Here is a 49,500-nt window from a genome sequence, read left to right on the forward strand (position 1 = left end):
GGAGCAATTGTGTCGCAACCATATTCGCCGCTAGTGTCTGTTGGACAACATCAGACGGATAGCGCAACAATTCCGCAACAACTTCTTGATAAGCAAGAAAATAACCATGTGCATGTTTGAATTGCTTGTTCGAAGTCATAATTGAATCATTGCGAATGCGCCGACGATAAAATGTCTGCGGTATATATCCAACTCGCTTGGCATGCCAAAGTGCTTGAAAGGTAAATACATTATCTTCATATGCAGCTGATTGATTGAAGCGTAAATGATTGATATCAAAATAGGATTTATTAAAAAATTGTAGTGCAACATTAACGCGGTATTCCTCCGCTGCATGCAAGACGCATAGGAGTTCCTTCCCCTCCCAAGTACCTAGATATCCATGATATCGACGATAGTACTTGGAAAACTTGGTAAACTCGTGCTCTGCTTGTTTACTCGGTACTTCTGTATCATCAAGAAACGCTGCACCATCAAAAATAACTTCATCCAGCTGATCTTTTTCCGCTCTGCTCCAAAGAGTTTGGAGTGTATCTGGCTCAATCCAGTCATCAGCATCAAGAAAATAGAGGTAATCTCCCCACTGATGTTCCCAGTTCAACGCGGCATTTCTTGAGCTGGCACATGAGTGACCAGGCCTACGCTGAGACATGACCGTTATTCGCGTATCGCGCCGAGCATACTCCAATGCCACTTTGAGAGTGTTGTCTGTAGATCCATCATCAACAATGATTATTTCTATCTCTTGTAGAGTTTGATGAAGTATGCTGTCGAGACATTGCCCAATCCAAGGATTCACGTTAAAAGCAGGTATAACAACAGTTACTTTTGGTGCATGTAACGTTGGAGTACGCTCCTGAAGAACATAGGGTTCAGTAGAGCCCTGTTTCAGGTTTTTTATCCTAGAGTGATATCTAAACGCTGACTCACATCCACAAACACAATCATAATCTCCACAGCTCTCATAACATTCTCGCTTAAAAGCTAACACTCTCTTTTTTATCAGTTCAGAGTGTACAATCTGACCACAAAGCTCAAGACGCTCCTGAGCATCGAGTGCTCCATGTAAACATTGTGCAAGCAAACGTACAACAAAATTTGCAAAAGAAAAATATAGTTCTTCATAACGCTTTCGATTGCAAAGCTCGGTATACAGCTGTGTCACCGCAGTAAAAATGTCTACTGATGAGTGTTTGGTGTGCCGAAGATTCCCTCTCTTTGTGCGGTGGTGTACTAACTTTTCATTGAGGCTCACGAGTTGATTCGCTTCACACAGAGCGAGCGCAACAAAAACAACCTCAGCAGCCTTGCCAAATTGTGAAAAGTTTAACTGTTTATCTTTCAAGAAGCTAGACCTAAACAATTTAGTCCAAATATCAGTTGACGAGACCGTCATAATATGCTGGGGGGTATCCTTATAAGAGAAGATTGTTTTATTACTATAAAATTGAGGCCACATTTGAGTTTTCGGAATCACCGTACCAGTATGAGAATCAAACGTTTCTGCATCAAAAAAAAGTACATCTGCAGGACAACTACATATCTGCTCTTCTAGATGTTCGATAAAGGTTGATTCGACGTAGTCACCTGCATTGCAAAAATAAATATAGGATCCCGCTGCAAGCTGAATTGCACACTCATACGCTTCTTCTTGAGTGCACCCGGACTGATTAACTACGGTTATCCGTTCATCACGCTGGGCATACTCAGTAAGAATTTTCAGTGACATATCGCTGCTACCCAAATCAACACATATTAGTTGAAAGTTATTAGACGATTGAACAAGGAAGCTATCGAGACACTGATTCAAAAAAGGCGCATCATTCAACACTGATAGGACAACGGAAATAAAATTCATTGTTTATCCCCTCGGAAATATCAACACCTAACAGAATTATAAAACTAATGTTTCCGCATTAAAATACATACAGGTTACTCACCATCTAGCAGATAAAACTAAAACTAGGAAAACCGAAAAGATCATCAATGAGCTCACGTTTACGTGTAGACACTTTACCCTCGCAAATAAAATTTGAATACCAGTACGAACAATAACTCTGAAACAAAATTCAAACAAAACTCGAGGGAATACTAGCTTTCTATATTCGTTATAAGATAATGAGGCAACATAAATAGACGAGAAAGATATTCACCATGCCAAAAGTTTCTGTAATCATTCCCATCTATAACGCAGAGGAGTATCTCGACGAATGTCTGAAAAGTGTTCTATCTCAGACTCTAAGTGATATCGAGGTAATCTGCGTAGACGACGGCAGCGGTGACTCAAGCTTTGCTATCCTAAACAGATTTGCAAAAAAAGATTCTCGCATTAAGGTAATAGAACAAAAAAACGCTGGTGCAGGTACCGCAAGGAACAATGGAATGAAAGTTGCCACCGGAGAATACCTCAGTTTTTTAGATAGTGATGATGTCTTTGAACCAACCATGTTGGAAAAATTAGTTGCTATTTCTGATTTTGAACAGCTAGATGTTGCCGTATGTAGGTGCAACAAATTCATTCACGAAACAAAAGAAACTATTGATATTCCATGGACTATCAAATCTGAGCTGATACCAGCTAATAACCACTTCCAAGCAATCGATATAAAGAAGGATTTTTTTGAGGCTTTTATTTGGTGGCCTTGGGATAAATTATTCAGAACCCAATTCATTAAAGATTCCTCCTTGTATTTCCAAGAACAACGCACAACAAACGATTTATTTTTTGTGGTGGGAGCTACCCTACTTGCCAAGAGAATCGACTATATCAATGACATCTTGATTCATCAGAGAGTGCATGAAGGATCTCTAGCCGTTACACGAGAAAAAAGTTGGCACTGCCTTTTTGATGCTCTCATCAAAGTGAGAGATTTTCTCCAAGAAAAAAATCTTTATGACCGCTTTGAGCAGGACTTCATCAACTATTGTGTCACGTTTACAAGCTGGCATAAAAACAGCATCAATATCTCTACGTATCAGGAAATGGCTCCAGCACTATCAAGGGCCTTTAAAGAACTGGGTGTAGCAGACAAGCCGAGGAAATTCTTTTATAAAGCAAGCATCTGGTCTGAAGCGCAAAAAGTTTTAAATTGGAAGACCGTAGCAATAAGCGTTATTATGCCCTCGCTCAACGTGAGGCCTTATATTCGTGAATGTGTACAGAGTGTCTGCGATCAAACTCTACGTAATATTGAAATTATTTGCGTTGATGCAGGCTCCACTGATGGCACTCTAGAGATACTAAGAGAGTTCGAGAAAAACGATCCCCGCGTGACTGTAATAGTTTCAGATAAGAAAAGTTATGGCTACCAAATGAATTTGGGACTTAAGCGCGCCCAGGGTGAGTATATTGGGATTGTTGAAACAGACGATTTTGCCTCTCCTACAATGTATGCCAATCTGTTTGCGGTCGCTACGAAGAAAAGTGCAGATGTTGTTAAAGCAAATTGGCATTGTTTCCAGACCAAACCTATCAAACATGACACTCTGTTTGAACGTTATGCTGGCGTACCTTATAACAAAGTTCTTACCGTAGACGAAAAGAAAAAGATTTTAGATGGTGCTTCAGGAATCTGGAGCGGCATTTATAGGAAAGATTTCCTCGAAAAAAATGAGATTGATTTTCTAGAGACTCCTGGTGCTTCCTATCAAGATACAGCCTTTTTATTAAAAGTTATTATGGCAGCTAAGTCCATGATTCTGCTAAAAAAGGGATGGCTGCATTACCGGATTGATAACGATAACAGTAGTGTGCATTCTCTAGGCAAGGTATTTTGCGTCTGCGACGAGATGAAATCTGTCCACGCCTATATGAACGCACGACCTACCCTTAAGAAAGCTTATAGATCAGTCATCTGGTCGCGCACGGCTACCGTATACGACTGGAATGATAGGCGCCTTGCTAACAATCTGAGAATTGGTTTCTTAAAAGAAGTCCAAGCTGAATTTACCCACGGATTGGAGTCTGGTTCTTTCAAATTTGATGACCTTAGTGATAGATATCGCAGATTTATCGAACAGGTTCTGGAAAGCCCAGAATCCTATGCTGCGCGCCACAAGACTCTACCTCAGCAATTTGAGTCTTCAAGTTCTAAGGAATCTCCACTATTTACTATTGTGCTGGAAGCTCGAAATGGAGAAAAAAACCTTCGAACATGTCTGGATAGCTTACTTGCTCAAACTTTTTCTAGTTTTGAAGTTCTATGCTTTGATCAAAACTCGCTAGACAATACTGCCAAAATTTTAGTCAAATACACACATGAGGATCCCCGATTCAAAGTTATTAATAACAGTGGCGAATCCTTACGCAATACCGCGGTAAACAAATCCCAAGGTACTTATATCCTGTTTATCAATAACTACACATTCCTGCAGCCATCATGCCTTGAACTTTGGGGGGAAACCATAAGGGAACAATCTCCTGACATCTTGCTCAGCAAACAAGCGAGCTACAACTTGGATTCAAAAAAGTTGTCACAAGAGACATTCGGCTACGACGAAGTGATTTACAGCAGCGTTCGCCCGTTTAATTCAACTACCGCACCAAAACAACTATTTCAAGTTAGCTCACCAAGTGTGTTAGGTAAAGTTTATAGGACAAGCTTTTTAAAATCTCTTCCCTATCGATTTGAGGTTGATGCGTCATTTAGAAATGATGCACTTCTGTGCTCAATCGCACTATTGCAGGCCTCAAAGATCTCCATCTGTGATACCGCGGTAATAATCCAGGTACACACTTCAAAGGAACGCAGGGAAAATCATATAAATTCATATGCTTCTGCACTTGCCAACCCATGGATAAATCTTCTTGGGGAAAATGGCGCATTTGCATCTAATAAATACAATAACCCGCTTGTTCTCTCAAGTGCTCGTGCACTAGCTGCACATACGATCCATAGCGATTTTAATTTATTGACCAGTAACAATGCACAAAGCATCGCGGTCCACACACTTGATTCCGATGCTGTACGCAGTACAGGTATTTTCAATTTAGCTTGCGAATCATACGAAGAAGAAGCGGATTACAACTTCTTCCAAGGAATACACGCTGGCTTTAAAATAATGCCCTCGCCTGCGGCACAAACAGAGGTTGTAGTAATTCCTCGAAAAAGCACGGTTCTCCCATCAATTAGCGTTGTTGTTCCCATATATAACTCCGAAGAATACCTTTCGGAGTGCCTTGATTCTCTTGTAAACCAAAGTAAAAACGACATTGAAATCATTTGCGTAGATGATGGAAGCACGGACTCCTCATCTAAACTAATCAAAAAATTCGCTGAAAATGACCAACGAATAATACTTCTGCATCAAGAAAATCAAGGTCAAAGTGTTGCGCGCAATACAGGTGTTAGTTATTCAATAGGAAGATATATTTACTTCATTGATAGCGATGACATACTTGATACTCATGCGTTTGAAAAACTGTACGAAAAAATGGAGCTCGAAAAGCTTGATGTGCTCTTTTTTGAGGGTTTAAGTTTTGCGCATTCTAATGATGACCTAGAAGTGTACAAACGCTTTGATGGGAATTATCAAAGACATTATCTACACTCAGGTGTCCTTGATGGACCTGCATTGTTCCAAGAATTATGGAATGATGGGGACTATTGGGTTTCTCCCTGTATGCAGATGACACGTAAGGAACATTTTATTAATAATAATCTCTGGTTTCTTCCTGGAATCATTTATGAGGATAACTTCTATACGTTCAAGTCCCTTTTACATGCAAGACGAGCGAATTGTATTCATGACTCACTGTACAGGCGCCGAGTTCGCTCAGAATCAACAATGTCAAGCAAATCAAGGTTCTTCAATTGCTACAGTTATTTCCAGGTATTTCTTGCTATGAGTGCCGAAATTTCAACTCATTCTCCAGAGGACAAAGGATGGACTACTGCATGTGAACTACGCGAACACATGTTACGCCATGCCAGGTCGCAATTCTCGAAGCTTTCTGGTATCGAACAAAACAAGCGATGGCTCATACCTGAATTTGAACTCTATTCTTTTGAGCGAAATATCACATCGTATTGTATGCTCAAGGAAATCATTAATACCAAGAATAATGAAATAAATACTTCCAATAGATTGGCAGCATCAAACCTCAAAGTTGCAAATAAGTTGCAAACTAGGCTTTCCCAGATACAGGGAAGAAAAATTATTAAGCTGGGCTTAAGGCTAAAACGTTTTTTCAGAAGAGCGAAAAGAATACTGCGCAATCCAAGTCTCATCCTAAGAAAACTGGGGCTGTCCTAACTTTCTTCACCCCAATTTGCTCAGTAACCAAACGTGCCACCATGTGTTTCTACAAGGTGACACGTTTTACAATGAGTACTTATGTCTATTTGACATTGAGTTATCAGTAACTATCTTGTACTTCTTTATACCAAGCTGGCAGAGTGACGAGGCATTCTACAAACCTATCGGACAGGAGTTGCGCGAGATGCTATTGAGGATTTCTCGATTATTGCTTTAGACGCTATTATTTTTAACCATACATATAAGAACGATTTTAGACACTTATAATTTACTACGTCTAAAGATAGAGCAGTTTTTATGAAACATATTAAGAAACGCAATATTCAAACCCAGACCATAAGGCGAAAACGTAACACCGCAATCGAACTAATGCGTATCGTTGGCTGCCTTTGTGTAATCGCTTGCCATATTAATCCGGGTCCCTTGAAACACGGAGTAGCATACAACTCCCAGATTTTTATCACTTGTCTAATTGCTGATGGCGTAGCAATGTTTTGGTTTATTACGGGGTGCTTTTTATTTCGAGAAGACTTTAACTATCAGAATACCTTGAGTCACTTTGGTAAAAAAGTAGGTATTCCAGTAGGCATCTTTAGTCTTTTCATTTTTTACTTTTATGACTTTGTTATATCCGGAGCGTCCATTTTTGAATCCCTTAATCATCCACTCAGCGACTATAAAATCTTAATAATATGTATAGCCAAATTGGTTGTTCCCATTAAGCGCAGCGGGCATCTTTGGTTTCTTGTAGCTTATTTCTTGCTTCTTCTAATCTCTCCTGCACTTAATGCTTTTGCGCTTTATCTCAGAAAATCTAATAAGCGAGAGAACATATTTCTTGCTCTTTCCTTCATTGGACTGACGATAAATACTCTGACAAATAATGTAACTTTTGCGTTTTCGCACCATGGACTTAATGCGATGATCCCTGGGGCAATCATAGTTCTCTGGGGCGATATCTTTTACCGCAGATGGAACAAAAGGCCTAGTTCAGCTTATTTCCATCAGCTGCTTGTTGCATTAGTCGCTCTTGTGGGGATAGTTTGCATTAATGTTGCACGTACTGCATTTCAGCACCGAGCCTATCTGCAAGGACTTGATCATACCGTGGCGCTCTTTTGGTATTCACCTTTTGGTGTATTAGTTACCCTCTGCATCTTTATATTGTGCACATCTTCAATACAACAAAATGCCCATCCAAGACTTGAATCCATTATTTGCGCTGTAGCATCGCTCACGTTCCCCATATATGTCATTCATAACTTTGTTATTGATATGCTTAATACCTATGGAATTATTCCTTTTATTAAATCCCATTTATTACATGGAATGTCAGGATTTTGGACTCTCTGCTTCATCCTTTGTACTGCCACTATTATCTTTCTTGTAAGCCTTACCGTTTGTGGAGCACTGGGCAATCTATTCGGAATCTTTGCCACAAAAACTAAACACAATAAATCTTTCTCCCGAATTAGGTGAGATAATCCTACTTCCCACAAATAGGCACCATTATATTGACTGTCAAGTCATTTATATGATATCCGCAATTATTGATTATTTCTAAAACAATGGCAAATGGAAAAAGATGCAATGACAGGCATCGAAGCCATCAATGGCAGTGCATAACGCAACAAACCATTCACAGGGCTTACCAAGCATAGTGCCACATTCAGTGCAGCTCCCAGAAGGAGCCATACAGAATGTCCGCGCTTGGTATACAACATGAAACCCCAAAAAAATAAAAGAGCCCATGTATAGCTTGCTGGATTTACGCATAGCGAAAGAAGTGGGTAAACTTTCCATATATCCGTATAACTCTTCATGATATTTCGGCCTAGTTGCGGAAGCTCATAATGAAAATCAAATGCACCCGTTGCAAGGGGTTCCCCCTTGATATAGAAGGGGTAGGATGACAATACCTCATGCGCTTCAAAGGGATAGAAATAACCATATGTATTAGCTAAAGTTGCATCAATATAAACCCTCGGATGACGCAACCCCATTGCAAACCAAACTTTAAAGTACTTTAACAAATCCTTTTTTGTACTTTCTGCCTTGAACATATCTTTGATAAAGTCTGCATTGTCTGGATTGTACCTACGTCCTAATGCAGAAGCAGGCAGCACTTGATTAATAACGGCAAACTCTTCTTTGCTGACTTCATCTGGTCGGAGTTTCACGAAACGTGCAGTCTGTTGAAATGGCACTGAAAGAACTTCTTTAACAGATCCTGGTACAACGCCTAAAGCATTCATAAGAGGTCCGCTAACAAGTTTAAAAATTACAAACATAATTATTGCAGAGTTACAAAGATACTGACGTAAGTGCGGAGTCTTCTTTCCCGCTAGCAAGATAAGTACGAATAGCTGTGGGATACAAAAGTAGATACCATTATTGCGAGAAAAACTAACTGCCAGTCCCAATGCAAGAAGAATTAATGTATAAAAAAGAGGCGATCTCTTGGACGTATTTTCAGAACTAGTATCTTTGCTCTCTATATAAAGCTGGATACTCGTCGCAAAGAAAAGAGTCCATGTAGCACAAAATGGTCCATCTTTCATAACAGCCTGAGCATACCCACCCCAAACAGGTAGCACTGCAAAAAATAGCAAGGTTCCAATACCCGCATGCCGTGACCAACTCTGAATAATCTGACAAACTGCCGAATAACAGAGAGCCTCCATTACCGTAAAGAACGTAACGCATACGAAAAGCCCAACATTATTGCTAACAAGATTGCCTAGTGAGATGAGGGCCCCTATTAGCAAAGTCATGAGATACGGATGATGATTGGATAGAGGGCTAATTCCAAATGCTTGATTTATTTCAACATAGCCATCATAAGGAATCGAACCTGGAAAGAAAGCAAGTAAAAAGGGTGACCATGCAAGAATCAAAACGATAAAAAAGAAAAATAGGGAGTGATCAACGAAGTGCATCTTATCGTTAGTGACATACTTAATTCCAATTTGATTATTCTCAAGCCCATTAAAAGCAAAACAAATAACTACATCGAAGAGATAAAAATACCCAAGTAATACAAGCAAGGCAACAAAGGATTGTTTGATATTCTGCAAAATAAATGAGCTATTACCCATTTGAGAAAAGCTCATACCTATAAGGGTACATAAAGCAAAAATTAGTGCGAGTGTATGTGTAATTGCTTTACCACATTGTTGAACGACCCTAAAAATCTTTCGATGCAAAGCGAGTATTGCTATCGATAACATCCCTATAGGAAGAGCGGTGCCATCAACCGAATCAACAACAATATGAGTAATAGAGGTCGATTTAGAGACAATGCCTGTAGATGAAAGAGCAAGGACAGATACTAGTGCTAGGAGCAAGCTTACCGCATTCATTGTTGATTTGTTATATCTATAACTAAAGTCTTGAATCATTCAACACCTCAACCATTTATGACTATTCAAACACTCATTCGCCCACTCATAAACTTATCGGTCTTATAGACACATATATTGAGTGACCACGTCTACAATAAGAGTATATGTAATACTTTGCCTAAAACTTAGGAGGTAAAAACATGAATATCGCGGTTGGCGGTACTGGATATGTTGGTCTCTCTTTGGCCATTCTTCTTGCCCAACATAACCAAGTAACAGCTGTCGATGTTATCCCCAAAAAGGTTGAGAAACTCAATAACTGGCAGAGTCCCATTGCTGATACAGAAATTGAACGCTTTTTGAAAGAAGCCTCCGAGGGTAAACGCAAGCTCAATCTAACTGCAACAACTAGCGCCGCAACAGCGTATGCCAATGCTGACCTTGTAGTAATCGCTACACCCACCAACTATGACGCACGCAAAAATTTTTTTGACACCCACTTTGTTGAACAGGTTATTGAACTTGTGCTCGAGATCAATCCCAAAGCGACAATGGTTGTAAAGTCCACCGTACCAGTTGGCTATACCAAATCAATTTGTGCACGCTATCCAAAGGGCAAATTTCTTTTTAGCCCTGAGTTTTTGCGCGAAGGTCATGCTCTTTATGACAATCTGCATCCTAGCCGTATTATTGTTGGAACTCCTTTTGAGGATATGCGTGCTGAAGCAGAGCGTTTTGCTTCCTTGCTTGCAGAAGGTGCTGAAGATACAGATGTGCCCACACTTGTAATGCACGCAACTGAGGCAGAAGCAGTAAAGCTTTTTGCAAATACCTATCTTGCTCTTCGTGTTGCTTATTTCAACGAGCTTGATACCTACTGTGAGGTACGAGGACTTGACACCGCTTCAGTGGTCCGTGGTGTTTGCCTTGAGCCACGTGTCGGTGATTTCTACAACAATCCCAGCTTTGGCTATGGAGGGTATTGTCTGCCTAAAGACACAAAACAGCTCTTGGCAAATTATCAGGATGTACCTCAGAACCTCATTAGCGCTATTGTGCAATCTAATCGCACACGAAAAGATTTTGTTGCCGAAGAAATAATTGATCGCTGCCGCTTACTCAAGGAACATGGAGTCAAACATCCTCTTGTAGGCATCTACCGCCTGACTATGAAGTCTGGATCAGATAATTTCCGTGCCTCAAGCATCCAGGGCATTATGAAACGCATAAAAGCAAAGGGTTTCCAGTGTCTTGTTTATGAGCCAACTCTTGATGCTCCAGATTTCTTTGAAAGCGAGGTCACTCATAACCTTAACTACTTTAATGAGAACGCTGATATCATCGTTGCAAATCGCTGGAACGATGACCTTAGCAGCGTTTCTTCAAAAGTCTATACAAGAGATTTATTCTGCCGTGATTAATGCATTGCGCTTTTGGCTCTGTTAGTTCGAATATATGGAAGCTACATGTCGCCTAAAATTTCAATAGTTGTCCCCATCAAACAATACTCTGAGTATCTTGAAGACACACTATCTAGTGCGCTCACGCAATCGCTCAAGGATATCGAACTCATCTGCATGAATGGAGCGCATGATACTAAAATATGCAGTGCGCTCAAAACTGCTATAGATAACGACCCGCGCGTCAAGGTTATTGACCTTAACACTAAAGAGGAGGGTGTACTCTATAACACTGGACTTGAGACAGCAACAGGAGAGTACATCCACTTTCTTATGCCAGGCGATCAAATCCTCAATTTCGCCTACGAAGCGCTCTATAACAAAGTACAGCGTTACGACCTTGACTACTTACATTTTGTTACTGCACCGTATGTCCGCAATAAAAAGCAAATTTTAAACATAGAGAGCTTCACTCTTGAGAACTTACATCCAAATGATTTTAATCATCTACTCAACTTAGACGTGGAAAGTCTTTTATATCGACTCAATAACTCTGTTTGGACGGGATTATATCGCAGAGCATTTCTGCGGGAACATCGTATTGATTTTGGTTGTAATCCAACACAAATCGAGCAGTTCTTCTATTGGAATCTAGTTGCTTGCAAACCGCGTGCAGCAATTTCTCGCGACTGCCTTCTTTTACACACTATTGTGGATTGCAAAATACTTGAAAGTAATAATGTCCTTCATACTGTTAAAGAGCAACTTAAAGCAATTGAGGCACTTCGCAATAAACTATCTCAACGCAACGTTGCAGATGACATTACAGCAGTAGCTCTTTGTAATTCAATTGGTGACTGCATTGAATGCGTACAACATAACACCATTGAAGAAAGTTCATTTCGTGAAGTTAGAACTATACTAGCGTCCTATATCAAAACGTTACCAGGCACTCTCTGGAACCCAACTTTCAAACTTCTCAAAATAGCCCAGCAAAATATCACCGATGGAAATTCTCCCAAACAGATTTCGCATGAAGCTATGCCTTTTTTCCATGCAGAATCCACTCATCCCAAAGTATCTATCGTAGTTCCAATCCATAATCAAGAAGAATATTTAAACCAATCCCTGCACAGTCTGACAACTCAATCTCTTGAGGACCTAGAATTTCTTTGTATCAATAATGATGCTTCAGAACAATCTTTGGCAATCTACAATGAATACGCCGCTATCGATAAACGCTTTCGTTTGTTTAGCAAGCTAGATACTAGTTTGGGCGACTCGATAAATCTTTGTATACAGAACGCGCGAGGAAAATATCTAAGCATTTTCAAATCTATTGACTATGTTTTGCCGGAAATGTATGAGAGGTTTTATTCAATTGCCAATCGAAAATCTTTGGATTTTATAAAAGGTAATTTTTATCGTTTTACCACAGATATGAACGGCACTGAGTGCTTGCGGCTCAGGCATTTAAGTGATGATAATTCTTACTATGGAAGTATAGTAAATACCAGTACAGATGACAGAACTTTTTCCTTTGCCATGGGCACTTGCTCGAGTATCTATTCCATGAATTTTCTCAAAAGGTGGCACATTCAGTACAGCAGATCTTCTGAAGATATCCTCCAGGATGACGCTTTTTGCTTTCAGATACTTGCCCGCGCGACTCGTGCTCAATTCATCAAGACGCCTTTTTATATGAGCCGTTGCGATAATTCAGCATCTTCATTTACCAGCTCAGACAAGATACACGCAATAGCTCAAGAATATGAGTATATTTACAACTGGCTCCATTCTAAGCCTAATTTATATGAACGTTATGAAACTATTTACTGGTATAAAAAGCTCGATAACGCTTATTCTACCTATCTGCAAATACCGCTTGCAGCAAAAACTGAATATGCCAAACGTATATACGATGAGTTTGCAAAACCATTTGTCCAAGGCAAGATTAGTCGTCAATTGAGTGGGGAAGTTCGCTGGAAATTTTTAGCGGAACTTATCGATAACCCTAAAGCATTTGCTAAAAAAATTCGTATTTCAATCATTATGCCCATCTATAACGCTGAGCGATATCTCCATGAAACTCTTGACTGCTTGGTACATCAACTCAATAATTCAGCAGAACTTATCTGCGTTGATGATGGATCGACAGACTCAACGTCAAAAATTCTGGCTGAGTATGCCGATAGATTTGAGCAGTTTACCGTCATTACGCAGAAAAATACTGGTGCAGGTGCCGCGCGTAATGTTGGCATGGCATACGCTCACGGCGAATATCTGATGTTTCTTGACTGTGATGACATCTACGAACCAGATTTAATTCGCACTGCTTATGAAACTGCATATTCTCAACAGAGTGATGTTGTTGTATTTAACAGCAATGATTACTTTGAAGACACACATGTATATCGCAAGACAAAGGGTAACATTCGCACCGAGCTCCTGCCAGCTGAATGTCCTTTTAATAGTAAGGATATTTATTACGATGTATTTCGAGCCTTTATTGGATGGCCTTGGGATAAGCTTTTTCGAGCGGATTTCATCCGTGCTAATGGTATTAAATTCCAAGAGCAGCGTACAACAAATGATTTACTTTTTGTTTTTTCAGCTATCATTCGCGCGGAGCGTATATCCACGATTAATACCGTGCTTGCACATCACCGTCGAGCAAGTGACTCCTTATCTGTTACGCGTGAAAAGAGCTGGTATTGCTTCTATAACGCCTTAATTGCATTGCGTGAAAAATTACAGGAATGGGAGGTCTGGGAGCGTTATGAGCAAGACTTCATAAACTATGCACTACATTTCTCACTTTGGAATCTTAATACACTTTACGGCGAGACATACGGGATGCTTTTTAATTTGCTAAAAAATAAATGGTTCAAGAATCTAGGAATCGTTGATAAACCTGCTTCGTATTTTTATCATCCGGATGACTACGAGAGCTATAGGTACATCTGCGACAATGATGCCAGTTTGTACACTTCCCGCCGTATCGGTCTTCTTCTCGAAAAGAACCGCGAAAAAACCGATTCTATTAATGAAATTAGAGGCATATCAAAAAAAATTAGAAAGCAATTCGATGCTACTAATTCTCAACTTGAAAGGATTCGTTCTACTTCTACCTTTAAGCTGGGAACAAAATTACTATCACTCGGATATAACCTAAGGTTGATAAAGCATTAAACACAACCAAAAAATATTCTTAATTGTATGAAAAATATCCAAGCTAAACAAACATGGGGCGGTGCTAATTGAATACTGAGCTGAAACAAAACTGCTTCCGAGCAGCTTCGAAAGTAAGGTCTCTTATCTACTCCTTACTGATAACGTTTGCATTTATAGCATATAACCCTGCCTATTTAGAAACGTTTGATAATAGCTCATTGTCATCTATATTGATGTATATTTCTGGATATTTCAGCTCAATTAAAGCTAGTTTACCCGTTTGCGTCATGGTGATCGTTATTTATTATATTCACCAGAGAGGTTTAAGCTTTGGTCATCCATTAGCAACATCTATTACCGGTTTGATTGCTGCCATTGTTAGCCTTATGGGATTAAATTACCTCAATAATAATGGGTTGGAATTCCTTGCTAAAGGAGGCATTGCTGCAGGATTTTTTTCTCTATCTGCACTAATAGGCTTTAAGCTTGCTTTTACAGATTTATTTACTTGGCTTGATTCTTGCTTTGATGCTCCTCAAGAAAAAAATATACATAATAGAAAGGCTTTTGCTCTTATTTTTGACAAATATCCCTTTGTTACCTGCAGCTGTATCTTGCTAATCTTCTGGCTTCCTTATCTAACTGCTGTGTTTCCAGGAGTCCTGCATATTGATGCCTTAACTTCTCTCAACTATTACTACGGTACATCTGTATGGACAACTCATTTCCCGCCCGTGAGTGTAATGCTCATGGGGTTTTGCATGGATATTGGTAAATATCTTGGATCAGATAATCTTGGTATCGCACTTTACGTTATTCCTCAATTTATCATTTGCTTAGCTACGCTCGCTTTTGGCTTTTCTCTCATGAAAAAATGGCGCACACCTTATTGGATAAGAGCGCTCTGTTTAATGTTATTTTCATTTCTTCCAGTAATTCCTATGTACGCAGTCACGGAAGTAAAAGATACGTATTATTGTGTTGCTTTTATGTGGCTTACTTACTTTTTATTAAACCAAAGCGCTATTTTTAATAAAAGGACTATTTTATTAGTTCTTTTTACAACTTACGCCCTTTGCCTGTTTCGAAACGACGGTAAATTTATCTGCTTATTCGTCGTTCTCATTGTTTTATTATCTCGAAAAAAATGGAATTTACATTGGGGAAAAATCGTTGCTACCTTATTATGCGGGTTTCTATTGGCAACCGTCACTACACGTATTGTAGTTAAGAGGTTTAATATCCAAGCAGCCTCTATTCGTGAAGTATTTTCTCTTCCAGCTCAGCAGACTGCAAGATATGTAAGTAAATTCAATAAAGATCTAACGACTGAAGAGCGCGCCTCTTTAAATAATTTTTTCAGTGGTAATCTAGATAAACTTGGCGCATTATACAATCATGACTTTGCTGATCCAGTAAAAAATGCAATTGTCTTTCATCCTTCTAAGGAACAGCTACGGGAATACTTTAGAAACTGGACAGCACAGCTACTAAAACATCCTGGAATCTATCTTTCAGCTACTTTTAATCAAACCTATGGGTATTATTTTCCTGAAAAACTTGAATTTTATAATGCAGGTTTTTCCATTGAAAGCCCAAGTGAGAATGCCATTAACTACCATGGTGATATCGTTATTACTCATTCCAAAGATACTCAATCTTGGAGAGCCACAATTATTCAATGGGCGCATCTATTGAGGTCTATCCCGCTTTCGAGACCATTTTATTCGTCTGCCACTTATACTTGGATAATATTAATAGCTTTAGTTGCTACAGCAAGAAGAGTCAAAGTATCACGACTGGTTCCATTCTCATTACCAGTAGGCATTTTTATAATGTGCTGCCTTTCACCAGTCAACGGAGCATTTCGATATAGCCTATCTCTTGTATTGAGTTCATTCTTCTATTTTTCATATGCAGTATATCTCGCCCGTAATAGATGATGCAATCGAGTGCTTTGAAACCTCATTTACCATATGTTTTTCCTTATACTAAAACCTAATATACCAGTAAAAAGGGAAAGTAACATGCTGCCGTACCAGCGATTATCGCTTGACTCGGCTGTGGCAACTCGACCCTGACCCTTAAAGGTTAACAACAATCTCCGGACTCAAACAACATCCATGCAATATCATCTATCCAAATCAGGCAAACAAAGAAACACTTCTGTATGAAGTAGTTATTTTTATACATAAAAGAAAAAGTGGTAAAAAACGCGAGGCTACTCCCTCTCTTTATGATTCTAGAGATGAAAAGAGTCATCTAAGAATACTTATTAAGTCAGTAATTAATCCAATAAAGAACTAACGGCTTATCTTTGTTGGCCATAATAAGCGTTGGAACCATGTTTGCGTAAATAATGCTTGTCAAGTAAATACTGAGGAGCACAAGCGCCTCCGCACTTCTTGGGAGAAGTTTGGTAAAGAGTTTCAGTACGCAAGGCCATAAGCGCAGCTTCTTCCATTACCTTAGCATGATAGACGGCTTGTTCTGCATTTTTACCCCAACTAAAAGGTCCATGATTGCGTACTAAACAACCTGGTTGGGCAATAGGAGTTCATATTAAAACCCTAGCTTTTCATAAGAATGCCCGCACCTTTAACTGATGCGGGCATCATCCCAATGCGTCACAAACTCAACCAGAGATCAGCTAATAGGCTCGGCTTCTAACACTCTAATAGTACTTCGTCCATCCACGTAGGGGCATCTTGGCTGGAATCTATAACCTTCTTTCAACTACTTGACCATACCGCTTATCCCATCGGCATCGACAGTAGACATCCCAAGCTCTACCGCTCAGCGACAACAAGGGCACCATGTCATCAATCACAGCGAAAGTGAAGTATATAGGATGTTCTTGAACCACTCCGCTTCGTTTTCCGTCTAAGAGACAAAAACGCCTTTTCAGCGCTACCACCTCTGATAATCTCATCAATGTCTTTATCCATGTAGGAAGACATGACACTCTTTGTCCCGAAAGGCATGTTGCGCTGCTTCCAGCTGAGTGAAATACCGAATCCGGTAAGCTTGTCTTCGAACTTCTAAATTTCCCATTGTTTGCCGTATCTATTGCTGATAATGCGGATTTTATCAAGAATATACGCTCTGTTCCGTGCACGAAATGTAATCATAGGTAGTTTTATTAAGACTTGAAAAGTTGGAGAGATTATTTTCATCTTTTATGTTATTTTTTTCTCTGTTGGAACTGTCCGCGTCTTCACCTCTGCACCACTTTTTGCCAGCAGCATCTGTAAAATAGACACTCGTAATTCGCCAATTTGGATCATTTAGCACAGGTCGTATTTTCACATCTAGCGTTGATGACTCTTCTGGATAAGACCATGGCACTTTGCTCTTTTTCTGACTTTTTTCCTTATCAATAGCAAATGAAATAAAATCACCTGGAGTTAATAGGGGGAGCTTAAGAGTAGTTTTTATTTTGTCGTCTGTCCTTTTTCCATTTTTCATTTTATAGGCAATGCCAGTAACTATTACGTCATAGACAGGAGAATCTGAGCAGTTAATTAATCTAATACCAACTAGGTAACGTTCCCCATCATGTATGGGATTCGAATAATCTATCCGATCGGATATTAGTGGAGTTTTTTATCGACTCGCACCCACCAAGCAGCAATATTATAAGCTTGCTCTCTTTCCTTCTCTCGATTCTGTCTAAAAAAAGATGATAGGGAGAAAATTGTTGCAGCTATACCAAATAGTGTTGAGATAACCGCAAGGACCTGTGTTGTATTTTGCAGTAGCAAGTGAAATAGGGTTGTCATAAAATTCCAGACTTTTTAGTTTTTATCTATTAGTTTTCTTTTTATGTCAAAGACCAGTGCTGTATTTATTATATCTTCCTAACTATTCGCAAAGAAAGCTACGGCAATGGCACCAGGGCCGGCATGCGTACCGATAGCGCCTCCCATAGAGTGGTATGCGAGCTCATCCACTTTACCTTCCCATAAATGAGAATTGTCCTCAACATATTTCTTGAGCATGCTGCTCTCAAGTCCTGTATAACCAACCGCAACAGGCATATCAAAATTAATGCCGCCGCATTTTTCAATCATTTTGGTAAGTAGATTATTTGCAGCTTTTGAGCCACGAGCCTTTCCCACTAAGCTAATTACCCCATCTTCGGCTGTAATTACTGGTTTGATAGAAAGCAAATTGCCTAAAGCTGCAGCTGCTGCTGGCAAACGACCACCACGACGCAAGTATTCAAGCGTATTTAGAAGTGCAAGTACCCGAACATGCTGGACACGCACCTGCAGATCTTCAACTAGCTGATCAAACTTAATCCCTTGGTCAACACAACGCAGTGCATATTCAACAAGTACACGCGTACCAAGCGATGCACTCAGGCTATCAATAACACGGACATTGTCACCATAGGGTTGTGCAGCACTTTCAGCGCTCGCATAGGTACCAGATAAACGGGATGAAACGGTAATCGCAACTACCTTTTCGTCTCTCTCCACAGCAGCTGAAAACTCTTGGTCAAAAGCATAAGGAGTAACTTGACCAGTGGTTGGTGTGGTATCTGTTTCTAAGAGCATTTCATAAAAACGTTGATTGCTCAGGTCAACATTATCAAGATATATTTCATTGCCAAAGGCAACTGAGATAGGCATAACGGTTAGCTGCTCATGATGGATATCTGAAACATCTGCTGCAGAATCGCAAATAATACGTATTGCCATTAAATTCTCCTCAGTCTGTTTATCTATAGTTTCTAGAGCTCTTTGAGATTTTCTAAAACTTTTCCGAGTGCGCGATACATAACCGTGACTTCATCAGCTGCAAGGTCTTTTGCAGCCTGGCCAACAAGACGATTGATAATCCTATTCACTTCACCCCAAAGCTTGTGCCCCTTCGGCGTAAGTAGAACAGGGTTCCTATAGCTCGTAGAGCCTTGAACTGTACTTACTTCCACATATCCCGTATTTTGAAGCGCATTGATAGAACGCGAAACTAGGGCACGGTCTACTCCAATAGAGCGTGCGATATCTGCTGCAGCTATTCCTTGGGAATGCTTGCTGAGACATACTAGGAGCAGAGCATCTGTACCACGCAAACCAAAACGTTCCATCTCGGTTTTTTTCAGCCGCTGTATTTCCTTGTTAAGCTGGAAGATAATACCGGCAAATGCTTCAAATCGATCTGTTTCTGCCATTCAACACTCCTAAATATGCTTAGATTTGTTGACTCATCAACAATTTGTTGAGCGGTCAACATTTTAGTCAAAATAGGATTCTTGCATATGGGATTCTAAAAAAATACAACGGCTTCAATTTCGAAACCGTTGTCTCAAAAGTCTTCTCACTTGTCAACCTTGACCCTCTTAAGAGAGCAAGCAAGGAGCTCCGCAAGCTCTTCCTCTCCCCATGTGTCGATATCTACCACGATCCAAGCCTCGTCGCCCTTACGGAAGTCCTCGGTGCGCATCGCCTTCTGGAACCGTTTGAGGACCGCTGCGGGGTTTCGGCGATCGGGATGAATGTTCTTAGGGAACTTCACTACCACAGGAGCATCTCTGAAGACATCCATGCGTAGGTAGTCCTTTTCTGTCTGCCCCTCAGCGCTCACCCAGCAGACGTCGCGGTATTCGCGGCCGCCAGTCTTTCGATTCAGTGTGTTTTTCTTTGTGCGTCTAGCCACGTACGACCTCCTCGCGCAACATGGGAATGCCGCCGAAGCGCCCATCCAGATAGCTGCGGATGAGATCCTTGTCGTAGCGAATGCCGTCAAACTCGGTAAGACCCACTAGTTCAGACTTTCCGTCCATGCCGCGCTGAGCTATGTACATCTCATCGCGACGCATCAGGGACTGGTCCATAAGGAGGAGATCATGAGTAGTGAACAGTAGCTGCTTGCGCGTATCAGGCCCGCAGGTGGTCAAGAAGTCCTCAATTAGGCGCGTAGTCAGCATGGTGTGCAGGCATCGGTCCAGCTCATCCACCACATATACCTTCGAGCCCACGGCGTTGTCGGGACCCTGCAGATCGAACAGCATGGGCAGAAGCCACATCAAACGCTGAGTGCCGGAAGACTCCATCCCCAGGCTAAAGCTGCGCTTCTCGCCGTCTGCTCCTTGGTGTAGGGTGCGTATACGCTCGACTACAGGCTGTCCGTTGTCCACGTGTACTGTAATCATCTCGAAGCTGTAATCTCCAGCTGCCTTCTCCATCACCAATGTGAGCAGCTCTCCATCGTTCAAATTGGCTATACCCTTGCGGAGCCTAGCATCTCTAGGTAGCACATCTAGGTCGATGCGCTCGCCAGTTAATCCGCAGATACCAGTATCGAGGCGAGCAAGGGCATCCTCGGCATATTCGATAAACCCCTCGCGGCCTTCAGCTGCACTTGCAAAAGTCCACGCATGCGACTCCACACCCACCAGTTGCAGCGTGATGTCGAACCAATCGTATGTCTCCTGCAGGCCCTCCACGTTCTGAGCAACAGCGCGACCTAGAAAGGTCTGGTTTTGACGCGTTGACCTGCCCACGAATTCAAGGAAGTCAGAAGATCCGAGGAAAGTCTCGTTGAACGTATATTTGTCACCCTCCACAGATTCATCGCGCTCAAAGATATCGATGCTCTCCTTCTCGAGTACGCGCTCAAGCGACTCGTAGATAACACCGTCCATGGTCGCCTCTACTACGTAGCGGTAGACGACTTTGCCTGCTAGGAACGTAACATCAAAGACGGTTGGCTTCAGGGATGACTCCCTCTCGAGCATGAAGGGCTCTATGGGAAGAAGTCCATCTACACCGATATCACCCGTAACCATGTGCTTAAGGGCAGCCATCCCCTTGAATAGCCCCGTCTTACCGGATGCGTTGCCTCCGTAGACAGCAGCCACCGGCAAGGTCTTCTTGCTGCGGAACCCGGGGACCTTGGCTAGGGTCTCAGCATGCTGGCGCTCAAGGGAGGAAACCATGTTCAGTGATGCCTCGTCGCGGTATGACATCCAATTACCCACAGTGAAGTTGAGTAGCATGTCCTTTTTCCTTTCATTTTCAATTAATGAGATTTTATCACTTTCGTTGTGTTATTCAAAGAAGGGATGGATTACATGATCGACGCAAGTAATCACGACTTGAGAGAAACGAGATGCCAAAAAGCTAAAAACAAGGAAATTGTAAATACGTAACTTCCTTGTAGTAGAAATGCGGAATAGATCCCGAAATAGATCGATTTAAATGCAGTGGATTCACCAAACGGCTCTCTCCTTGAAAAAGGCAACTTCTTTCGTATGGGATTCTAAAAAAATACAACGGCTTCAATTTCGAAACCGTTGTATTTTTTAAAACATTCTGGATCGCTGAGCAAAAACCTACTTAGTGCTCATCGTAGTACTGGCAAGCACCTTCGATATCGCCTTCAAATACCGAAGATCCGTGCTGCAACACAATGCCACGAGTACAGAATTGCAAGGCTTGCTCAGGTGAGTGGGTTACAAAAAGAACCGTCAGATTGTCCTTGGCCATAATGTCTTTGACACGCTCTTCGCACTTCTTGCGGAAGCGCTTGTCTCCCACCGAAAGTGCCTCGTCAATTACAAGAATATCAGGGTTAATTGAAGAGGCAAAGGCAAAGCCTAAGCGCGCTTTCATACCACTGGAGTAGGTACGAATGGGCTGTTCCATATAATCACCGAGCTCAGAGAACTCATGCATCTGCGGGATAAGTGCTTCTGTCTCATCGCGGGTAAAACCCCACAGTTGACAGCGCATTTCTAGGTTCTCACGACCAGTAAGATTGCCATCAAAACCAGCTGATAACTCAAGCAAAGCAGAGATGCGGCCATGAACCTCAATAGTGCCTCGGGTGGGATAACACACACCCGTAATCATCTTGAGTGCAGTAGATTTGCCAGCACCATTTAAGCCAAGCAGCGCGAGAGAATCTCCACGATTGATGGTAAATGAAAGATTATCGGTAGCATTGATAACCTTGTGATCAATCTTGTTGGTAAAGGTACCGAGTAAGCGCTGTTTGTCATTCTTGTACAAGTAATAGGTCTTATATACATTGCTAAATCGTACAGCTATGGGATTATTCTTATCATTATCTCGAATAACCTTTGCTTCACCCTCACCTGCCCAACTTACTCGTTCATTCTCCGTAGTAGCAGCTCGCATAGCACGCGCTTTAACAGAAAGTTTTGCTCCAGTCTTTGGCCTAGAGGACATCGGGTACCTCCTTGTGTAGGCGAGCATAGCTGTGCATCGCAAGCACAGTAACTACTACGCAGATAAAGAGATAGCAAATAAACTCATGATGACTATGCCAAATCCATTTATGGAAAATAAAACAATCACGCATTGCCACACAACCCCATGCAACTGGATTAAAGTACATAATGATGCGACCAACATGTGGAAGCGCCTTAAGGTCAAAAAGAACCCCAGACAACCAGAAGAATGGTGTACTTAGGGTGCCAATTAACTTAGAAAAGTCACGTGAGATAGCTGAGAGTGGAGAAAGCCAGATAGACCACATCGTCCAGAAATACATCATGAGCGCAAATACCAGCGGAAGCTGAATGAGATGAATGGTCAGCTTAATCTTGAGAATGAGGCACATTATAATCGTGAAAAGCATTGTACCTACAAGAACAAGCATCTTTGAAAGCGTAAAGAAGGTTGAAATAACCGACAGCGGAAAACGAATACGATTAACCAAGAAGGAATATCGGTGATAAACATCACTACCTCCCCCGCCAATCATATCGCCCATAAAGAACCATGGAAAAATACCCACCGCCATCCACAGAAGGAAAGGCATGTGATTAATAGGAGCTGCTGTACGCATACCTACTGCAAATGTGAAGTAATACACGCCAATATAGACGGCAGGCTTTACAAAAAGCCAAATCCAGCCAAGAGCAGCACCACGGTAAGTCTTGACCAAATCAATCTTTGCAAGTTCCCAAGTCTGTTTGCGCCAGACCCAGTTGTCATGAAGCATCTGCAAAAATGTCTTTATGAGAACGAGCACGCCCGCCTCCCCTTCAAGACGACAATATCAGCGGTCTATCATATAACAGTAATGCACAGCGAATGCTTCATTGACGCCTATCTGCACCGTATTGCCAGACCAAAAACAGCACAGAAGGCTCTACTCAGCCGGTTTGTGACCTACAAAGAGCTTGCTTACACGACGCACAACAACTTGACCTATACATGCATCAAGCAAAATGATAGCTAAATAAAAGAGCAAACTAAACAAACTGCCTATCACAATGAATGGTGCAAGACCAAATCCCAAGGCCCATATAAGAATTGTATTGGCAGCAGTGTGCCAGCCAGTCGAAAAAAAGGCTTGTAGTACATAAAAGCCCAGAGTTCCTGCACTCGCGAAGGCAAGAACACGAGCAAGGCGCGGATACTTAGCCGCGCTATCTGCTGGCTGTGCAAGTGCGCAGAGCAATGCAGATACCGCCATTACAAAGGCAAATATTGAGGTAGAACGATATGACAGCGCATTTACAGAGGCTATACCCCCAAGACTTCCTGCAATAAATTCAGCAACTATCATCCCAATAAGTGCAAGCACAAAAGCATGGCAGCCATAACAACAACTACCAGGACGTACATGTTGGGCAATCCAGCCACCCACCAAAAAACTCATCCCATAGCTCACAGCGCTCATTAGCTTGCGCCAATCAAGCACACCAGGTTCACCTGTACCCTGAGAAAAAAATGCAATATAGAAGTTCAAGGCATAGACCACAATAAGCAGAGCGGCAAGCAGTTGGTTTTGCTTGCGAACACGCCACCACAACCAACCAATAAAAGGACACAACACCACTAACGCTAAATACACCCAAACAAATTGGATGCCAAAACTGATCCAATACCAGTCATCAAGCTCTGCATTGGTAATTTCGGGTGCAAAATGATGTGCAATCAGTGCGATAAGTCCATACAGGACAACCGTAGTTAAAATGATGGCAATTCTTCGGGCGGTAACGCGTACTTGCATGTGCCAATACCCTGGTAACACCGAGGTTTCCGTAGCTCGTGGTAGCAAAAAGAAACCCGAGATCATAATAAAGACGTGATTGCCCCAAGCACCCAACTGATTGATGCCGCCCATAAGCACAAGCGCCTGTAAGGAAGCGCGACCATTGGGCGCAAGCGCAGTACCTGCCAAAAAGCCATCCCAATCCACCATGGATTCAAACCAAGGCAAAAAACTATGGAAGATAGCAATACAGAGAATCGCTATCACACGGAGGGCCTCAATAGACAAAAGACGCGTATTGGCACGCATCGTTAACGTACGCGCTGCTTCCCCCAAAAAATGAGTGGACAGCTGAGTTCTCTTCTGTTGGGAATGGACTTCTATAGAAGTTCGACTGCTCACTGATCAAGCTCCGCTACCAAAGCCGTAAATTCCTCGGGCACCGTATTGATGTCAGCACCAAAACTCTCAGCAACAGCGTGAGCCTGAGCACGACGGAATTCAGCAGTATCACTATCACCAGTGCGCTCGTAAATATCAGCTGCACGCATCAGCGCAAAGGCAACATACTCAGCCAAAGACTCACCCAAACCAGAAAGTACCATCATGGTCACAAGAGAATCAGGGCTGAGATTCATTGCAACCGCAGGATCCATATCCAGCAGACTTGCAACGTCCTGCTCAACTGAGGCTGCAGCATCCAGGGCCATACGCGGTTCTTTGACAGATTGAGCTGTCCTCAGCGCCTTTGAGATAGACTCAACAAACTGCGAAATAAGTTCCAGCAGATAATCTCTCTGCAGCATGAATACTCCTCGCAACGACTAATTAGTAGCTCATCGAAAACATTTTGAACTCAACAAGCATAGGTAAACAGCACTATTCTAGCGTTGTAAAGGCAAGGTAACTCCGAGGTGTTCAAAGGCAACAGCTGTAGCTTGACGTCCCTGAGGTGTACGAATAATTAAGCCTCTCTGCAACAGATAAGGTTCGTAGACATCCTCAAGTGTGGAAGGATCCTCGCCAACTGCCGAAGCAATAGTAGTAAGTCCCACAGGGCGTCCTCGGAATGTCTTTGTAAGAGCCTCAAGAATCTTGGTATCCATCCAGTCAAGACCAAGCTCATCTATCTCAAAGAAGGATAGGGCCTCTGCTGCGACTTTCCAGTCTATATCTCCACCAGCACGTACCTGAGCATAGTCACGCACACGTTTGAGTAGACGATTCGCAAGGCGCGGCGTCCCACGACTACGACTTGCAATCTCGCGAGCGCCTTGCTCGTCAATCTCAACTCCCAAGATATGTGCCGAGCGCGAGACAATCGAGGTCAGTTCATCAACGTTGTAATAATCGAGGCGGTAACTGATACCAAAGCGATCGCGCAAAGGTCCTGTCAAAAGACCAGTACGCGTTGTAGCACCAATAAGCGTAAATTTGGGCAGGTCAAGGCGAATCGAGCGGGCAGCAGGCCCTTTGCCAATCACAATATCTAGACAAAAGTCCTCCATCGCGGGATAGAGCACTTCTTCTACCTGACGGTTTAAGCGATGAATCTCGTCAACAAAGAGCACATCTCCGGGTTCGAGATTGGTAAGAATAGCAGCAAGGTCACCGGTACGTGCAATAGCAGGGCCAGAAGTAGTGCGTAGTTTTGCTCCCATCTCATTTGCAACAACACCAGCAAGAGTTGTCTTGCCCAGGCCTGGAGGGCCCGAAAAAATCACGTGATCAAGCGGTTCATTGCGATCGCGCGCTGCTTGGATAAGCACACGGAGGTTGGTGCGCACGCGCTCCTGACCAAGATATTCTTCCAGAGTCTGTGGGCGCAAACTATGCTCGACATCAAGATCTTCAGCAGTAAGCTCGGTACTCACACCACGCGAAGCACCCATACTTCCCATGCCAAAAGGAGCAGCGTTGCCTTGAGCATCGTCCGCAAAGAGATCATCTGCATCTGCTTCCCATACTGCCATGGCCTACACTCCCCTCCCCAAGCGCTTGAGAGCATATGCAAGCGCTGCTTCCACCGAAGATGCAGCGGCATCATCGCAACCATCCAGCGCCAACTCGGTCTCCTGAGGCGTAAAGCCCATGGAAAGCAAAGCCTCACTTGCTTCGGTTTTGACATCGCGCAAGGCCGAAGGAATTGATACCTGATTGTTTGTAGTTGCAGATTCAAGTCCAACCAAGCTACGAAGCTCTGCATCTTTGGCAAAAACATCCTGTAACTCTACCAGTAGTCTCTGAGCCTTCTTTTTGCCCACACCAGGCACTGTAGCTGCACGATTGGCATCCTGAGTTGCAACAACCGTTGCAAGGGTCGCAGGAGTAAAGGTTGAAAGCACCGAAAGAGCGAGTTTGGGACCCACACCCGAAATCGCCACTAAGCGGTCAAAGAGCGAACGCTCCTGGCGATTGGCAAAACCATAGAGTTCCATCGCATCCTCACGCACCACCATGCGTGTCAACAACGTAACGCCAGCTTCGCCTACTGCAGGGAGTGCTGCGGCAGTATTAGCCGAAATGCCCAGCTCATAACCGACACCTGCCACATCAAGAATTGCGTGTGTTGGCAAAACCTCTATGAGGGTACCCGTGAGCTGAACAATCATGAGCTAGCCTTCCTCGGTGTACGTACGCCGTCTCGAGTGGAAATACGACTTGTCCTGCTGCTGGGCAGCTGCCCCATCTGAGCGCGAGAAGCAGTTGCAGCCGCTGTAACCTCACGCGCCTCTGCTGCCGCCTGCTTGCGACTGGCAATCTCTGCTTCACGAAGAGCGTCAGCTGCCGCCATGCGACGCGTTGCACGCTGGGTACGTACCAACAGGACATGACAAACTGCTGCAGCAAGTGCATCTGCCGCATGGTCGGGATGCGGATCATGGTCAAGTGCCAAAATATTGCGCACCATAAAAATAACCTGATACTTGTCGGCACTTCCTGTGCCTACTACAGCTTGCTTTATCTGCATGGGAGTGTACTCACCCACCTCAAGGCCTGCTCGAGAACAGGCAACAATTGCTGCTCCTCGAGCCTGAGCTGTCGCAATAGCAGAACGCTCATTTTCGCCGAAGAAAATCTTTTCGATAGCAAGCTGACTGGGATGGTACTGGCTAATCACATCACTAATCTCATTAAATATGCTACCCAGACGATGATCAATGGACTCTGTAGGATGCGTAGTCACGCAGCCATAGGCTCTGGCACGACAAGTATTGCCACGAACCTCAATCACACCCCAACCAGTATGGGCAAGACCTGGGTCAATGCCAAGCACAATCATGTTTTGCACCGCCCTTTTGCTCGCCTGCCCACACAAATAAGAACACCCGTTCTATCATATCCCAAATCAGGGCATACGCAAGACCGAGTCACTCACCGAGATAGCAAGCACACTTCATCCCTCAGGTGCATCTGAACATGCGCGAAGCTAAACCATACTTACAAACAGCACACCTAATAGGACGGTTTGTGGACGTTTAGTTTTCGGAAAATGGGCTAAAACCATTTCCTGCAAAGCCACCAAAACCCATATGACCCTCAGCATCGGCGACGATATGTCCATCGACGTTATCGGGATTTACCAAGCCAAAGCCTTTCATATAGTCCATAAGATTGGCAATATTTTGCCGACTGCTTTCAGGCTTTTTTGAAATATCGACCGATCCAAAGCTGATATCAACGTTTTGCTCTGCTTGTTTTTGAGGGTCAAACACCGAAATTTGTGCACCATCAAGCAGATCTGAGAGCGCATCTACAAAGGGATTGTTTGCATCGACATCCTGTAGACCTGCCTCAAACGCAGCTGCCAACTCCTGTGCCAAAAGAGAGAGATCTTTGCTACCCGGCAACAGTTCTTTACGGTCTGCTCTATCGTGCCAAGACAAGCCAAAAGGCCTATGAGCATCTGCAAGACTGCGTGTACTCGCACGCAATACCACACCTGCATTGCTTCTTGCCAAAGCATGCGCATGAAAAGCAGTCACCGCCGCTTCTATAAGTGCAGACATCCCTTGTGAGCGCTGAATATCAGATGGTGTACGTTCCCACTCGATATACATGCTTAAGATCAAATCAAGCTGCCGCAATTGATCCTCGGGATCAGTTGCCACATCATCGAATGTATCGCTATCAAGCAGTTCGGGTAGGTCACAAGGAGCGAGCGATAAATCAGGGAAGACAGGTGAGCTTGCATTGCGCGTGCGTGCCATCTCTAGCACATCTGTGCGATAAAGATCACCCAAAGGAAGTAAATCTGCCGCAGCACTCAGACCATCTGCCTCAAGGGCAAGCCACGTTTTGTCACGGGAAGATAGTAGTAGAGCATGGAGCCGACGTGCAAGCTGGCGAGCTTCTGTCACAATCACATCGCGCTCGGTAGCAATGGCAGCAAGACGCTCGTCAATTCCTGCAGAATCCTGCAGCGAAACCGCACTTGCTTGGACAAGACGAGGATTACGTTCATGCAGATTGATATGCAAATTTGCAGCGAGTTGACGCATTGCAAGTACTCTTTGTGCTGCCGAACGCGGACGGGCAAGAGATCCTCCCCTGCCACCACTACGCAAGGCAGGCGTACCTTCCAGCGGTGTTGCAAGCAGAGCATGCACATGCATGGGACCCAACGCATCGCTAGCAAGAGTAGCTAAAACAGCAGAACTCAGTGTGCCATCAAGGGTGAGCACAACATCTTGCATGCCTTGTGCTGCAGTAAAATCTTTCAAAGCAAGAGAAAGCGCCTGCCAACAAAAAGAACTACGATCATAGGGAACAGGCTTGGGAACATCTTGCTCAGGGTCTCTAGGCTGTAGGCCAATCTCAGCTACTAACAGCGCTTCTTCACATGAAGGAGCTATCGCTACCGCTTGCCCATCGGGAGCTAATACAAAGCTGCCACCTGTACAAATAGCATCATCAAAGCTACCAAGCGATCCCAGTGCTATAAGCCAAGATTCCATGTCCCGCGCATCTTGGGTATAACGATTATCAGGTAATCCCGCTGCCAACACCGAATCGCTGTCATTTGCCGCATAGGTCTGAGAGGAAAAATAGATGACAGCGTTGACGCCGTAATCCAAGCTCACCAGCTCGTCGAGCTTGTCGTCAGTCATTGCCAGTGCAAATTTGATACCCGCCATATCAAAGGTAGGAATACTACTTTCGCTGCTCAAAAGCTCTACACCATCGGTCATAGCTGCCATGACATTACCGCCCATAGAGCGTGTCAAATTTGTCAAACGCAGGGGTATGACCTCGCCATTTGCAATTAAGAAGATCTCTTCTACAGGCTCATGAGCCGAAAGCGAAGCCAAGGGCAAGAGGCAGGGGCAGGCTAGCTTATCGACAAGACTTGACAACATATCCGACAAATCGATAAGCAGACCCTCCTGGTCTACATAGGGTACAGGACAAATACCCGCGAGCGTAGACAGGGGGAAAATGAGCAGCTCTGCGCCCTGTCGGGCGGCCTGCTCGCTATATGCGATAATGCGCTCGCCCGTGCGAGAGAAATCTCCCGCACGGGCGCTAAGCTGCGCGATACCAATCTTCACGCGTAACACCTATCTGAGCTTAGAGCTCAACTTCAGCTTTCCACAAACCATGAAGGTTGCAATAAGCATAAACTGTAGCACCCTTAGAGCAGCACTTGCCAAACTTAGCCTCAGGCTTGTCGCCAGGCTTGAGATAACGAACAAAGAGTTTATCCTCAGCGGCCAAGGCAATCCACTCGATGTAGTGCTCCTCAATGGAAGGATGCTCAACAACGCCAACCTTTACGAGGATGTGCTTGCCATCTTCGGCCTCGGTAATCACAGGAACGTGCTTCTCAACAGCAGCGTCAACAGAACCAGCTACGAGAATCTCCATGGGCTCGCCACAGCAAGAAGGATCGCAGCTACCCTTCTTGAGCAAAGCGACCATGGTGCCACACTTATTGCAACGATAAAAAGTAGGCTCGGCCATAACTTTTCCTCTCTCCTTACGGCGCCTCATCGCGTCGTATATCCATTGTGGCACATCCCCAATAAATAACACTGCCATTCGCAAATTAACGCAAGTCCAACGAGTCACACACCCATCAGCGTGTATCACTCTGGCACGCGTCGCGAGGGGGCGTGCAGATTTTGCTTCGACATCACGTGTGCCGCACGGCGCACTTAGGCAAAAGCAATGCTTCCTTCGGAGTCAACGAGATCCTTGAGTTCTGCCATTAGCATCATGCTACGTGCATCCACCGTAGTAGGCAGCTCCATGCGCAATGTGTGGCCCGAACTTTCTTGGACAAGCAGTTCCACGCGATCAAGGCCTGCATAGCGAGACAAAATGTCATGCAATCTCTGCATACGGTCGTAACTCAGGACGCTCGGCGTCATGCGCAGCTCAATAACCTTGGGGCGGTTTGATGACGCGCTTAGCTCTAGCCCTTCGATAGAGCTGCAGATAATTTGATCGCCACGATCTGAGCGCTCAAGCTTACCCGAGATTTTGACAAAGACATCGTTCGCAGAGCCACCTATCTCAGCATCAGCTTCACCCGCAAGAATGGCAGCCGATTTCTTGTAAAGCTTGGGGAAGACAACCAACGTAATTTCGCCTTCCATATCTTCCAAGGTCACAATTGCCATGGGATCACCGTTTTTGGTGGTCTTCTTTTGCACAGAGGTCACCATACCAGCAAGGCGAATTTGCTTGTCCTCTGCAACTTTGTGGCGCTCAATCATGCCACCTGTCATGGGATCAGGTACTTCTTCGGTCTCGTTGAGTTCGCCGATGGTGTAGTCGCGCGCTTTGGAAAGTGCATACTCATACGGGCGCAGAGGGTGATCCGAGACGTAAAGTCCCAGCACCTCATGCTCGTTGTGAAGCTTGTCGCTACGCTCCCACTCCACCCCATCGGGCTTAGGCACTTCATCGGTGAAACCAGAGCCTTCTACATCGCCAAACATATCAAAAAGACTGCTCTGGCCAGCAGCTCTATCCTTTTGGCGACGAGCAGCAGCATCAAGGATATTTTCAGGGTTGTTTTTGTCAACCATAATCATCAGCTGGCGACGCGGATAACCCGTAGAATCAAAGGCACCACTCTTGATAAGTGCTTCAACAACACGACGGTTTGCCGATGAACCATCAACACGATCAACAAAATCGTTGAGATGCTTGAAAGGTCCGCCCTTCTCACGCTCGGCCATGATGAGCTCGGCTACGCCTTCACCAACACCACGGATGCCTGCAAAGCCAAAGCGAACACCTGCAGGAGTTGCCGTAAAGTCACGACCCGACTCATTAATATCGGGTGGCAAAATCTGAATACCCTCGTGACGACAGGCAGTAACGTAGTGAACAATCTTGTCCGTCTTGCCCATGTAGCTGGTGAGCACCGATGCCATAAACTCACGCGGGAAATACGCCTTGAGCCAGGCTGTTTGCATAACGAGAATGGCATAACCTGCAGAATGGGATTTATTGAAGGCATAGGAAGCAAACTCAAGAACGTCATCCCAAATACGCTGAGCGGTCGCACGTTCGTAGCCGTTTTCGACAGCACCATTCATCCAATGGTCGTAGGTCGTCTCATCTTTACCGTTGTCCCAATGGAATTCGGTACTTGTGAGCAGCTTAATTTTCTTTTTTGCCACAGGTTTGCGGATGCGAGAGTCGGACTCACCAGCGGAGAAGCCCGACATCTTGACCGAAATCTGCATGACCTGCTCTTGATACACGATTGTGCCGTAGGTTTCGTCCAAAATCTCCGAAAGACGATCGTCGTAAAAGACGATAGGTTCGCGACCATTCATACGGTTGATATAGCTGGTAACCATACCAGCACCTAGAGGACCAGGACGATATAGAGCAATCAATGCAACGATTTGCTTGTATTCTTTGGGCTGCATATTTTTGATGGTGGCTGTCATACCCGCAGACTCTACTTGGAATACTCCTGCCGTAGCACCCGAGCCCAGTAGCTCATAAATCTTGGGGTCGGTAAAAGGAATCTTGTCCACATCGATATCCACACAGGTAGCACCAGGCTTGATGCAGGAACGCACAAGTTTGGGCATACGCTCGATATCAGAGGCATGGGGATAACTCGCACGAATATTGGCGAGAGTTTTTGAAATAACGGTCAATGTGCGCAGGCCCAAGAAGTCCATCTTGAGCAGACCCATGTCGGCAACCGAGTGACCCTCGTACTGGGTAATCTCAACGCCACCCTTGGTATCGAGTTTGGTAGGCACATGATCGTTAACGGGCGTCGGTGCAATCAAAACGGCGCAAGCATGCACGCCTTCACCTCGGGTGAGGCCTTCAATAGAGAGAGCTGCATCAATAATGCGATGCGCATCGGCATCCTTCTCGTAAGCCTCGGCAAAGTCGGGTGAAAATTGATCGGGTTTCTTTTCATTTTTTTCAAGCGCATTTTGCAAGGCAAGCTTGGGGTCGTTGGAAAGCATCTTGGACAGCCGCTGACCTTGCCACACAGGAAATCCCAGCACACGAGCGGCATCGTTGATTGCTTGCTTGGCTTTGATAGTTGAGTAGGTAATAACATGGCAAACACGCTCGGGTCCATAAAGTTCACGAACATGCTGGATGACTTCCAGACGCCGCTCATCGTCGAAGTCCATATCGATATCGGGCATTTCGGAGCGCTGAGGTGACAAAAATCTCTCGAACATCAGGCCGTTTTCTAGCGGGTCAAAAGCGGTGATGTTCATTGCATAAGCAACAATAGCGCCAGCTGCACTACCTCGACCAGGACCTACGCCAATACCATTGTTTTTGGCCCACATGACATATTCCTGCACAATAAGAAAGTAGTCAGCAAAGCCCTTATCGCAAATGATTTTGTACTCGTACTCAAAACGCTCTTGGATATTAATGCCATTGATCTCACGGGTACGCCAGTCGGGCCCATAGTGTTGCTCAAGACCTTTTTCACATTCAGCGTGGAAACGTTCCTCAGAGGTCTCCCCCTCTGCCAAACCAGGGAACTTAGGCAAGTACATACTTGACCAGTCAAGTTCAAACTGACACTTTTCTGCAATCTCAAGCGTATTGTCACAGGCTTCAGGAATCCACGAGAAGAGAGCGCGCATCTCTTCTTCGCTCTTCATGTAAAACTCGCTACCCTCCATATGCAGACGACCAGGATCATCAATATGACTAGCGGTCCCAATGCAGCTAATAATGTCCTGAGTTGGCGCGTCCTCGCGGGTAAGGTAGTGGAAGTCGTTGGTAGCAACTGCCTTGATACCCAGCTTTTGCGCCAGTGCGACGAGACGCTCGTCAAGCGTGCGGTCGGTCCATCCACCGCGGAAATTAAGGCCATGGTCTTGAATCTCAATATAGAAGTCATCACCAAATATGCGTTGATATTCGCGAGCCCAATGCTCTGCCTCATCAATATTTCCATCAATAATATTTTGAGGAATGATGCCTTGTACACAGGCAGACTGACAGATGATGCCCTCGTGATATTTTTCGAGCATACCCAAGGTGGTACGAGGCTTGTAATACATCATCTCATTGGCAGCTTGGGACATCATCTTCATCAGATTGACGTAGCCCGTCTCATTTTTTGCCAGCAAAATAAGGTGATATCGCTTTTGATTGGGCTTGTGCTCAATTTGATCATCCGTAATGAAGTAGGCCTCGCAACCAAAGATGGGCTTGACCACAAGCGTAGGACGGTTTGCTTCAACCGCGCTAAGATCGCCACCCGTAGACTTCCAGATAGCAACATCGCTTTCCCATTGCGCATGCACACGATCATGAGGTGCAGCATCTGGTGCATCGGGTTCGGGTTCGACGAGCTCCCAAGATTTTTTGAAACACTCAACATCGTGTTTCCATTGCTTCATATCCGCAGCAGCGTCGTTGTATTTGCGACATTCAAGGTCAAGGTTGGGCACACCAAACATATAACCGTGATCGGTCAGAGACACGGCAGGCATCCCTAGGTCAACTGCACGTTTGACCATATCGGGTATGCGCGTAGCTCCATCGAGTACCGAAAAGTCAGAGTGGCTATGCAAGTGTACAAAGGCCATACGTGTACTCTCCCTTGTGCGCGGGATGGGCGGGACTTACCAAAAAGACTCCCTGTGCCTACGCATACCACGAGGCACATATCCTATCCGCATTTCCTATTGTCTTTGTTTTCCGCTATCAATTCTAACGCAGCAAATGGACATCACTGAGAGCTAACAATCACTTCTCTATACATGAAAATCGTAGCGTACAACATATGGCTGACCCGTCTTGTTGTCTCCCAAAAGCTCGGCCGCATCAAGTTCGACACAGACAAAAGCACAGGTAACCGCAGTAAAACCTTGATTTATGAGCACGCGGGCATAAAGGCGTGCTTGGGTCTTGTGATGCTCGTAAATCTCAGCAGGCGTAAGGTTTTTATCGCCTGTTTTATAGTCAACAAGCAGTGCTTCTGTAGAACCAGGGTTGGTACAAAGCAGGTCAATTGCACCTTCAATGTAGTCACCAAAACGCTCGGTACCCTTGGGCGCGGGCGCAAAGAAGGGCAACTCCGCTTGGAGATTTTTGTACTGCAACGCCTCAGCACGAATATCTGAGTGAATCCAGCGCTGTAATGCTGTCTGCAGACGCAATTCAGCGCGGCTCGACAGATGCCAATAGATAGACATATGCTCTATTTGCTCATCCGAAGGAACGTGTCCCGTTTCGATCATAGTCTGAGCAATCTCATGGAAAGCAGAACCTAGATTGGTTGCGCGATCGGCGTCGGCATATTCTCCAGCCTCATCTTCCTCACTAAGCTGCGGTGCTTGAAACTTTTTTGGAGCTTTATCTTTGTGCTGTAGAACTTCATCATCTAGCGCAGCCTTCATTGACGAAAAGCTAAAGACGCCTTGGCGGGGACGCCATGTACTCAGCTGCGTTGCGGTTTCGGTCTCGCGTTGATAGAGCACAAAATCACTGTCTGACGTGACACTGCCTTGCATATCTGTGTCAATGCCACCCGTTCCAAGCACCAGTAAATCCTCTGGGACGGAACCTGTAAGCTCTGTGTCAAAACCCGCTAGACTGCCTGCAGATGACAGTTCAAGTACAACAGGATCACCTTTGGGAACCTTTTGCTGGCAGACCTCCACTACGCGAAGCAGTGCATCAGCACTCCCCCCAAAGTCAAGGCTCTGCTCACCTATAGCAGGCATGTCAGAACCAACAAGCGCCTGCATACTTCCAGCTGCAAGCGTCGAACTTATACCTGCTTTGCTAGAAGCACAACTTATTCCTAGGACAACTGCTTCCTGTGCACGAGTCAATGCAACGTAGAGCAAACGCGCTTTTTCTTCTTTGCTCTGCTTGGCTTCAAGCTGCTTGAGTGCTAAATAGGTCTCTGCAATCGTCGCGCTTTCTGAGCCTTTCCAACTGCTGCACCCGTCCGTTCGCACCTTTGCGACTAAACTTGAGCAATCTTTGGGACAAATCACGCAGGCTTGTACATTTTGAGAAGCAGTATTTACTGACATACCAGTAACACTCAAACTACCTGCAAGAATACCCGTATCACTACGAGGATTTGACCAGCATTCGGCTACTGCCACAACAGGGAACTCAAGACCCTTGGATGCATGAATGGTCATTACTTGAATGGCACCTGCCTCTCCCCCTGCAAAGGACGCAGGGGGAATTTTTGCAAGACTTAACCAGCGATTAAATTCTGCTGCGGCCCGAGCAGGCCCCAGTCCCAACTCCTCGGTAAGATCGCGAATATATCGCAGAGCAGCTAAAACATTGGCAGCGCGCGCCATACCTTCAGCACCTTGGTGAGCAAGACGAGCAAGCCAGCCAGAATCGCGCACCACCTGTAGGCAGACATCGGCAACTGACTTGTGTGCTAAATCCGCAAGCGCTTGGCTAAGCACCGCATGAGCTGCCTTGAGACGCTCGGAAGCTTTTATGTCTCCAAAAAACTTCATATCCTCAAGACCACGGTCAATCTGCCGCTTTGTAGGAGCATCTAGTTTTTCTTGAGAGCGTGTGCCCAGCATGCAGAAATCATCTGCATCAAGGGCAAATACTTCACTGGAAAGCAGTGGAAATAGGCCCGACTGAGTGTCCCCAGGATTTGCCAAGGTATAGAGCAGTGCGCACATAACCTGAACCTCGGAAGTCGAGCTAAAGGTAGATCCGCCAGTCACCACACACTCAAGTCCACGAGCTCGCAGGGCGTCGATATAGTTTGCCGCATGAGAGGTTGTCCCCAAAAGCAGAGCCATATCTCCTGCATTTGTACCTGCCGCTGCATACTGTGCTAGTCGATCTGCAATCTGAGCAGCAAGAGTTGCTGCCTGGAATTTTGTTGTTCGTCCTGATTGACCAGGGCCTGTAACTGCTTCGATGGCTACACGCGGAAGAGATTGCGCCGTATACGCATCGTCTCGCCCATCCCAAGCATCGAGGTGCATATAGCCACCCAGGACACCACCTGCAAGCGTGCCATCTATCGTAGGCACACCTCCGCAAATACGCTCTACAAGAGCAAGAATATCTGCATGGCTGCGATAGTTTGTCTGCAGTCGCACATGCGCATCTGTCGAGAGTGCGGCCCCATGTTTGCGAAATACCTCAACATCTGCCCCGCGAAAACGATAAATCGACTGTTGAGCATCACCTACCGTACACAGGTGTTCAGCATCTTTACCAGCAAGCATGCCGATAAGCTCCAATTGAGCTTCATCGGTATCCTGGAACTCATCCACCATGACTAGACGAAAACGCTGTGCATAGTCAGCCGCCACTTCGGGGCGCTTGCGTACTGCTTGCAAAGCCATATGAATAAGATCGTCATTATCCAGCAGAGACTGCTCGTATTTGAGCTTTGCATAGCGCTCATCCACCTGACGCGCTAACTGCAAAATTGCACTGCCAAATCTGCCAACCTGAACAAAGGCAAACTCTGCCCGAGCAAGTGCCAAAGCAGAAACAACATCTGGCTGAATATCAGCAATCGTTTTGCTTGACCGTGGCACCGAAACACTCGCTAACGCAGCTTCGATTTCGCTAAGTGCTGAACGCTTGGGGCTATCTAGTGCAAGTCCTCGCAGAGCCTCAAGCGATGTCTGAACTGCTTCTGCTGCCTTTGGCGTGAGCTTACGAGACCCCAGCTCTTCAAAAGCTATGAGCAGGCGTGCCACCGAGCGGTATATTGTTTCGACACCATCTCCACCCACAAGCACTAGATCATCAAAACCATGGGGGCAACGACGAGCGGTGGCAATCATACTGGTCACAAGATCGAGAACCCCACTTGCACGGCCTCCATCAAACATGCGCCCATAACCATAAAAAGAGAAAAGCTCCGAAAATTCGCCTTGGCGATAGGCACCGCCCACAACCTCTTCGAGTGCGATGCCTTTGAGTTCGTCAGCCTGGTTTTCCGTGCATTGACTAAAGTTTGGATCGATTCCCAAATCCAACGCATGCTGATGCAAAATACGCGAACACATGCCATGAATGGTCGAAATCCAAGCACCATCAACTGCAAGCGCTGCCTCACGCATATGTGGATCAGTAGCTCCGGCGGCTCGTAGAGTTTTGCGCACGCGCTCACGAATTTCTCGTGCAGCAGCCTCGGTAAAAGTAATTACAAGTACCTGATCGAGACTGTCTAAATATGGTTTGCCGCACGCACCAGAACCAGGACTGAGTGCCCAAGCAATGCGCTGAGTCAGCGTAAACGTCTTGCCTGAGCCAGCTCCTGCCTCAACAAAAAGCGGACGGCCCAGCGTTTGAGCGATGGCGCGTTGGCCCTCATTGAGTCCTGCAAGAAACTCCAATTCAGCCATTATGAGCGCCTCTTTTCACAATTTAGCACGGGACACCACTGACACGAAATTTCATCGAGTGGATTAGCATCAATTACTCCTGCGCGGAGCTCTGCAATACGTGGTGCAATGGCCTCCTCACAGGCATCAAGCAGCCCGTCAAGACCCGCATCTTTATCCCAGTCGGTACCTGCCACTTTTGCCTGCTCGCTACGACCAAAATCGTCGGTAGGATCCACGCACACAGCAGCTGCACGAGCCTTTGAAAGGTCTTGTCCATAGATGCGCTCTGCTTGATTGGCGTCCACAGCGCCTGCCAAAGCATGGTCATCGCGGGTACAGAGATATACTGCCCCAACCACACGCAGCTCAGGATGAGCACGACGTACTACCTGCGCATATATCAGCGATTGCACGCGCCTAAGCTCTTTGAGCGCACGCCCGAGCTCGTGGGGTTTTTTACCAAAAGCATCATATTCTTTGGTAAAACCGTTTACCCCTTTGTGTTTATAGTCAATAACCACTGCCAGTCCATGCGCGTCCACATCCACACGATCAATGGTACCTACCAAGCGTGCCCCGGCATACTCGATAACCTCATCGCCGCGTCCAAAGCTCCACTCAAATTGCTTGGGCTCATAACCCAAAAACAAGCTTGATTCATAATCAAGTAACGAATGAAGATCCTCACTCAGGCGATCAAGTTGGGCGCGTTCACGCGGTCCATGTGGAATCAATGCTTGCTGTTCAACCGTATTACCACCACGTAGTAGGTATTGATGGCGATAATGTTCAACACAAACTTCGTCAAGCAATTCATGGGCACGCTGCAAGCCTGCTATTGTATGGACGCTGGCCCCTTCCTCAGAGAGCCGCCCGTGTGTCAACTCAAGTACTCGATGGGCAAAAGTTCCCATTTCCGCAGGTCCAAAACCTGCGTCCGCATCAGATAGACGTAACCTTCGAAGGCTAAACCACTTATAAGGACACTCGAGGTAGGTTTCAATCTGCGATGCCGATAATATCGGCAACTCATTAGGACTCAGCATTCGCCCCTCATTTGGAACAATCACAAAGGGCGTGAGCTCGGGCGAAATCTTACCCACAGGAGCTGGCGTATCAATTGCTATCTGATGGGGATTTTCGCCCGACCAAGCGGAGTTTTGCTGTATCTCAGTCTCAGAACGTTCCCCTACGAGCTTATTACCAAAGGCTTTCTTTGCAGACTTGAGGAATTTCTCCGGCTTATCAGACCCTTCAACCCCATAGCAGGCAAGCAGTTCTACCAACATAACGGCAGAATATGCATCCTTGCCATCTGCTGTTTTTAAGCACCGTTCAAGCACCAGCTGCTTGCGTGGCAGTTCTAGCAATGCGACAAATTGTGCACGCGCTTGGGCAATGGGGTCCGGTGCTTCCTCTATATGCAGACGTTCTGCCAGTGAAGCTGCAAGGGAAGGATCGCGTGAAATGCTTGTTTCGGCAGAAGTAAGTCCGCAAAGTACCAAGGCATCGGTAGAAGATGATGCAAGACGAGCAGCCGAGGTCGGAGACAAAATGCGCACGAGACAGGAAGGGCTTTTGTTTTGCGCGCCAGCGGCCTGCTCTGTTATACCCTCCTCATCCCAACGTAAAATGACTTGATTCGACAAAAGTAGTTGTTGAAGCAGACTCCCATACTCATCCAGAGAAATTGCTGCAGGCTTGGCTTGCGCCGTTACAATACCCAGCTCTTCTAGGCACGTCGCAGCTGACATCAGTGCAGATACAACGGCTTTTTGCTCGACCATGCTTTTTTTGAAAGCGCGGTTGGAGGTTGTTGTGGCTTTGATAGTGGTCTCGATACCTTCCAACAGGCGCGCTGCAGCGACTTTGGTACGACCTCCCAGCAATTCACGAGTTGCAAGCGCTGTTGCACGCGAGCTTTTCTTTTCTGACTGAAGGTCTGCCAAGACCTGAGCTGGCGTCAGCAATCGATTGCTCCGCCAGCTGCGATCAAGACGACGAGCGGATTCTGCAGGCACTTGCGAAAGCCCTGACATCAAAAAATCAGATAGTCCGCGCGGTGGCCACCAATCCATATTCCCCAACGCAACTTGAGTGCCCTCTGCTGTTTTTTCAGACGCAGGCCAGTTTTGTGCCAGAGCGTTTAACTGCAAAATGCTTGCAAAGTATGCAAGGAAAGCCCGACCTGCTTGCATATCTGCAAATGCGATTTTTTGCTCGGTACGCAGGGTAAATCCACGCGCCAGCAGCTTTTGTGAAAGCTCTCGACTTGCACGGCTGACATCCGAAGTGCATACAACAATATCCTTGCAGCTCGCCTGCGCGAGCTTTTTGATACAACGAACCAGTGCTTCTGGCTCAGCCAGCGGTCCTGCAGGAAGCAACAATTCCACCGCACCCGTCGGCTGCAACTGCTTTGCTTCTGCAACAAATATAGAACGCGAAAGGACATCGAGCTCAATGGCGCGGATCTCCTCAACAGGACATTCTTTTCCAAGAGGATGAATACTATCTGGTGTATCTGCAACAATGAGACTGAGGGGTGTTTTGCTTGTCTGTGCTTCTTGTTGCAGTTGCTCTATCAACTGGCGCGATACATCACAAGCAGGACTTTTGCTTTGGTAAATTATGCAATTCACAGATGTCAGTGTTGCCACATCGCAGAGCAGCTTTCGCAGGGCACGAGTCATGCTCGTCATTCCCGTTACGACAAACACAGGCATGGTCACCTTGTGCTGCGCAAGCAAGGTGGGCAACACAGCCATAGCCTCACTCTCTTCAATGAGGTTGGCTCTATGAATAAGCTCGCGGTACTCCCCCACCAGCGCAACAAAGTCATGTTCTGCTTGGGTAAGCTGAGATATTGTCTGGCCTTGTTGTAGCCACGCAATATTTGCTGCTGCAAAGTCGGCAAGTAAATTCACCGTGCCTGCCAAGGGTTCACCGTCACTATGATGCTGGAGCACGCGACGCGCAAAAAGCTTGCGCTTCATGGGGTCAATAATATGACGTCCATCACCCCAAACTTCCCAGCGCTCTGCTACCCATGCTGACGCTGTTGTACAGTCAGCACCCAAGCAAATACCCCGTTTGGAGAGGTTTTTTTGTGCCTGAAGCGCCTGATTAAAGCTAGGACACAGCAGCACCACCCTACCCGTATGCGCAAGTCCCTGACGCAAGACATCAAGAGCCGCACTACCAACCAACTGCCGCTCTTCCGTCGAAACGATGCACAACGCCATGCTGCCTCCAAAACCAGTACTACACATATCACCGCGGCTTAATTGGCCAAACTAGGTGTGAAAAATCTACTCATATAAATTTGCTCATGTTTATGGTAGCGCGCCTGCAGGACAGCAAAACTACTGCCTTGCTTCATCAAGTCGTTCAAGCACCAAACGGTATCCCCCTGTCTTGCCATTAAGACATTTTGATACGCGGCTAACAGTGGTAGAACTTGCTCCAGTTGTCTGCGAAACTTCAATGTATGACGAACCTGCACGCAGCATACGTGCCACCTCGAGTCTACGTGCAAACTCTTCTATCTCACGTGGACTCAAAAGATCCGAAAGAAATGCCTGTGTTTCTTCAGGCGAACTCAGCTGACAAAACGCAGAATAAAGCTGGTGTTGCCACAGCTGGATATTTTGCTCGCTACGTTCGGCCATCAGTATCGCCTCCGAAGGGTCGTAGTTGGCTTTAGTATCCTAAAGTACCTCATTGTTGGTATGTTTGGTGCGCAAAATGGGGAATACTATCCTCATAACAGTTTGGGGCAACGGTAGCAACAGCCCCAAAGGGCTATGCCTGCAGGCATAGCGCGAGTTTGAAAGGTAGCATCATGAGTTTCATTGGAACTTGGTTTGTGACAACCATCGCAACAATGGCTGCAATTTATTTGGTGCCAGGTATCAATCCGGTAGGCGGCAACTGGGGCGCGGCTATTATGACAGCGCTCGCACTGGCGCTGGTCAATGCTCTGGTTAAGCCCGTGATGCAGTTTTTATCTTTGCCTATTACGGTGCTGACGCTGGGACTTTTTAGCTTAGTCATCAATGCGTTGATGCTAGAGCTGGCGGGTTATCTCGCTCGTGAGGTCTTTGGCGCGGGAATTGCTATTTCTGGCTTTGGGTCAGCTTTTGTCGGTGCCATTATTATTTCAATTGTGTCATCTATCTTGGGTGCCATCGTTGCCGGATAAAGTACTATCCCCTACAGTTTTCTGCGCTGGCTTTGGCAGCAATAAATACTGTTCACAAAATAGATGTTGTCCTATAACTATTTTGTCCTCCATACCTTAAATCTAAGATATGGAGGACAACGTATATAACCGCTATTGTTGCAACCGATTGGTGTGTTAACCACTGCGCCACCGCGCATCTATGATAAAAATTGATAGCCTGCTATAGCCAAAAGAAGCACTGCAAGTAGGATCCACATCACAAGAGCCCAACGGCGTCCCGTATGACTCTCAACATATATTTCGGCGACCGCAAAGACCACATTTATACTAGCGCCAACGGCACAAAGTATTGTATAAGGCAGCTCTAGAGCCCAGCAAAGTGTCTCAAAGACAAGACTGGCCGCTATCCATACCCAGACAAGGCGTTTACCTATCAGAAGCCAATCTTTTGTATCTAACGTCTTGTTCATACTTGCTCCTACGACATGTATACAAAGAGGCATAAGAAAATATACGTACTGCTCTCTATGTGAACATAGGTATACTCCTACTCAAAGTTTTTGTTTCAAAATTATTACGTAAGTGGCTTATTTTGAACGATAAGAGGCTTTACTCCGTTACGTCTGGTCCTACAGTGGCTTTGTCCGACAGCAGTCCTGTCCTACAGCAGCCTTGTCCGACCGCAATCCTGTCCTACGGCAATCTTGTCCGACAGCGATCTGCTCTGCTTAGTTAAATCTTTTAGCCCTGTGGACGCATTTTTGTTCGGAATGCGACTAAATTTGGCTCCTCGGTGCTAAAAATTTTAACTTTCTAGAGAATATCCGTCTACCGTGAATGTATCCCACAACCTTAAAACCCGCATTTTAGAATCAGGGTGCAGGTGGTGGGCAAACTACTCCTTTAGCATGGCATGCAGCAGATGTAACAATAAATGCGACATATAGGAAACCGCTGAACACTTGATTTCCTATATGCCACATGAAGAAAAGCAACCGCAGCAAGCAGAACTTTTACACGCCTTTATTACGCCATAATCTTGCGGAAGAGTTCAACTACCTGCTCATGCGTTGCCTCACGAGGATTGCCAGGATAGCAAGCATCCTTCAGGGCGTCATCCGCCAGTTGATCGAGATCCTCCTCAACCAGGCCCTTGCAGGTAGGAGCGATGTTTACATCTGCAGAAAGCTGTTTAACTGCAGCAATAGCAGCGTCGGCTGCCACCTCGTCACTCATTCCCGTAGTATCAACACCCATAGCAACGGCGACCTCGGCCAAACGCTTGGTCACAACACCTTTGTTGAACTCCATAGCAATCGGCAGCAGCATTGCGCAGGCAACACCATGCGGCGTGTCGTAGTGAGCAGAGAGGGTATGTGCCATAGCATGGTCGATGCCAAGGCCAACGTTGGAAAAGCCCATACCGGCAACATACTGAGCCAGAGCCATACCCTCGCGGCCACTTGCAGGCTTGCCACTCTTTGCCTCGGCCACCGCATCACGAAGGTTAGCGGAAATCAGCTGAATTGCCTTGTAGTGGAACATATCAGAAAGCTCCCAAGCACCGCGGGTGGTATAGCCCTCAATAGCATGGGTTAGCGCATCCATACCAGTAGCGGCAGTCAAACCGACCGGCATAGAAGCCATCATCTCAGGGTCAACAACGGCAACCTCGGGGATGTCATTGGTGTCGACGCAAACAAACTTGCGGACCTTATCGGGGTCGGTGATGACATAGTTAATGGTGACCTCAGCTGCGGTACCTGCAGTCGTGGGCACAGCAATAGTAAAGGTTGCATGTTTGTTGGTAGGAGATACGCCTTCCAGCGAAACAACATCGGCAAACTCAGGATTCTCAACGATGATGCCAATAGCCTTGGCCGTATCCATCGAAGATCCTCCGCCAATAGTCACGATACTGTCGGCCTCAGCAGCCTTAAACGCCGCAACACCATCCTGCACGTTTTTGATGGTGGGGTTAGGCTTGATATCGGAGTACAGGCTCCAAGCAATGCCCGCCTCATCTAGCAGGTTTGTCACCTTGGTGGTCACACCAAACTTCACCAAGTCGGCATCGGAGCAAATAAAGACCTTTTTGTAACCACGACGAGTCAGCTCACCAGGAATTTCCTTGATGGCGCCTGCACCATGATACGAGATGGTATTGAGAACAAAGCGATTGACTGCCATACATTCCTCCCACAACAAAAGTTTTTACGTATCCCCCACGCCGCAGCTGCGACGACGAGTCAAACTATGCAACCGATGCGGGCTTTCTGAGTCCTTCAGATAGAAAAATGAAACTAAGCAGAAATCTAAGCAGAATATCAGCGCAGTAACACCTATATCTACCAGCGCAAATATCTACTCTTCGTCTTCTTTCTCATCATAGTCATCATACATCGCCGCCTCTTCGTATTCGCGTTCGCGCACAAAATGCATGCCCAACAGCATGGAAAGAGCCGATGACAATACTGGCCATATAAAGGCAGCAAGATACATAATGTCAAAATTTTTAACGATGCTCGGACCCCAACACGCCGCCATCGCAACTGCTACCACTGCAGTGCAAAATCCCACTAAGCGATGCCCGTAATCAGCGGTATACCACACCAATGTCTGAGCTGCGATTCCCGTACCCAAGCCAAAAGGCACGCTATACAACGTGCTAAAAGGAATCAAGAAAAAGATGTACCACCACGCATGCGGCATTCCACCTTTTGGCAGCACATAGCCAAGAATAACCAATCCAATCAAGACGGCATATACCGCCCAAACCGGTTTCAGTCGCCACAGTCGCGCGCCGAGACCCTCGTATGCGTCTCCTGCCATGTGCCTTCTCCTGCTCCTTGCCGAAATCCTCTCTATCCTAACTCAGATTTGCGTAAGAAATGTTCTCACTCTGCACTTGAAGTGCCCACAGGCGCTCCGAGCGTTCCGAGCGCGCGAACAAGAAGTTCCTTAAAAAGCTTGGGGTTGCCAGAGCCATGACTTTCTTTCATACACTGACCCACAAGATAACCAAGAACCTTTGTATTGCCCATCTGATATTGACGTTGTTGATCGCTGCTACGGGCAAGTACTGCCGCAACGATTTTTTGAAGTGCAGCAGTATCAGAAATCTGTCGAAGACCTGCTTGATCAAGCAACTCTTCCAATTGACCATCCTGCTGAACAAGCAAATCCAACAGGGCTGAAATATGATTGCTTGCAAGTTGGTGGCTATCCAACAGGTGGCAAAGTTCAACCAGCTGCTCGGGAGTAAGCGACCCATCATCAAGACTGTGCCCTGTTGCCTTAAACCAGCCTGCCACATCGTTAAGCAGGACTTTTGCAAGCTGCTGCACCGTCTGAGGCGACTGCCCTTGTGCGGCTTGCTCAAAGAAATGTGTCCAAATAGGGTCTGCCGCCAACATGTTTGCTTCTCTGTGGCGAAGTCCCCAGCTAGCACAATAACGCGCGATTTTGGTATCAGGCAACTCGGGGATCCGTAGGCGGCAATGCTCGATAAACTCATCGCTCAAATCAAGTGGCGCGAGGTCTGGATCAGGGAAAAAGCGATAGTCGTCATTAGTTTCCTTCACGCGCATCGTTACAGTGCAGTGCTGACTAGGCTCCCAATGACGCGTCTCCTGCACCACAGGTAATCCCTGCTCAAGCTGTTCTGCTTGCCGACAAATCTCGTAGGCAAGAGCATCGTGTAGAGCCTTGAATGAGTTGAGATTTTTCATCTCACATTTGACACCCAACTCAGAACTACCGCGACGACGCAGGGACACATTGCCATCACAACGCATAGAACCCGACTCTAACGAGCAATCAGAAATTCCTAACGTTAGAAAAATTTGACGAAGTTTTTCCATAAAAAGACGGGCTTCTGCAGGAGTACGAAGATCAGGTTCTGTTACAAGCTCAATTAGTGGCGTGCCACAGCGGTTGTAGTCAATCAAGCTTTCGCTTGCCAAGCTGATGCGGCCTTCTTCCCCACCCACATGGACCATCTTTGCTGCATCTTCTTCCATGTGTATGCGCTGGATACGGACGGGCAATACATAGGCGCGCGCATCTAGGCTCCGCTCGGCTGCTGCATCTGTTGGAATCTCCAAATCTAGGTGACCATGCATGCAAATGGCCACAGGACCCTGAGTAATCTGGTAATTCTTGGCCATATCTGGATAAAAGTAATGCTTGCGATAAAACTGCGAGCGACGTTGAATATCACAGTTGCACGCAAGTCCCGCCATCACAATCGCCTCGATTGCCTGCTGATTGGGGACTGGTAAAGCTCCAGGTAAACCTAGACAAACAGGACAAACATGCGTGTTGGGCGCGTCACCATGCGAGAGCTTGCAATCGCAAAACATCTTGGTCTCAAGTGTCGTGAGCTCGGTATGGATCTCAAGTCCAATAACCGCCTCCCAATCCTGCAATACCTCAGCAAGCGTTTTCATCACAGCTCACCGCCTTGACCTTGGATATCGGATGGCATACGCAAACTGCGCGAGCGTTTCGAGCGTTTTCATCACAGCTCACCGCCTTTGCCTGCAAATTGTGGAGCGACGGTCCCTGCCCAATTGGTACTGCGCTCGATTGCTTGGGCAAGGCTCATCAGGCGCTGGTCTGCAAAAACAGGCCCCTGAAACTGAACAGACACAGGCATACCCGAATCCGCCCCCAACCCCATCGGAACAGAAATACTACCGTTGCCCACGATATTGCTCGAAACTGTAAAGAGGTCAGCTGCATACATTTCGGTAGGCTTTTCCAACTCACCCAAACGGAAAGCCGTGCGCGGCACCGTCGGCAAAAGCAAAGCATCACAACGCTCAAATGCCCGCTCGTAATCCTGACTAATAAGCGTACGTAGCTGCTGTGCAGGATAGTAATACTGATCGTAAACGCCACTTGTAAGGAGATAAGCGCCAAGAAGCTGGCGACGCCTTGCTTCTTTACCAAAACCATGAGCCCGCGAAAGTGCCGTCTGACGGGCAAACAGCTTTTGATCTGCTTCTTGATAGCCATAGCGCACACCGTCAAAGCGTGCGAGATTAGAAAAAGCTTCGCAAGGACCGATAACGTAATAAGCAGCAATTGCAGCAGAGATATGCGGAAGGTCTACAGGCACGATGTGGGCACCTTGATCTTCCAGCTGTTTTTGTGCAAGCAGAACCGCCTGTTGGCACTCGGCGCTCAGGCCCTCGAGCTCCATCAACTTTGGCACAATACCTATACGCAGCCCTTCAAGAGGCTGGTCAAGTGCTGCACAAAAACTTGGTTTGACAGCGCGGTTGGTTGCGTCAAACGGGTCGCGACCTGTATGTACCAGCGCATCCATGGTAAGCGCCACATCAGCAACTGTACGTGCGAGGGGCCCTACCTGTTCGAGCGAACTGCCAAAGGCAACCACGCCGTAACGACTAACGCTGCCATAGGAAGGCTTGAAGCCGACTACCCCACAAAAACTCGCAGGCTGGCGAATAGATCCGCCCGTATCCGAACCCAACGCTAGCGGCACCTCTCCAGCTGCAACTGCTGCTGCACTGCCACCTGAACTACCACCCGGCACCCGCTGTAAGTCCCAAGGGTTGTAGCTGGGATGATACGCCGAAGACTCGCTTGACGAACCAAAGGCAAACTCATCCATATTTGTCTTGCCGACAGGCGTTGCACCCTCTGCTAAAAGTTGTGCTACACAGCTTGCGGTATAAACCGACTGATAGTCCTTGAGCATAAGAGATGCACAAGTAGTATGTGTTCCCAGCAGTTGCAAATTGTCCTTGAGCGCAAGCGGCACACCGGCCAGCAAACCGAGGTCTTCACCTGCAGCAATGCGCCTATCTGTCTCATGCGCAGCCTCCAGAGCAAGCTCAGCACTTAGTTCAAGAAATGCTTGGACTTTGCCATCGCGTGCCTCTATTGCAGCTAGGCTTGCCTTTGCTACTTCTGTCGCTGAAAGCTCCTTTGCGTGCACCGCGTGCGCAATCTCAGTCGCACTAAGCTGGTCGATATTGAGAGGAAGAGGGGTTGTGCAACTCATGCACTCTCCTCTGGTTTGAGGGGTTGTGCAACTCATGCACTCTCCTCTGGTTTGAGGGGTTTATGCAGCTCATACGCCCTCCCCCAACTTAAGGGACTTGCGCAGCTCATACGTCTTCCTCCGAACCCAAAATTGAAGGGACGCGGAATGCCCCATCGCGCGTAGCACCCGCGTTTACCAGCGCTGCTTCACGGCTGAGTCCTCGATCTGCTGGATCTGCTTGCCCGTCTTGGCGTAATACGTTGGGCGCCCTATTTGACGGATAAAAGCTTGGCTCTACTCCGTCCAAATCCATCTGACGCAGAGGCTCAAGCAGCTCCAGCGTTTCATTGAGATAATCCGTCATTTCCTCAAGCTCATCCGTGCTGAGGGCAATATGCGCATATGTTGCGAGGCTAGCAACCTCTTCTTGGCTGAGTGGCATAAGTCTCCTGTGGCTTTTACGATGGTACTGGTTTATTGCGTCTCTAATCCTACTGTTTTGCAGCTAATCTTAGTCACAGAAAAGTTCCGAAAACGCAGGCACTGCTTGTCAAAATTTTGACAAGCAAATCTTTAAGAAGCCGATATTTAGCACAACTTACATTTGGAAAACTTACGCTCGACATGGTCTATGCTTGGCGCGGTCCGCACTTAACGCAACTCACACTTGACGCGACTTATGTCTAGCGCAGTCCACGCTTATTGCAACTCGCATTTAACGCAATTCGCTCCACATATGATGCATGCAGTAGCTCGTTTGGATACTACGCATGCGTGAAGTCAGTGGGCAGGGCAACAGTTTAGAAAGGGTGATTGCAACTCTGAGTAGGCACCAACGCGCACTAGCTCGCATTGCCCATTCCCCTATCTCGAGACTCCGCTGCCAAGATTTCAAACGGGAAAGTCCCAGCGCGGTTAAAAGCCGATATAAACATCCGAATAGCATTAGAGGGTGTAGTGCCGATACTCTCCGTGACCTCGAAAAAGCGATCCTTCTCGTCAGGCATAACCTTGGCGACGATAGGTGTCATCTTCTCTTTCACGAGGGCCTCTTTGCTACGTTTATGGTATGACTTGGTATGTTTTTGTTTTACCCAAGACAAAGAATAGCAGATAGATGAATTAGCGCAAGTAAAAATTTTTTGCTTTAGCAAACTTTGCCGCCGAGAGGCATGTCTGCAGGCGTGGTTGGTATGCGGGCGCGTGCGCCTTTTATAAGCAGCGTAATAACGAGCAGCGCAACATGCATATTCAAGCTGGCGGTCTTGCTACGAGTAAAGGGCGCTTCTTGAACCCGTTATCTTCTATTTAATGCAGACGGTTCAAAACC

34 protein-coding genes (1 of these 34 only partly in view) are annotated in these 49,500 nt (G+C 46.0%); 6 read left to right on the forward strand and 28 right to left on the reverse strand.

The features are described 5' to 3' along the window. Positions 1-1,858, reverse strand: the 5' portion of a protein-coding gene (locus HMPREF9069_RS02375) for a glycosyltransferase family 2 protein (RefSeq protein WP_021625515.1). 395 nt of this gene lie to the left of the window's left edge; the window shows 1,858 of its 2,253 coding nt (coding positions 1-1,858); its start codon is at positions 1,856-1,858; the stop codon falls past the left edge of the window. A 296-nt stretch (positions 1,859-2,154) separates the two neighbouring features. Here HMPREF9069_RS02375 and HMPREF9069_RS08785 point away from each other — a divergent pair, with 296 nt between their 5' ends. Beyond that, positions 2,155-6,255: a glycosyltransferase gene (locus HMPREF9069_RS08785; RefSeq protein WP_021625516.1), complete on the forward strand. Its 4,101-nt coding sequence runs from the start codon at positions 2,155-2,157 to the stop codon at positions 6,253-6,255. A gap of 300 nt (positions 6,256-6,555) precedes the next feature. Next, positions 6,556-7,737 (forward strand): acyltransferase, encoded by a 1,182-nt coding sequence (locus HMPREF9069_RS02385; protein WP_021625517.1) that lies wholly within the window; start codon positions 6,556-6,558, stop codon positions 7,735-7,737. 68 nt (positions 7,738-7,805) lie between these two features. Here HMPREF9069_RS02385 and HMPREF9069_RS02390 read toward each other — a convergent pair whose 3' ends face one another. Continuing rightward, positions 7,806-9,659 carry a DUF6020 family protein gene (locus HMPREF9069_RS02390; RefSeq protein ID WP_021625518.1) on the reverse strand — a complete coding sequence of 618 codons (1,854 nt, stop codon included), beginning with the start codon at positions 9,657-9,659 and terminating at the stop codon, positions 7,806-7,808. A gap of 143 nt (positions 9,660-9,802) precedes the next feature. Here HMPREF9069_RS02390 and HMPREF9069_RS02395 point away from each other — a divergent pair, with 143 nt between their 5' ends. The 3 genes from HMPREF9069_RS02395 to HMPREF9069_RS02405 all read left to right on the forward strand — a co-directional run bounded on the left by HMPREF9069_RS02395 (position 9,803) and on the right by HMPREF9069_RS02405 (position 16,119). After that, complete coding sequence (locus tag HMPREF9069_RS02395) at positions 9,803-11,023, forward strand: nucleotide sugar dehydrogenase (RefSeq protein WP_021625519.1); 1,221 nt, start codon at positions 9,803-9,805, stop codon at positions 11,021-11,023. A gap of 45 nt (positions 11,024-11,068) precedes the next feature. Further along, positions 11,069-14,194, forward strand: coding sequence for a glycosyltransferase family 2 protein (locus HMPREF9069_RS08790; RefSeq protein ID WP_021625520.1), 3,126 nt, complete (start codon positions 11,069-11,071; stop codon positions 14,192-14,194). A 68-nt stretch (positions 14,195-14,262) separates the two neighbouring features. Continuing rightward, positions 14,263-16,119, forward strand: a complete 1,857-nt coding sequence (locus tag HMPREF9069_RS02405; RefSeq protein WP_156894145.1) for a DUF6020 family protein — start codon at positions 14,263-14,265, stop codon at positions 16,117-16,119. Between the two features lie 368 nt (positions 16,120-16,487). On the opposite strand, the gene HMPREF9069_RS08995 is transcribed toward HMPREF9069_RS02405, so the two are convergent. The 19 genes from HMPREF9069_RS08995 to HMPREF9069_RS02490 all read right to left on the reverse strand — a co-directional run bounded on the left by HMPREF9069_RS08995 (position 16,488) and on the right by HMPREF9069_RS02490 (position 41,636). Continuing rightward, entirely contained in the window at positions 16,488-16,727 is a 240-nt protein-coding gene (locus HMPREF9069_RS08995; protein ID WP_084170292.1) for a class II aldolase/adducin family protein, read from the reverse strand. Between the two features lie 539 nt (positions 16,728-17,266). Continuing rightward, positions 17,267-17,644, reverse strand: a complete 378-nt coding sequence (locus tag HMPREF9069_RS09185; RefSeq protein WP_021625523.1) for a hypothetical protein — start codon at positions 17,642-17,644, stop codon at positions 17,267-17,269. A gap of 392 nt (positions 17,645-18,036) precedes the next feature. After that, positions 18,037-18,882 (reverse strand): DegV family protein, encoded by an 846-nt coding sequence (locus HMPREF9069_RS02410; protein WP_021625524.1) that lies wholly within the window; start codon positions 18,880-18,882, stop codon positions 18,037-18,039. A 32-nt stretch (positions 18,883-18,914) separates the two neighbouring features. Then, complete coding sequence (locus HMPREF9069_RS02415; RefSeq protein WP_021625525.1) at positions 18,915-19,355, reverse strand: MarR family winged helix-turn-helix transcriptional regulator; 441 nt, start codon at positions 19,353-19,355, stop codon at positions 18,915-18,917. 146 nt (positions 19,356-19,501) lie between these two features. Next, entirely contained in the window at positions 19,502-19,840 is a 339-nt protein-coding gene (locus HMPREF9069_RS02420; RefSeq protein WP_021625526.1) for an RloB domain-containing protein, read from the reverse strand. Then, positions 19,833-21,182, reverse strand: a complete 1,350-nt coding sequence (locus tag HMPREF9069_RS02425) for an AAA family ATPase (RefSeq protein WP_021625527.1) — start codon at positions 21,180-21,182, stop codon at positions 19,833-19,835. Before HMPREF9069_RS02425 ends, HMPREF9069_RS02420 begins: the two co-directional genes overlap by 8 nt. A 340-nt stretch (positions 21,183-21,522) precedes the next feature. Then, positions 21,523-22,377, reverse strand: a complete 855-nt coding sequence (locus HMPREF9069_RS02430) for an ABC transporter ATP-binding protein (RefSeq protein ID WP_021625528.1) — start codon at positions 22,375-22,377, stop codon at positions 21,523-21,525. Next, positions 22,367-23,185 carry an ABC transporter permease gene (locus HMPREF9069_RS02435; RefSeq protein WP_021625529.1) on the reverse strand — a complete coding sequence of 273 codons (819 nt, stop codon included), beginning with the start codon at positions 23,183-23,185 and terminating at the stop codon, positions 22,367-22,369. Before HMPREF9069_RS02435 ends, HMPREF9069_RS02430 begins: the two co-directional genes overlap by 11 nt. A gap of 120 nt (positions 23,186-23,305) precedes the next feature. Continuing rightward, positions 23,306-24,556, reverse strand: coding sequence for an acyltransferase family protein (locus HMPREF9069_RS02440; protein ID WP_232204023.1), 1,251 nt, complete (start codon positions 24,554-24,556; stop codon positions 23,306-23,308). After that, the gene (locus HMPREF9069_RS02445; protein WP_021625531.1) at positions 24,553-24,960 is read right to left on the reverse strand and encodes a hypothetical protein; all 408 of its coding nucleotides are present in this window, start codon (positions 24,958-24,960) and stop codon (positions 24,553-24,555) included. Before HMPREF9069_RS02445 ends, HMPREF9069_RS02440 begins: the two co-directional genes overlap by 4 nt. A gap of 78 nt (positions 24,961-25,038) precedes the next feature. Further along, positions 25,039-26,127: a Holliday junction branch migration DNA helicase RuvB gene (gene ruvB, locus HMPREF9069_RS02450; protein ID WP_021625532.1), complete on the reverse strand. Its 1,089-nt coding sequence runs from the start codon at positions 26,125-26,127 to the stop codon at positions 25,039-25,041. A gap of 3 nt (positions 26,128-26,130) precedes the next feature. Further along, positions 26,131-26,766, reverse strand: coding sequence for a Holliday junction branch migration protein RuvA (ruvA, locus tag HMPREF9069_RS02455; RefSeq protein ID WP_021625533.1), 636 nt, complete (start codon positions 26,764-26,766; stop codon positions 26,131-26,133). Next, positions 26,763-27,437: a crossover junction endodeoxyribonuclease RuvC gene (gene ruvC, locus HMPREF9069_RS02460; protein WP_021625534.1), complete on the reverse strand. Its 675-nt coding sequence runs from the start codon at positions 27,435-27,437 to the stop codon at positions 26,763-26,765. Before ruvC ends, ruvA begins: the two co-directional genes overlap by 4 nt. A 196-nt stretch (positions 27,438-27,633) precedes the next feature. Next, positions 27,634-29,706, reverse strand: coding sequence for a nitrilase-related carbon-nitrogen hydrolase (locus HMPREF9069_RS02465; protein WP_021625536.1), 2,073 nt, complete (start codon positions 29,704-29,706; stop codon positions 27,634-27,636). 19 nt (positions 29,707-29,725) lie between these two features. Further along, entirely contained in the window at positions 29,726-30,118 is a 393-nt protein-coding gene (locus tag HMPREF9069_RS02470; RefSeq protein ID WP_035438202.1) for a desulfoferrodoxin family protein, read from the reverse strand. 194 nt (positions 30,119-30,312) lie between these two features. Then, complete coding sequence (dnaE, locus tag HMPREF9069_RS02475) at positions 30,313-34,206, reverse strand: DNA polymerase III subunit alpha (protein ID WP_021625538.1); 3,894 nt, start codon at positions 34,204-34,206, stop codon at positions 30,313-30,315. A gap of 168 nt (positions 34,207-34,374) precedes the next feature. Further along, on the reverse strand, positions 34,375-37,983 hold the full coding sequence (locus HMPREF9069_RS02480; RefSeq protein WP_021625540.1) for a UvrD-helicase domain-containing protein: 3,609 nt from the start codon (positions 37,981-37,983) through the stop codon (positions 34,375-34,377). Continuing rightward, the gene (locus HMPREF9069_RS02485; protein ID WP_021625541.1) at positions 37,983-41,210 is read right to left on the reverse strand and encodes a PD-(D/E)XK nuclease family protein; all 3,228 of its coding nucleotides are present in this window, start codon (positions 41,208-41,210) and stop codon (positions 37,983-37,985) included. The genes HMPREF9069_RS02480 and HMPREF9069_RS02485 overlap by 1 nt, the downstream gene beginning before the upstream one ends. Positions 41,211-41,330: 120 nt before the next feature. Continuing rightward, positions 41,331-41,636 (reverse strand): YerC/YecD family TrpR-related protein, encoded by a 306-nt coding sequence (locus HMPREF9069_RS02490; RefSeq protein WP_021625542.1) that lies wholly within the window; start codon positions 41,634-41,636, stop codon positions 41,331-41,333. 173 nt (positions 41,637-41,809) lie between these two features. On the opposite strand from HMPREF9069_RS02490, the gene HMPREF9069_RS02495 reads away from it, so the two are divergent. After that, complete coding sequence (locus tag HMPREF9069_RS02495) at positions 41,810-42,169, forward strand: phage holin family protein (RefSeq protein WP_021625543.1); 360 nt, start codon at positions 41,810-41,812, stop codon at positions 42,167-42,169. A 179-nt stretch (positions 42,170-42,348) separates the two neighbouring features. On the opposite strand, the gene HMPREF9069_RS02500 is transcribed toward HMPREF9069_RS02495, so the two are convergent. The 7 genes from HMPREF9069_RS02500 to HMPREF9069_RS02530 form a co-directional block, all read right to left on the reverse strand. Further along, positions 42,349-42,621: a hypothetical protein gene (locus HMPREF9069_RS02500; RefSeq protein ID WP_021625544.1), complete on the reverse strand. Its 273-nt coding sequence runs from the start codon at positions 42,619-42,621 to the stop codon at positions 42,349-42,351. Positions 42,622-43,177: 556 nt separating this feature from the next. Beyond that, a complete protein-coding gene (fucO, locus tag HMPREF9069_RS02505; protein ID WP_021625545.1) occupies positions 43,178-44,341 on the reverse strand; it encodes a lactaldehyde reductase in 1,164 nt (387 codons plus the stop codon). Between the two features lie 174 nt (positions 44,342-44,515). Further along, the gene (locus HMPREF9069_RS02510) at positions 44,516-44,983 is read right to left on the reverse strand and encodes a hypothetical protein (protein WP_021625546.1); all 468 of its coding nucleotides are present in this window, start codon (positions 44,981-44,983) and stop codon (positions 44,516-44,518) included. Positions 44,984-45,048: 65 nt separating this feature from the next. Beyond that, positions 45,049-46,602, reverse strand: a complete 1,554-nt coding sequence (gene gatB, locus HMPREF9069_RS02515) for an Asp-tRNA(Asn)/Glu-tRNA(Gln) amidotransferase subunit GatB (RefSeq protein ID WP_021625547.1) — start codon at positions 46,600-46,602, stop codon at positions 45,049-45,051. A 71-nt stretch (positions 46,603-46,673) separates the two neighbouring features. Beyond that, positions 46,674-48,188, reverse strand: a complete 1,515-nt coding sequence (gene gatA, locus HMPREF9069_RS02520; protein WP_021625548.1) for an Asp-tRNA(Asn)/Glu-tRNA(Gln) amidotransferase subunit GatA — start codon at positions 48,186-48,188, stop codon at positions 46,674-46,676. A 106-nt stretch (positions 48,189-48,294) separates the two neighbouring features. Beyond that, positions 48,295-48,612 (reverse strand): Asp-tRNA(Asn)/Glu-tRNA(Gln) amidotransferase subunit GatC, encoded by a 318-nt coding sequence (gene gatC, locus HMPREF9069_RS02525; protein WP_021625549.1) that lies wholly within the window; start codon positions 48,610-48,612, stop codon positions 48,295-48,297. 400 nt (positions 48,613-49,012) lie between these two features. Beyond that, positions 49,013-49,213, reverse strand: a complete 201-nt coding sequence (locus HMPREF9069_RS02530; RefSeq protein ID WP_035438205.1) for a type II toxin-antitoxin system RelB/DinJ family antitoxin — start codon at positions 49,211-49,213, stop codon at positions 49,013-49,015. Between the last annotated feature and the right edge of the window lie 287 nt (positions 49,214-49,500).

Source organism: Atopobium sp. oral taxon 810 str. F0209 (genome assembly GCF_000466405.1).
Classification (GTDB): domain Bacteria; phylum Actinomycetota; class Coriobacteriia; order Coriobacteriales; family Atopobiaceae; genus Olegusella.

Bases quoted from the DNA above. Each gene is read 5' to 3' on its own strand.
- gatC (WP_021625549.1), bottom strand. From the start codon at position 48,612: ATGCCACTCAGCCAAGAAGAGGTTGCTAGCCTCGCAACATATGCGCAT.
- ruvC (WP_021625534.1), bottom strand. From the start codon at position 27,437: ATGATTGTGCTTGGCATTGACCCAGGTCTTGCCCATACTGGTTGGGGT.
- gatA (WP_021625548.1), bottom strand. From the start codon at position 48,188: ATGAGTTGCACAACCCCTCTTCCTCTCAATATCGACCAGCTTAGTGCG.
- HMPREF9069_RS08785 (WP_021625516.1), top strand. From the start codon at position 2,155: ATGCCAAAAGTTTCTGTAATCATTCCCATCTATAACGCAGAGGAGTAT.
- HMPREF9069_RS02500 (WP_021625544.1), bottom strand. From the start codon at position 42,621: ATGAACAAGACGTTAGATACAAAAGATTGGCTTCTGATAGGTAAACGC.
- ruvB (WP_021625532.1), bottom strand. From the start codon at position 26,127: ATGGCAGTATGGGAAGCAGATGCAGATGATCTCTTTGCGGACGATGCT.
- HMPREF9069_RS09185 (WP_021625523.1), bottom strand. From the start codon at position 17,644: ATGAAAAATGGAAAAAGGACAGACGACAAAATAAAAACTACTCTTAAG.
- HMPREF9069_RS02390 (WP_021625518.1), bottom strand. From the start codon at position 9,659: ATGATTCAAGACTTTAGTTATAGATATAACAAATCAACAATGAATGCG.
- gatB (WP_021625547.1), bottom strand. From the start codon at position 46,602: ATGAAAACGCTTGCTGAGGTATTGCAGGATTGGGAGGCGGTTATTGGA.
- HMPREF9069_RS02425 (WP_021625527.1), bottom strand. From the start codon at position 21,182: ATGCTACTCAACTTCACTGTGGGTAATTGGATGTCATACCGCGACGAG.
- ruvA (WP_021625533.1), bottom strand. From the start codon at position 26,766: ATGATTGTTCAGCTCACGGGTACCCTCATAGAGGTTTTGCCAACACAC.
- HMPREF9069_RS02410 (WP_021625524.1), bottom strand. From the start codon at position 18,882: ATGGCAATACGTATTATTTGCGATTCTGCAGCAGATGTTTCAGATATC.
- fucO (WP_021625545.1), bottom strand. From the start codon at position 44,341: ATGGCAGTCAATCGCTTTGTTCTCAATACCATCTCGTATCATGGTGCA.
- HMPREF9069_RS02485 (WP_021625541.1), bottom strand. From the start codon at position 41,210: ATGGCGTTGTGCATCGTTTCGACGGAAGAGCGGCAGTTGGTTGGTAGT.
- dnaE (WP_021625538.1), bottom strand. From the start codon at position 34,206: ATGGCCTTTGTACACTTGCATAGCCACTCTGACTTTTCGGTACTCGAT.
- HMPREF9069_RS02395 (WP_021625519.1), top strand. From the start codon at position 9,803: ATGAATATCGCGGTTGGCGGTACTGGATATGTTGGTCTCTCTTTGGCC.
- HMPREF9069_RS02430 (WP_021625528.1), bottom strand. From the start codon at position 22,377: ATGTCCTCTAGGCCAAAGACTGGAGCAAAACTTTCTGTTAAAGCGCGT.
- HMPREF9069_RS02510 (WP_021625546.1), bottom strand. From the start codon at position 44,983: ATGGCAGGAGACGCATACGAGGGTCTCGGCGCGCGACTGTGGCGACTG.
- HMPREF9069_RS08790 (WP_021625520.1), top strand. From the start codon at position 11,069: ATGTCGCCTAAAATTTCAATAGTTGTCCCCATCAAACAATACTCTGAG.
- HMPREF9069_RS02490 (WP_021625542.1), bottom strand. From the start codon at position 41,636: ATGGCCGAACGTAGCGAGCAAAATATCCAGCTGTGGCAACACCAGCTT.
- HMPREF9069_RS02495 (WP_021625543.1), top strand. From the start codon at position 41,810: ATGAGTTTCATTGGAACTTGGTTTGTGACAACCATCGCAACAATGGCT.
- HMPREF9069_RS02480 (WP_021625540.1), bottom strand. From the start codon at position 37,983: ATGGCTGAATTGGAGTTTCTTGCAGGACTCAATGAGGGCCAACGCGCC.
- HMPREF9069_RS02470 (WP_035438202.1), bottom strand. From the start codon at position 30,118: ATGGCCGAGCCTACTTTTTATCGTTGCAATAAGTGTGGCACCATGGTC.
- HMPREF9069_RS02385 (WP_021625517.1), top strand. From the start codon at position 6,556: ATGAAACATATTAAGAAACGCAATATTCAAACCCAGACCATAAGGCGA.
- HMPREF9069_RS02415 (WP_021625525.1), bottom strand. From the start codon at position 19,355: ATGGCAGAAACAGATCGATTTGAAGCATTTGCCGGTATTATCTTCCAG.
- HMPREF9069_RS02445 (WP_021625531.1), bottom strand. From the start codon at position 24,960: ATGCTGCAGAGAGATTATCTGCTGGAACTTATTTCGCAGTTTGTTGAG.